Origin of the sequence: Streptomyces sp. NPDC048612 (assembly GCF_043199295.1) — a bacterium.
In the GTDB taxonomy this organism is placed as follows: domain Bacteria; phylum Actinomycetota; class Actinomycetes; order Streptomycetales; family Streptomycetaceae; genus Streptomyces.
The window spans coordinates 57,672-114,513 of sequence record NZ_JBICVV010000005.1 but is presented as its reverse complement, the minus strand read 5'-3'; the positions used below and the strand labels follow the sequence as shown (position 1 = coordinate 114,513).

The following is a 56,842-nucleotide window of genomic DNA, read 5'->3' as shown; positions in this document are numbered from 1 at the left end:
CTGACGAGAAGAACCTCGGATGTCATCGTCGTCGGAGCGGGCGTCGTCGGCGCGGCCTGCGCCTACTACGCGGCCCGTGCCGGACTCACCGTCACCGTGCTCGACCGGGGCCCCGTCGCGGGCGGCACCACGGGCGCCGGTGAGGGCAACCTGCTGGTCTCCGACAAGGAACCCGGACCCGAACTCGAACTCGCCCTGCTGTCCACCGCGTTGTGGCGGAACCTCGCGGAACTGCTCCCGCCACACATCGAGTACGAGCCCAAGGGCGGCCTCGTGGTCGCCTCCGACGAGCCCGGGATGCACGCCCTGCGCACCTTCGCCGCCGGACAGGACAAGGCCGGAGTGCGGGCGGAGGAGATCCCCGGGGACCGGCTGCGGGAGCTGGAGCCACATCTGACTCCCGGCCTGGCAGGGGGCTTTCACTATCCGCAGGACGCCCAGGTGATGCCGGCCCTGGCCGCCGCCCACCTGCTGCGCGCGGGCGGCGACCGGGTCCGCCTGCGGCTCGGCGAGGAGGTCACCGGCCTGCTGACCACGGCCGACGGCGCGGTGCGGGGGGTGCGTACGGCGGCCGGCGAGGCGCATGCCCCGCACGTGGTCAACGCGGCCGGCACCTGGGGCGGCGAGTTCGCCCGGCTCGCCGGTGTCGGCCTTCCGGTGCTGCCGCGCCGCGGCTTCGTACTCGTCACGGAACCACTGCCGCGGGTGGTGCGGCGCAAGGTGTACGCGGCCGACTACGTCGCCGACGTCGCCAGCGGCTCGGCGGCGCTGCAGACCTCGGCGGTGGTCGAGGGCACCGCGGCCGGCCCCGTACTGATCGGCGCCAGCCGGGAACGGGTCGGTTTCGACCGGGCGCTGTCGGCCGAGGCGCTGCGCCGCCTGGCCGCCCAGGCCACCGCGCTGTTCCCGGTCCTGGCCGGGGTCCGCGCGCTGCGGACCTATGCGGGGTTCCGCCCCTACCTGCCCGACCACCTGCCGGCCATCGGCCCCGACCGGCGCGTGCCAGGCCTGCTGCACGCCTGCGGCCACGAAGGCGCGGGGATCGGCCTCGCCCCGGCCACCGGGCTGCTCCTCGCCCGGTTCATGGCCGGGGAGGAACCACCCCTGGACGCAGGCCCGTTCGACCCCGACCGCTTCGAGACCGCCGTCTGAACCGTCCACCACGAGAGGAGGCCCGCCGTGGCCCGTACCCCCATCGAACTGGCAGGGGCGCACCCCGCCGCGCCGTTCGAGATCACCCTGGACGGCCGTCCGGTCCCCGCGCTGCCCGGTCAGTCCGTCGCCGCGGTGCTGTGGTCCGCCGGCATCCTCGCCTGGCGCACCACCCGCACCACCGGCCGCCCCCGGGGCGCCTTCTGCGGCATCGGGCAGTGCCACGACTGCCTGGCCACCATCAACGGGAAGCCCAACCGCCGGGCCTGCCTGGTGCCCGCCCGCCCCGGCGACGCGATCCGCACCCAGGAGGGACACGGCCATGCCCGACTCGGCGTCTGACCCGTACGACCTCGCGGTGATCGGAGCGGGCCCCGCCGGTCTCAACGGAGCCGTCACGGCTGCCGAACTCGGGCTCTCCGTGGCTCTGTTGGACGCCTCACCGCAGACCGGCGGCCAGTTCTACCGGCACCCGGCGCCGGCCCTCGGCGCGGCCCGGCCCGAGGCGCTGCACCACGACTGGCGGGCGTTCACCACACTCCGCGGGCGCCTGGAGCGCAGCGACGTCCAGCACCTCGCCGGGCACCACGTCTGGGCCATCACCCAGGAGGATGACGGCCCGTGGGTGGTGCACGCCGCCACCGGAGCCGACGGCACCGCGGAACATCCGGCCCGGGTGCGGGCCCGTACCGTCCTGCTCGCGACCGGTGCGTACGAACGCCAACTCCCCGCACCCGGCTGGACCTTGCCGGGGGTCGTGGGAGCCGGGGGAGCGCAGGCCATGCTCAAGTCCGGGCTGGTGCTGCCCGGCAGGCGCATCGTCGTCGCGGGCAGCGGCCCCCTGCTGCTCGCGGTCGCCACCTCGCTGGCCGCGGCCGGCGCCCGCATCCCCGCCGTCATCGAGGCATCCGGCTACCGGGGCTACACACGGCATCCCCGCGCGCTCGCGGCCAACCCGCGCAAACTCACCGAGGCGGCGGCTCACGGGGCGGCTCTGCTGCGGCACCGCATACCGCTGCGTACCCACAGCGCGGTCACCGAGGTACATGGCACCGACCGGGTCGCCGCCGTCACCGTCACCCGCCTCGACCGCGACTGGCGGCCCGTCCCGGGCACCGCCCGGCGGATCACCTGCGACGCGCTCGCGATCGGGCACGGCCTCGTCCCGCAGATCGAACTCGCCACCGCTCTCAGCTGCGCCACCCGCCCCACCGCGGACGGCACCATCGCCCTGGCCCTGAACGGACTGCAGGAGACCTCGGTACGCGGGATCTGGGCGGCGGGGGAGACCGGAGGTGTGGGCGGCGCCCAACTGGCCATGGTGGAAGGCGAGATGGCCGGAATCGCGGTGGCCGCCAGACTCCACGGATACCGCCCTCCCGCACGGCGCATACGTGAGCTGTGCCGCCGACGGGACCGGATGCGGGCCTTCGCCGAGGCGATGGCCGCCTGTCACACACCGGCGGCGGGCTGGGCGGACTGGCTCACCGACGACACGGAGGTCTGCCGCTGCGAGGAGGTGACCGCCGGCGAGATCCGCGAGGCCGTCACCGGACTCGGCGCCCGCGACGCACGCACCGTCAAACTCCTCACCCGGGCCGGTATGGGCTGGTGCCAGGGGCGGATGTGCGGGACGGCCACCGCCTGCCTCGCGGCAGCCGGCGGAGCCGTGCAGCCTCCCGCCGAACGCCGCCCGTTCGCGGTCCCCGTCCCGCTCTCGGCGCTCGCCGCGCCCGACGCACCCACCGGGAGCCGGCCGGACACCACCCCGGCCGCCGACGACTGACCCACGGGCCGCCCTCGTGGGCGTCACACCCCACCTACAGGACTCCACCCGCCACAGAAGGGTTCACCGGCATGACCGCCCACACCTGGAACGCCACCCGCCCCTGGCGCGGCATCATGGTCGCCACCGCACTGCCCCTGCGCGCCGACCTATCCGTCGACCACGACGCCTACGCCCGGCACGTCCGCTGGCTGATCGAGCAGGGCTGCGACGGTGTCGTCCCGAACGGCTCGCTCGGCGAGTACCAGACCCTCACCGACGACGAGCGGGCCCGCGTGGTGCGGACCGCGGTCGAAGCGGCCGGTGACGGCGCGCGGGTCATGCCCGGCGTCGCCGCCTACGGCAGCGCCGAGGCCCGGCGCTGGGCCGAGCAGGCGGGCGAGGCCGGCTGCGGCTCGGTCCTGCTGCTGCCCCCGAACGCCTACCGCGCCGACGAACCGGCCGTCCGCGCCCACTACACCGAGGTAGCCAGGGCAGGGCTGCCGGTCGTCGCGTACAACAACCCCCTCGACACCAAGGTGGACCTGACCCCCGCGCTGCTGGCCCGGCTGCACCAGGACGGCGACATCGTCGCGGTCAAGGAGTTCTCCGGCGACGTACGGCGCGCCTACGAGATCGCCGAACTCGCCCCAGAACTCGACCTGTTGATCGGCGCCGACGACGTCCTGCTGGAACTCGCCGTGGCCGGCGCCGTCGGCTGGATCGCCGGCTACCCCAACGCCTTCCCCGCCACCTGCGCCGAGCTCTACCGTGCCGCCGTCGCCGGAGACCTGCCCACCGCCCGGCCGCTCTACCGCTCCCTGCACCCGCTGCTGCGCTGGGACTCGAAGACGGAGTTCGTCCAGTGCATCAAGCTGTCCATGGACCTCGCCGGCCGCCACGGCGGCCCCGCCCGCCCGCCGCGCTCCCCGCTCACCGGGGAGACCGAGGCCGAGGTCCGGGCCGCCACCGAGAAGGCCCTGGCCGCCGGCCACCACTGACCGCGGCCGTCCCGCAGCGAAAGGACCGATGGTGCGTACGCGTCATGTCTTCCACGCCGTCGACTCGCACACCGAGGGCATGCCCACCCGTGTGATCACCGGTGGCGTCGGGGTGATACCCGGAGCCACCATGGCCGAGCGCAGACTCCACTTCATCGACCACCTCGACCACCTCAGGACCCTCCTGATGTACGAGCCGCGCGGGCACTCCGCCATGAGCGGCGCCATCCTCCAGCCGCCCACCCGCGCCGACGCGGACTACGGCGTCCTCTACATCGAGGTCTCCGGCCTGCTGCCGATGTGCGGACACGGCACCATCGGGGTCGCCACCGTCCTCGTCGAGTCGGGCATGGTGCCGGTGACCGAGCCGGTCACCCCCGTCCGGCTCGACACCCCTGCCGGTCTGGTCGCCGTCGACGTCCACGTCGCGGACGGCGCCGCGACCTCGGTCACCCTCACCAACGTGCCCGCCTTCTGCGCCGGCCTGGACCGCACCGTCGAGGTCCCCGACTACGGGAAGGTCACCTACGACCTCGCCTTCGGCGGCAACTTCTACGCGTTCGTGGATCTCGACGCACTGGCCCTGCCGTTCGACCGGACCCGCAAGGACGACCTGCTGGCCGCCGGACTGGCCGTCATGGCGGCGATCAACGCCTCACCGGACCGGCCGGTCCACCCCGAGCGGCCGGAGATCGCCGGGGTCAAGCATGTCTACCTGGCCGCTCCCGGCTCGGACGCCCATCACTCGCGGCATGCGATGGCCATCCACCCTGGCTGGTTCGACCGCTCGCCGTGCGGCACCGGTACCTCGGCGCGGATGGCGCAGCTGCACGCCCGCGGTGAACTGCCCCTGGACCGCGACTTCGTCAACGAGTCCTTCATCGGCACCCGCTTCACCGGCCGGCTCGTCGCCGAGACCGAGGTCGGCGGGCTGCCCGCCGTGGTCCCCACCGTCACCGGCCGGGCCTGGATCACCGGCACCGCCCAGTACTTCCTCGACCCGGACGACCCGTTCCCCGCAGGCTTCCTCCTATGACCACCGCCGTGCTGTCCGGCCCCTCGCTCCACCGGGCCACGGCCCGCCGCACGAAGGGGGCCGCGCCACACGGGAGTTCCGCACCATGAGCCGCGCGCATGCCCTGCCACCCGCGGAAACAATGTGAAATTGTATGCTGGCGATCCGCTCCGCCATGAAGGGATCACCACCGCTATGGGGCACCTGAAGCACCGCGATCTCAACGCCACCCGGGAGCGGTTGCGCGACCAGGTCGCCCACGCCCTGCGGGCCGCCCTGATCTCCGGTGAGCTGCGGCCGGGCGAGGTGTACTCGGCGCCGGTCCTGGCCGAGGACTTCGGGATCTCGGCCACGCCCGTACGCGAGGCGATGCTCGACCTGGCGCGCGAGGGCCTGGTCGAGCCCGTCCGCAACAAGGGCTTCCGGGTCACCGAGGTCAATGAGCGCGACCTCGACCAGTACACCGAGATCCGCGCACTCATCGAGATCCCCATGATCGGCCGGATCACCCGCACCGCCACCCGCGAGCAACTGGAGGCGCTGCGGCCGGTCGCCGGCGAGATCGTGCGCGCCGCGCGCGACCACGACCTCATCGGCTACTTGGAGGCCGACCGGCAGTTCCACCTCGAACTCCTCGGGCTCAGCGGCAACGAGCGCCTCGTCGAGACCGTCAGCGATCTCCGCAAGCGCTCGCGCCTGTACGGCCTGACCGCCCTGGACGAGCGGGGCGAACTCATCCCGTCGGCCGAGGAGCACTTCGCACTCCTCGACCTGATGCTGGCGGGCGACGCGAAGGGCGCCGAGAAGTGCATGGCCAAGCACCTGGGCCATGTCCGCTCACTCTGGGCCAAAAGCGGGACCAAGGAGAAGTCCGGCAAGTAGACGGCGACGGTGGAAACGGAGCACCTGGTGAACATGTCCGCCACGCTGCACGCGGCCGCAACACCGGCCGCGCCCGCGCTCGTTCTGCGCCCCTGGTCCCTGGACGACGTCGACGCACTGGTGGAGGCGTACCGGGACCGCTCCCTGGGGCGCTGGGCCACCTCGCGCCCGGAGAACCGGGCCGCCGGGGTGCGGTGGGTACAGGACCATCAGCGAGGCTGGGCGGCGGGGGAGCAGTTCGCCTTCGCGGTCCTGGAAGCGGGCTCGGAGGGGGCTGCCCCGCGGTTGGTGGGCCACGTGGTGCTCAAGGACGTCGCTCCCGGCAATCCGTCCGCCGAAGCCGGCTACTGGACAGCGTCCCACGCACGAGGACGAGGCATCGCCTCCCGCGCTCTGGAAACGCTCACCACCTGGGCCTTCGAGACCTTCCAGGCCGACGGGCTGGAGGCCCTGGAACTCCTGCACCAGGTGGACAACGTCGCCTCCTGCCTCGTGGCGCAGAAGTGCCGCTACGAGTTCGCGAGAACCCTGCCGGCGGCACCGCCCCTGTACCCCTTGGACGGTCATCTGCACCGTCGCCGCGCGCACCCCTGACGACTCCGGACCGACCGTCCTGCGCGCAAGACCAGCGCGCTATCGGGGCGGGGGACCGGCCAGCCCGTCCAGGATGGTGTTGTACCGGTCGCCGAAGTCGATGCGGGTGATGTCCTCGTAGCGGCAGGACGACGGGTCCACGGCCCAGCGGGCTCGCGGATTGACTTCCAGCAGCCGGAGCCGCTTCTTCCCGAAGCGCACCGGTGCCCCGATGTACACCACGCCCGGGTCCAGATCCTCTTCGAAGAAGGCCAGCAGGCGGTAGTGCCTGCCGGCCGACTCCGCCAAGGACCGGGCGTCGGTCAGCGCGAGGGCGCCACGCGGCTCGGGCGGAGGCCAGGGACCGTGCCGCTGGAGCCAACGCACCATCAGATCGCGCGACCCCCGCCGTTTGACCTGCACGATGTCGCGGGTCCTGAGCGCCACGAACCCGTCCAGGGCGAGACGGCCGCACTCCGCGACCACGGTCCACGAGGGCGTCGTCTCGACCACGAACCCCTCGACCTCGTCGCAGCCCGGAATCCCACGCACGAGATGCGTGAACTGATGCTTGTCGGCGGCCTCTTGCAGCTGCCGCCGTATCCCCTCGCCCATGCCTCCATGCTCCTCCCGGGCGGGTCCGCGCACCATTGAATTTCGCACCGGCGGTTACGGGGGCCCTACGGCGTGCGCTTGGGATTAGCCCAACGACACGTCGAGCAGAGGCCGTTGACGCGCGCGGACTGCAACCAGATGCTCAAATGTGGCTCAGAAATGACTCAGATCGCCCTGTCTGCGGGCGGCAGTTCGTACACTCGTAGTGTCGAACACTACGAGCAGGAGGACCGATGAAATCCACTCTCAGTCGCCTGGCCTCCCGCGTCATGTCGTTCATGCTGCGCGGGCGCCGGCCTCGACTCGACCACCCTGACGCGCACCGGCCTGCCGTGCCTCACCAGGACGCGAACCTGGCCAACTACTCACCCTCCATGGTGCCGGGGAGCGGCTCAGGCGCCACCGGGCTCTGAACCAAGAGCCCCGTGGCGGCTTACTTCAAGACGTTGCCTTGGGGGACGGATAGCCCATCCGCGGGCGCGCCGGATTGTCGGCGCGCCCGCGTTCACGTTCACCTGCGCATCGAAGCAGCGTGCTTCCGCGCTCAAGCCTGTGCCCGGGGCTCCGGCCTGCTGGACTACCGCAGCGGACAACGGCGTCAGGCGCTTTCGCGTTCGTTCGTCTCCTTGCGGGCTGCGGCCCGGGTACGACGGCGGCCGAGCAGAGTGCATCCCACCGTCACCAGGCCGATGGCGATGACCTTGGAGACTCCGTAGTAGCCGGATGCCGGCTCCTCCGGGGTGCCCGGCAGCCGGAAAAAGAACCACACTGCCCCGACGCCGCCGAGAACGATCAGTGCGATGGCCCCCCATGTCCCGAGGCCCTCCCACCAGACTCCCGGGATGTGCCCCCGCTCGTCGGTCTGCTCGATGTCCTTGTCGGCCATGGTCTGTTCTCCTGGGCATGTGGTGACGGAAGCGGGGGAGGAGACGCGGGCCCGGCGCGGAAGGTTCACCGGCCAACGTTCCCTGGTGGAGCCGACATCCTGTCACCCCGCCGGTTGCCGGACGTTGGGCGTGGACGCCGCCGGAGCCGATGAGCGTGCTGAGATCTCGGCATCGGACTTGAAGTTGTCGCTGCGGCAGCTTCTACCGTCCTGAACAGGGCCGGAGCGGCCGGCCCGGTGAGGTACCTGCGAGGAGGCGGCGATGGCCTGGCCGATTGCGGAGGTCGCCCGGATGTCGGGGGTGACGGCCCGGACACTGCGGCACTACGACGCGATCGGGTTGCTGCCCCCGGCCCGGATCGGCACCAACGGTCACCGCTACTACGAGGAGCGCGAGTTGCTGCGGTTGCAGCAGATCCTCGTGCTGCGGGCGCTGGGCCTGGGGCTGCCCGAGATCGGCCGGGTCCTGGCCGAGCAGGTCGACGAGCTGGAGGCCCTGCGCGGCCACCACCGCCGCCTGCTCGGCGAACGCGACCGGCTGGACGGCCTGGCCGGCACCGTCTCCCGCACGATCACCCAACTGGAACAGTCCAGGAAGGACGGTAGCCCCATGACCAGCATCAACCGACCGGAGAACCTCTTCGAGGGCGTACAGCCCGCCCAGTACGGGGAGAGCCTGCGTGACTTCCCGGAGCTGGCGGGTGACATCGCGCGGCACGTCTCGACGATGAGCGAGGCGGAGATCGACGCCGGGCACCGCAAGCGCACGGCGCAGATGATCCGCCTGGCCGAACTGCTGGCCGCCGGGACACCCGCCGACGCCGAACCGGTGCAGGCCGAGATCGATGCCCAGTACCGCGGGCTCAGCGAACTCCGGGTGGTCTCCGCCGAGGAGTATCGCGCGATCGGGCGTTCCTGCGTGGACAAGGAGCAGTGGCGCGCGGCCTACGAGGCGATCGCACCGGGCCTGGCCGAGTATCAGCGCGATGCCATCGAGGCGTACGCCGGGTCGCGGCTGAGCTGAGGCGACCCCGGGCCGCCGGCCCCGGCAACGGCCCGGGCGGCGGCCCTCATTGGTGGGGCAGATGAGACCGGGGACCCTTACCAGGCGGCCGGGTTCCTCGCGAACGCGGCCAGGTTGCGGGGGCACCGCATGCGTTCGCTGTAGTCCGGGCCGTGCTGCGCCTCGTCTTCCGCGTACTCCGTGGGGTCCCAGTCGTCCGCTTCCTGGAGTTCGTACATGAGGGCCATGAGATCGTCGCCGATCTGGAACGGGCCGTCGTCCCACGGATGCGCGTCATGGGTGCAGCCGTCCTCGCGCCGATGGAAGGTGGCGTACGCCGCCGCCAGCGCGTTCTCCGCACGGCGGACGAGGTCCGGGCGCTCGTCACACCACTCCATCCACGGGCCCACGGCAGCGACACCGAGTATCCAGTAGGCGGTGGCGGCACTGTCCAAGTCGGTCTCCAGCCGGCTGATGGAGAGTTCGACGGTCGCCCACGGGTCCCCGGTCGGGTAGCCGCCGATGACGTTCTCGATGTGGCTGGTGAACTCGGTGAGGTCTTTCCATGATCCAAACACGTGGTGACTGACGAGGGTGGCCCTGGGAAGGTTCCCTCAGCCACATTCCCACTCAGTCAGCGGCGCTCTGCCTACCGCGGCGCCGCTCACCCAGCCCCGCCGCCCGGCTGGGCTCCGCCCCTGGCCGCCTTCAGATTGGCCTTCTTCATCTTGTTGCCGCAGGTGGCCATGGAGCACCACCGCCGACGTCGGCCCCGGCTGGTGTCCACGAACAGCCCCCCGCAGGTGCTCTGCTCGCAGCGCTTGATCTCACCGTCGTGGTGGCCGCCGAGGGTCGCCACGGCGTCGAGGGCGACGACGGCGAGCGCGGCCCGCGCGGGATCGGACTCCGGTAGCTGCCACCTGGCCTGCCCGCCGGTGAGGACGAGCCGCGCCCGGTGACGCGCGCTCCAGTGGTTGAGCAGCTGCTCATCGGCCGCCTCCGGCACACTGCCGGAGGCGAGGGCGGTGCCGGCCCGGTGGATCGCCTCGCGCAGGGCGCGCGCGTCCCGGAGGAGGGTGTCGGAGACCGGCATCTCCGCACCGCCCAGCCCGTTGGCGGTCAGCCAGGCCCGCAGCTGGTCGGGGGTGGCGATCCGTTCCACCGGATCGGCACCGTGAGCGGCGTCCCCCGGCTCCCGGACGGCTTCACGGACCTCTTCGACAGCACCCTCGTCCGTGTCGGAGAGGTGGAGCTGCACACCGTCCAGGGCGGCGCCGGGCGCCCCCTCCTCCTCGTCGGCGGCTGGCCGCAGAACTGGTACGCATGGCGCCTGGTCATGCCGCGCCTGGCGGAGCGCTTCCGCGTGATCGCGGTCGATCCGCGCGGTGTCGGACCGTCCGACAGGCCCCACGGCGGATACGACACCGGCACCGTCGCGGCCGAACTCGTCGCCCTCATGAGAGCGCTCGGCCACGAACGCTTCGCCATGGTGGGACACGACGTCGGCATGTGGCTCGGCTACGCCCTCGCCGCGGACCACCGCGACGCGCTCGAACGCCTCGCCCTGCTCCGACGCCACCCTCCCCGGCCTCGCGCCCGACATCCCGCTCTTCGGCACCGAGGCACAGAACGACCTGCTGTGGCACTTCGCCTTCAACCGCAAGCGGTCCGTCAACGAACAGCTCGTCCGGGGCCGTGAGCACGTCTACCACGGCGACCAGTTCCGCCAGAAGGCCGCACGTCCACTGCCCGCCTCCGCCGTCGACTTCTACGTCGAGAGCCTCGCCCGCGACCCCGAAGCCCTGCGCGCCAGCTTCGAGTACTACCGGGCCACCGACGACAACATCGCCCAGAACCGCCGGCGGGGACGCCATCCGCTGACCCTGCCCGTCCTGAGCGTCGCCGGCGACCGGGGGCAGGGTGAGCGCCTCGCCGCCCTCCTCGCCCCCGTGACCGAACGGCTCGACAGCGCCGTCCTGCCCGACTGCGGCCACTACGTTCCCGAGGAGCAGCCCGACGTCCTCCTGGCACACCTCCTGCCCTTCCTGCACGACTGACCCCGCCCCGCCGGACCGCGCACGACTCACCCGACCGGACGCCTGCGCCGCCCGGCCGAAGCGCTCACCGGGCGCCGCGCGCTCCGGCAGGCGAGGCTGCATGTGGAGGTGGGTCATGGAGCAGCTGACAGCGGACGTGTGCGTCGTGGGCGCCGGATTCGCGGGACTGGCGGCCGCACGGCAGCTGGCCGAGGCCGGGCGTTCGGTCGTCGTACTCGAAGCCAGGGACCGGGTGGGCGGGCGCGTCTGGAACCGGGAGCTGCCCGACGGCACCGTCGTCTCCGCGGGTGGCACCTGGCTGGGCAAGGGGCAGGACCGGATGTTCCAGCTCTGCCGCGAGCTGGGGCTGGCGGTCTACCCGCAGTACGACGACGGCGATCACCTGCTGCGCCTCGACGGCCGCAACCACCGTCACCGCGGCATCCCCAAGGCCGGACCGGCGGCACTCGCCACCCTGGGACTGGCCCTCCTCCGCCTGAACCTGATGGCACGCCGACTTCCGCTGGACGCCCCCTGGGAAGCACGGCGCGCACGGGCCTGGGACGCCCGCACGCTCGGGCAGTGGCTCTCCCGTCCGCTCAACGTGCCCTCGTCCACCGCCCACACCCTCCTCAAGTCGACGATGAACCTGCTGTTCTGCGCAGACCCGGCGGAAGTCTCCCTCCTGGGCGCGTTCGTTCTGGCGCGCGGCGGCGGAGGCGGTGGCTTCGGCTACTACACCGACAGCCGGAAGACGGAATCCCACCTCGTGGACGGCGGAGCCCCCGAACTGGCCCGGCGGATGGCCGCGCGCCTCGGCACGGCGGTACACCTGTCGAGCCCGGTCCGCCGGATCGTCCGGAACACCACCGATGTGGAGGTCAGGTCCGATGCGCTCGCCGTACGGGCACGACGGGTCATCGTGGCCACCCCACCCGTGCTCGCCGGCCGTATCGCCTTCGACCCGCCCTTGCCCGCCGCCCACAGTCATCTGCGGCAACGCGTGGTACCCGGGGCGATCATCCGGGTGCACACGCAGTACCCCGAGCCGTTCTGGCGGGGCCAGCGGCTGTCGGGCCAGACACTGGCGCCCGGGTCGCCCGTCCCGATCACCATCGACCAGACCCCGCGTTCGGGCGAACCGGGCGTGCTGAGCAGCTACGCCTTCGGAGCCGGGGCCGTACGGCTGGGCCGCCTGCACCCCAAGGAGCGGCAGGAACTCTGGCTGGACGCGCTCGCCGAGCGCTTCGGCCCGGAGGCGCGCCACCCCACCGCCTACCTGGAGACCGACTGGTCCGAACAACCCTGGTCACTGGGCGGGATGGTCGCCCACTTCCCGCCCGGCGCGCTGACCAACTACGGCAGTGCGCTGCGCGAGCCCGTGGGCCGCATCCACTGGGCGGGCACGGAGTCGGCGACCCTGATGCACGGCCTGATGGAGGGCGCGGTGCGCTCCGGCGAACGAGCCGCCCGCGAGGTCATGGCCGTCAGCTGAAGCGCGGTTCCCTCGACGTCCGTAACTCCCCGTCTAGGGAAGGGAGTTCCTCATCACGAGCACCTAATCGCCACTGCCGCTGGTGCTGTTCGAGTGCCGGCGCCGCCGCTTCCTGGCGTCGTGCAGCACCTCGCTCGCGGCGCGCGTCACGGTCGCCACGACGCGCACCCAGCGGGGTCCGCCGCGCTCCGCCCACACCACACATACGCACCCGCCGATGGCGAGCGCCAGAACGCCGAGCAGTATCAGATTGATCATGTCCCCCCCCATGCCTGCGTGACCGGTGCCTGAGTGGCCCGTGCCCGCGTACCCATGCTTGCTTACCGCTCCAAGATCCTCTCAGATGCGGCGAGATGGAAGTGCCGGGCCCTTCGGGCGGCCCGCCCCAGTGCTCTTCCGGACCCGGACACTCCTGGGGGACTTTCCGGCCATTGACTGACGGAATCGACGCAAAGGGACATGGGTGCGGTAGGAAAGGTGCCGGTCCGCGGAACTTCCCAACCGGTGCCGGAGGAAGTGCATGAAGGACAGGGACGGTAGGGGCACGAGGCCCGGCCGTGCGCAGTGGCCGGTGTGGCCGATGCGGTCGCTGTGGCCGGGCGGCCGATTGCCGCCCCGCAGCGACGACGGGTAGACCCCGGCCGCGCTCCGCCCCACTCCCGCGCCCCGGCTCCACCCCGGTGCCCCCGCTCCTTCAGGGCGCCCACCTGTTCCATCCACCGTCGACGGGACGCTCCCGTACTGCCCGCCGACCGGACCTTCCCGACTCCCGGAAACGGAGACACCCATGCGAAGACGGATACGTGCCGCGGCGGCGGTATGCGCGACCGCGTTCCTCACTCCGCTGCTGACGGCGAGCCCGGCCGCGGCCGCGTCGGTCCGGCCCGCCGACGGCGCCCGTAAGCCCGCGGACTGCCGGCCCGCCCTCCAGGTCCTGGCCTCCCTGCCCGGTTCGGGAGGCAGCGAGGTCAAGGGACTCGGGCCGAAGGACCTGGCGGTGGGCGCCTCGCGCGGTCTGCCCGCGTACTGGACCGGCACCCGGGTCCACCGCGTACCGCTGCCCGCCGGATTCACCGGCGGGACGGTGGCGGCCGTCAACGCGAAGGGGCTGATGGTCGGTTCGCTGCGCGGCGAGGGCAAGACCGCCGCTTTCAGCTTCCGCGCCGGGGCGCGCATGGTGACCCTGCTGCCGGAAGGCGCTCACGCGGCGGACGTCAACGACCAGGGTCTGATCGTCGGCGACGCGGTCAAGAGCGGCAGACTGGTCGGCCTCGTCTGGGACGGTGCACGGATTCACCGCCGGCTCGCGCCGCCCGCCGGATACTCGCTCACCTCGGTGACCGCACTCAACAACGCCGGGCAGATCGCCGGTTCCGGCGAGGCCGTCAAGGACGAGGAGTCATGGTCAGCGGGCCTCGTTTGGCCCGCCAAGAGCGGTGCCCCGGCCGTACCCCTCCAGCGGTTCTGGCCCGCGGGAGTGCCCTACGACTTCTGGTACCCGCGGGACATCGACCGCGCCGGACGGATCGTCGGCACCCACGACTACACCCGGCTGGACACCCTGACGCCCACCCAGTGGCTCCCGCCGTACACGGTCGAGACCCAACCGGGCCTGCTCGGGGAGCGCACCAGCGGCACCTTCCAGGCCATCAGCCCCACCACCAACGTGAGTGTCGGCACCGCCCTCGACAGCCATATGGTCGGGCCCTTCCCGCCCGAGACGGCGCCCCCGCCGCAGGCCCAGATATGGCCCGGTACGGGCCCTCTGCTGGCACTGCCCCGGCTCTCCCCGGAGGGTGCCTCCGAGGCGCACGCCGTCAGTGACGACCAGCGTGTCGGCGGGTCCGCGGCCGACGCCAGGTCGACGCCCCGTGCCGTCATCTGGACCTGCGCCCTGCGACAGGCGTACCGGCCCTGACGACCCGGCCACCCGTCACCACCGACACGGGGCTGTCCGGTTCCTCGTGTGACATCCCGGAGCGCCCCGGCCGGTAACCCCTGCCGCGCCGGGCGCCCCGGTCCGACGGTCCGCGAACTCCGCGCCGCAGCACCCCGGTCCGGGGCCGAAACCGCTCGCGGCACCGCTACCGCCGGATCTACCCTCATGAACATGATCACTCGAAGGGAAGACGGCTACGAAGTCGACACCGACCCGGACCGCCTCGACGTCGGCCTGGTGCACCACTGGCTCTCGACCGACGCGTTCTGGGCCCTGGGCCGCAGTCGCGAAACGGTCGAGCGGTCCATCAGCGGGTCGCTCAACTTCGGCCTCTACGACGACAGCGGCGCTCAGGTCGCGTACGCACGTGTCGTCACGGACCGGGCGACCTTCGCCTGGCTCTGCGATGTCTACGTCGCCCCCACCCACCGCGGCAAGGGACTCGGCACCTGGCTCGCCGAGGCGGTCCGCGACCGCCTGGCCCCCTACCGCCTCAAGCGGACGCTGCTGTCCACCCTCGACGCCCACGAGGTCTACGCCAAGGTCGGGTTCGTGCCCGTACCCGACCCCCAGCGCCTCATGATCATGAAGTCCGCGACCTGACGCGCCTCGCCGGGCAGCGGGCGCCGAAGCACCCGCCCGTGCCGGTCTCGCCGCCGCGCGGGCCCCGGTCAGGCGCCGACGTAGGCCGCGAGGTGCTCGCCGGTGAGCGTCGAGCGGGCGGCGACCAGGTCGGCGGGAGTGCCCTCGAAGACGACCCGGCCGCCGTCGTGCCCGGCGCCGGGACCGAGGTCGATGATCCAGTCGGCGTGCGCCATGACCGCCGGGTGGTGTTCCACGACGATGACCGACTTGCCGGAGTCGACGAGCTGGTCGAGCAGGCCGAGCAGCTGCGCCACATCGGCGAGATGGAGGCCGGCGGTCGGCTCGTCGAGGACGTAGACGCCGCCCTTCTCCGCCATGTGCGTGGCCAGCTTCAGACGCTGCCGCTCGCCACCGGACAAGGTGGTGAGCGGCTGGCCGAGGCTGAGGTAGCCGAGCCCGACGGCGTCCAGCCGCTGCAGGATGCGGTGCGCCGCCGGCGTGCGTGCCTCGCCGTCACCGAAGAACTCCTCGGCCTCGGCGACCGACATCGCCAGCACCTCGCTGATGTCGCGGCCGCCGAAGTGGTGGTCGAGCACGGCTGCCTGGAACCGCTTCCCCTCACACTCCTCACAGGTGGTCGCGACGCCGGCCATCATCGCCAGGTCGGTGAAGGTGACCCCGGCGCCGTTGCACGTGGCACAGGCGCCCTCGGAGTTCGCGCTGAACAGCCCCGGCTTCACCCCGTTGGCCTTCGCGAACGCCTTGCGGATCGGGTCGAGCAGCCCCGTGTACGTCGCCGGATTGCTCCGCCGCGAACCGCGGATCGGACTCTGATCGACCGACACCACACCCGCACCGGCCGGGATCGACCCGTGCACCAGCGAACTCTTGCCGGAGCCCGCGACACCGGTGACCACGGTGAGCACCCCGAGCGGGATGTCGACATCGACCGCGCGCAGGTTGTGCGCCGTCGCCCCGCGGATCTCCAGCGCGCCGGCCGGCCTGCGTACCGACTCCCTGAGGGCGGCCCGGTCGTCGAGATGGCGGCCGGTGACGGTGCCGCCGGACCGCAGACCCTCGACGGTGCCCTCGAAGCAGACCGTGCCGCCCGCCGTACCGGCGCCCGGACCGAGGTCGACGACATGGTCGGCGATCGCGATCGTCTGCGGCTTGTGCTCCACGACGAGCACCGTGTTGCCCTTGTCCCGCAGCCGCAGCAGCAGCTCGTTCATCCGCTGGATGTCATGGGGGTGCAGGCCCGCGGTGGGCTCGTCGAAGACATAGGTGGTGTCGGTGAGCGAGGAGCCGAGGTGCCGGATCATCTTGACGCGCTGCGCCTCGCCGCCCGACAGCGTGCCCGACGAGCGGTCCAGCGACAGATAGCCGAGGCCGATCTCCACGAACGAGTCGAGGCTCCGCCGCAGCGCGGTGAGCAGCGGCGCCACCGACGGCTCGGCGAGACCGCCGACCCACGCGGCCAGGTCGCTGATCTGCATCGCACAGGCGTCGGCGATGCTGACCCCGTCGATCCGCGACGACCTGGCCCCTTCACTGAGCCGGGTGCCGTCGCACTCGGGGCAGGTGGTGAAGGTGACCGCCCGCTCCACGAACGCCCGGATGTGCGGCTGCATCGCCTCCTTGTCCTTGGACAGGAACGACTTCTGGATCTTGGGGATCAGCCCCTCGTAGGTGAGGTTCACGCCCTCGACCTTCACCTTGGTCGGCTCCCGGTAGAGGAAGTCCTGCATCTCCCTCTTGGTGTACTTGCGGATCGGCTTGTCCGGGTCGAGCAGGCCCGACTCGGCATAGACCCGCACGGTCCAGAAACTGTCCGACTTCCAGCCGGGGATGGTGAACGCGCCCTCGGCGAGCGACTTGGAATCGTCGTAGAGCTGGGTCAGGTCGATGTCGGAGACGGTGCCCCGGCCCTCGCAGCGCGGACACATGCCGCCAGTGCGGGAGAAGGTCGCCTTCACCGTCCTCTTCGCACCGCGCTCCACGGTGATCGCACCGCTCGCCCGGACCGAGGGGACATTGAAGGCGTACGCGCTGGGCGCGCCGATGTGCGGCTGCCCGAGCCGGCTGAAGAGGATGCGCAGCATCGCGTTGGCATCGGTCGCGGTGCCGACCGTGGAGCGGGTGTCGGCCCCCATCCGCTGCTGGTCGACGATGATCGCGGTCGTCAGCCCCTCAAGGACATCGACCTCGGGCCGCGCCAGCGTCGGCATGAAGCCCTGCACGAACGCGCTGTAGGTCTCATTGATCAGCCGCTGCGACTCCGCGGCGATGGTGTTGAACACCAGCGAGCTCTTGCCCGACCCGGAGACACCGGTGAACACCGTCAGCCGGCGCTTCGGCAGCTCGATGCTGACGTCCTTGAGGTTGTTCACCCGCGCACCGTGCACGCGGATCAGATCGTGACGGTCGGCGACGTGCGGCGCGGGCGACTGCGGGTCCGGTCTCGGGGCCATGCTCATCGTGTCTCCCTCTGTTACGCGGGGCCGCCCACACGGTCCCCGTCGGGCGTCGCCCGGCGCGATCTGACCAGCCTCGCACAGGGCGCCTGATTCGCCCCCGCCCCGGCCAGCGGTACTCCGGGCCGCGACGGCCCCGGCCGGCGGCGTCGGCCAACGGCGGGGGAGTGCGCTGGAAGCAGCCCGGGGGCGCGGTCCACAGCGCCGCCCGCGCGGCTCATGGCCGAGACCCCGGACGGCTCAGCGCAGCTCCTGGATGCGGAGCAGATTGCCCGCGGGGTCACGTACCGCGCAGTCGCGTACGCCGTACGGCTGCTCGGTGGGCTCCTGGACGACCTCGGTGTCGCCGGCCTGCAGCCGCGCGAAGGTGCCGTCGAGATCGGCGGTCGCCAGGAGCACCCGGGCGTAGGTGCCCTTGGCCATCATCTCGGCGATGATGCGGCGCTCGTCGTCGGTGATGCCGGGGTCGGCGGCCGGCGGCTCCAGGACGAGGGAGGTGCCGGGCTGGCCGGGAGGCCCGACCGTGAGCCAGCGCATGCCCTGGTACCCGACGTCGTTGCGGACCTCGAAGCCGAGGAGGTCGCGGTAGAAGGCGAGGGAGGCGTCCGGGTCGGTGTGCGGGAGGAAGCTCGCGTGAATGCTGATGTCCATGGCCGACACGCTAGGCGCGGCCCGGGTTCCGCGCTTCTCGATTCCTGACCGGTCTGGTCACCTGCTTCGCCACACACGACGGCATCCCCGCCGTCGCCCGCGTCACCTCGCGCCGGTAGACGCTGGGCGGCACACCGACCAGCTCGGAGAAGCGACTGCTGAAGGTGCCCAGCGACGAGCAGCCGACCGCGAAGCAGACCTCGGTCACGCTGAGGTCCCCGCGCCGCAGCAACGCCATCGCGCGCTCGATACGCCGGGTCATCAGGTACCCGTACGGCGACTCACCGTAGGCCCGCCGGAACTGCCGGCTGAAGTGCCCGGCTGACATGCTCACGCTACGAGCAAGCGCCTCGACGTCCAGGGGCCGCGCGTACTCCCGGTCCATCCGGTCGCGGACACGGCGCAACAGGGCGAGGTCGCGCAGATACTGCGCCGCGGCGGCGTTGGTGGTCACGTACGAGAGCGTGCCATGACGCACCGGCGTTGCCCAGCGCCGCCGGCGTTCGGCGGCCGGTCCGCGTCCGCCGCCGCCTCTGACCTGCGGGAACGCCACATTCGGGAAGCGGTGCCCGGTGCGGGATTACCTCGCAGGTAATCGACACCCGAGATGCCGGCGGTGAGCATCAGGGAGCTTCCCGGCGACACCTTCCGACGACGCGGAGGGCGCGCCGGGTGCCCGACCCCGTTTCACTCAGGAAAGGGAAAGTGCCTTGACCAACATCGCCGATGTCGTGGACCGGTACACCGAGGTGTGGAACGAGGTGGATGCCGACCGCCGTCAGAAGGCCGTCGGCGAACTCTGGGCGAGCGACGGCTACTACGCCAACGCGACCGACGAGTACCGCGGCCACCGTCAGATCCACGAGGCCATCCACGAGGCGTACGAGGACTTCGTAGAGAAGGGATTCGCCTTCACGATCCACAACTACCAGGTGAACCACGACTCCGTGCGCCTCACCTGGCACATGGTGCCCGCCGGCGGCGGTGATGTCGCGGCCGTCGGCACGGAGTTCATCGTCCTCGGCCCGGACGGCCTCATCCGGAGCGACCACCAGTTCATGGACGTGGACCCGACCCGCCAAGAAGTCGAAGCAGCGCTGAAGTAACGCTCTGAACTGCACAGATGTGCCCGTGAGTAAGAAGGGGTGAGGTGAGCGACCGGACACGGAGCGACGACTTCGGAGGCCGGTGAGACCCTTGAATGACGAGCCTCCGACGCGCAGGGAAGCCGAGCGCGCCGGACCCGTCAGGCAGTGCCTCTCACGGACGAGGGTGCAGTCCCCATGGATACCTCCGACAGCGCAGGTGCCGCGGGCCGCGGCCCGGGGCCCTCCGACGAGTGGTGGCATGCGACCCCGCCGATGCTGGAGCGCATCCTCGCCCTGTCGCCGGCCGGCATGGCCGTGCTGGACCGGGACCTGCGCTTTGTCTGGGTCAACGAGGCCCTGGAGCGCCTCGGGGGCGTCCCCCGCGACCAGCGGTTGGGCAATCGCCTGCGGGACGTGCTGCCCCTCCTGGACTTCAGGCTGGATGTCGAGGGGATCGAGTCGCTCACCCGGGACGTGCTCGATACCGGCCGGCCCCTGGTCGACCACCTGCTGCGCGGCGGGACGAAGGCACACCCACACCGTCCGCACGCCTACTCGCTGTCCGTCTTCCGGCTTCACAGCGCCACGAACCGGGTGCTGGGCGTGTCCTTCATCGTCCTCGACGTCACCGACCGCTGGCGGGCCCGGGAGCGGCTCGCCCTGCTGAACGAGGTCGGAGCGCAGACCGGCAGCACCCTGGACGTCATGGACACTGCGCAGACCCTCGCCGATATCAGCGTGCCGCGACTGGCCGACTTCGTCGCCGTCGACCTCCTGGAGTCGGTGATACGTGGCGACACCCCGCGTTCCGGGGCTCACCTCCATCCGCCGCAGATGCGCCGTGCGGGCCAGCAGTCGATCCACGAAGGCGTTCCCGAGTCGGTCGCGGCGACCGGGCAGGCCGTCGACTTCCACCCTCACTCACCCGAAATGCAGTGCATGCTCGACGGGCAGTCCCGCCTGGAGGCCATGCCGGGTGCCTCCACCATCAGCTGGTTCGAAACAGACCCGGCCCGAGCCGCGAAAATCCAGGAATTCGGCTTCTGCTCCCTGATCCTCGTCCCGATCCTCGCCCTCGGCGACGTCCTGGGCGTCGTCCGATTCATCCGCTGGCAGCTGCGTGACCCCTTCGAGCAGGACGACCTGCTCCTCGCCGAAGAAGTAGTGGCCCGCGCGGCGGTGAGCATCGACAACGCCCGCCGCTACACCCGGCAGCACAGCACCGCGCTGGCCCTGCAGCGCAGCCTGCTCCCCCGCAGTCTCACCGGCGGCAGCACCCTCGACATCGCCTGGCGCTACCTGCCCGCCCATGCCTCCGACGGCGCGGGCGGCGACTGGTGCGACGTGATACCCCTGTCCGGCGCCCGGGTGGCCATGGTCGTCGGAGACGTCGTGGGCCACGGGATCGACGCCGCAGCCACCATGGGACGGCTGCGCACCACCGTCCGCACCCTGGCGGACATGGACCTCCCCCCGGACGAGTTGCTGGCCCACCTCGACGACCTGGTACTGCGCCTGATCGACGAGGAACAGACCGCCGACCCGTCCCTGAGCCCCGCCGCGCTCGGCGCCACCTGCCTGTACGCCGTCTACGACCCGGCCACCCGCAAGTGCACCATGTCCCGCGCCGGCCACCCCCCTGCCGCAGTCATCACCCCGGACGGCTCGGTGACCTTCCCCGACCTGCCCGCCGGGCCTCCGCTCGGCCTGGGCGCCCTGCCCTTCGAATCCGCCGAACTCGACATCGCCGACAGCAGCATCCTCGCCCTGTACACCGACGGCCTGATAGAGACCCGCGACCAGGACATGGACCGGGGCCTCACCCGGCTGCGCACCGCACTGGCCTCCCCCGGGGCGCGGCTCGACGAACTCTGCGGAACCGTCCTGAACGACGTGCTCACCGGCAGCCCCGACGACGACGTCGCCCTGCTCCTCGCCCGCACCCACGCCCTCGGCGAGGACCAGGTGGCCACCTGGGAGCTGACGTCCGACCCGACAGTCGTCGCAGACGCCCGCACACTGACCGCGGACCGCCTCACCACCTGGGGACTGGACAGCCTGATCTTCCCCTTCGAGCTGATCGTCAGCGAACTCGTCACCAACGCCGTCCGCTACGGCAACGGACACATCCGGCTGCGCCTGATCCGCCAGGACGCGCTCATCTGCGAAGTCTCCGACGTCAGCAGCAGCTCACCCCGCATGCGCCACGCCCGCACCACCGACGAGGGCGGCCGCGGCCTCTTCCTCGTAGCGCAGCTGGCCAGCCGCTGGGGCACCCGATACACGACCGACGGCAAAATCGTCTGGGCAGAGGAACACCTCCCGGCGAACGATGCTCACTATCAGGCGGCTTGACCGCCCGCCGAAAGGGAGCCCCGGGCCATCTCCTGCGGACGTACAACGCGCCGACCGTTGCCCCGTTCTCGTGCTCGTCCCGATATTCGGCCTGGCCGCCGCCTGGATTCTCCAGGGCGAGCGCATGACCGCAGTGACCTTACCGAACCGACGGGACGTCAGCAGTCCGGGAAGGCCGGGCCGGCCGGTGCACACCGGCCGGCCCGGACGCCGTCGTCAGGCAAGGTCATGCGAGGCCGGACAACAACGGACAGCCTCAGACGAGGTCGAACCGGTCCAGGTTCATCACCTTGTCCCACGCCGCCACGAAGTCGCGCACGAACTTCTCCTTCGCGTCATCGCCGGCGTAGACCTCGGCGAGGGCACGCAGCTCGGAGTTCGAGCCGAAGACGAGGTCGGCACGGGTGCCGGTCCACTTGACCTCGCCGGTGGCGGTGTCCCGGCCCTCGAAGGTGTCCGCGCCCTCGGACGTCGCCTTCCACGTCGTGCCCAGGTCGAGCAGGTTGACGAAGAAGTCGTTGGTCAGCGTCCCCGGGGTCGTGGTGAGGACCCCGCGCGACGACTGCTGGTGGTTGGCGTCCAGCACCCGCAGGCCGCCGACGAGGACGGTCATCTCGGGGGCGCTGAGGGTGAGGAGGTTGGCCTTGTCGAGCAGGAGGTGCTCGGCGGGCAGGCGGTTGCCCTTGCTGACGTAGTTGCGGAAGCCGTCGGCGGCGGGCTCAAGAGCCGCGAACGACTCCACGTCGGTGTCCTCCTGGGCCGCGTCGGCCCGACCCGGGGTGAAGGGCACCTCGATGTCGACACCGGCGTTCTTGGCGGCCTGCTCGACGGCCGCGCCGCCCGCGAGCACGATCAGGTCGGCGAGGGAGATCTGCTTGTCGCCGGTCTGCGAGGCGTTGAAGGACTGCTGGACGCCTTCCAGGGCACGCAGGACCGTCGCCAGCTGGTCGGGGTTGTTGACCTCCCAGCCGTTCTGCGGCTGGAGGCGGATGCGCGCCCCGTTGGCGCCGCCGCGCTTGTCACTGCCGCGGAACGTCGAGGCCGAAGCCCATGCCGTGGAGACCAGCTGGGACACCGGCACGTCCAGGCCGAGGATCTGGCTCTTGAGGGAGGCGATGTCCTCGGCATTGACGAGCTGATGCGTCACCGCGGGCACCGGGTCCTGCCACAGCAGCTTCTCGGCGGGGACCTCCGGGCCGAGGTAGCGCACGGTCGGGCCCATGTCGCGGTGGGTCAGCTTGTACCAGGCGCGGGCGAAGGCGTCCGCGAAGGCCTCGGGATCGTCCCGGAAGCGACGCGAGATCTGCTCGTAGGCCGGGTCGATGCGCAGCGCGAGGTCGGTGGTCAGCATCGTGGGAGCGTGGCTCTTCGACGCGTCGTGGGCGTCGGGGACGGTGCTCGCTCCCGCGCCGTCCTTCGGCCGCCACTGGTGCGCCCCGGCGGGGCTCTTGAACAGCTCCCACTCATAACCGAAGAGGATCTCGAAGAAGCTGTTGTCCCAGGTCGTGGGGGTGTTCGTCCAGATGCCCTCAAGACCGCTGGTGATGGTGTCGCCGCCCTTGCCGGTGCCGTAGGCGTTCTTCCAGCCCAGGCCCTGCTCCTCGAACGTGGCGGCCTCCGGGTCGGGACCGACGTTGTCCGCCGGGCCCGCTCCGTGGGTCTTGCCGAAGGTGTGGCCGCCGGCGACGAGCGCGACCGTCTCCTCGTCGTTCATCGCCATCCGGCGGAACGTCTCACGGATGTCACGGGCCGCGGCGAGCGGGTCAGGGGTGCCGTTCGGGCCCTCCGGGTTGACGTAGATCAGACCCATCTGCACCGCGCCGAGCGGGTTCTCCAGCTCCCGGTCGCCGGTGTAGCGCTGGTCGTCGAGCCAGGTGGTCTCGGGGCCCCAGTAGACGTCCTCCTCCGGCTCCCAGACGTCCTCACGGCCGCCACCGAAACCGAAGGTCTTGAAGCCCATCGTCTCCAGCGCGACATTGCCGGCCAGGACCATCAGGTCGGCCCAGGACAGGCTCTGGCCGTACTTCTTCTTGACCGGCCACAGAAGCCGGCGGGCCTTGTCGAGGTTGGCGTTGTCCGGCCAGCTGTTCAGCGGGGCGAAGCGCTGCTGACCGGCCCCGGCACCGCCGCGGCCGTCGCTGATCCGGTAGGTGCCGGCGCTGTGCCACGCCATCCGGATGATGAACGGGCCGTAGTGACCGAAGTCCGCCGGCCACCAGTCCTGCGAGGTGGTCAGCACCTCGCCGATGTCCCGTTTCACGGTCGGAAGGTCAAGGCCCTTGAACGCCTCGGCATAGTCGAACTCCTCGCCCAGCGGATTCGCCACGGCGGGGTTCTTGGCAAGGATCTTGAGATTGAGCCGCTCCGGCCACCACTGGCGGTTACCGCCGCCCTGGGTCGGGTGCGCGGCACGCCCGTGAGCGACCGGGCAGCCACCTGCGGTTTCGGGCTGGGGGTCAGTGACGACTGCTTCGTGGTTCTCAGACATGGGAATCCTTCCGAACTGGGCGGATCACTGTTCTCAGAAACTGCGGGCGGTCAACAGCCGGGGCCCAGGCCCCGGAAGATGTCCTCGGCCTCGTCGAGCAGGAAGCCGTGGTGGTGGTATGAGTCAGACGGGGCTCCACGCCGGCCACGCGGCCGGCGTCGGAGACGACGCGGCACGACCGGCACATGGTGTGGTGGTGGCTGTCATGGACGCGTCCCGGTCTCCCGGACCGGGCGGCCGCAGGGCCGGCCGGCCAGGTATCAGGACGGTCCCCGCCGAGGTGAGCGCCCGGAGGCTCCCACGCAGGGCATGAGCGGTTCGGTAAGGGGCAGTGCGCTCGGAACGCAGGTCATACACGGCACAGGCAGATCGAAGGGAGCGAGAGGGACTGCGGCCGCGCCCGCGGCGAACACCCTCCGCCATCGACCGGACGCCCTGTGGCATCAAAGCGGCAGCTGTCAAGGCACGGCGCTGCGCCGGGAGCAGGTTCGCCTGCTCGCCTGTCCGATGATCCGCGACCAGGGCACCGGATGCGGTGGTGAGCGGACCCGTCTCCTGAACCGTCACGGCGTCGTCCCTGCTGTCGTTCTGTCCCTTGGCTGCCGCCAGAACCGATCCTACGATGGACGAAATCCAAGTCAATACAACAGCCAGACCCGTACGGATTCATTCGACGGACGATGCACGGTGAGGTGGTGGGCATGAGTGACCTGCTGGCCCGGCTCCGCGGACGTGGCTGGCGGATGACCGCCCAGCGCCGGGTGGTCGCCGAGGTACTCGACGGCGAACACATCCACCTCACCGCGGACGAGGTCCTCGCCCGCGCCGCCGCACGACTACCGGAAATCTCCCGCGCGACCGTCTACAACACCCTCGGCGAACTGGTCGCGCTCGGCGAGGTGACCGAGGTGGCCACCGACAGCCGCGCCAAACGCTACGACCCCAACGCCCACCGCCCCCACCAGCACCTCCTCTGCTCACACTGCGGCACCATCCGCGACGTCCACCCCGACGGCGACCCCCTGGCCGACCTGCCCGACTCCGAGCGCTTCGGCTTCACCGTCTCGGAGGCAGAGGTGACGTATCGGGGGCTGTGCCCTGATTGCGCTGGTGCTTGAGCCGGTCCGCGGGGGCCGGACCGTCTCGTGCCCGCGTTCGCCGAGCCGCCGTATGAATTCCCGGCGAGGAGCATCGACGCAGACCACCAGGCCGCATCAGTCGGCGAGTTCAGGGTGGGGGAGTGGTACCGGGGCCGGTGTCGGTGTCGGTGTCGAGCTTGGCGAGGGTGAGTGTGCCCCAGGTGATGAGGGCTGCTCCGATGAGTTCTGGGATGAGCCAGGTTCCGGTGCGGATGTGTTCTCCGTAGACAAGGATGCCGAATGCCACGCTGACCAGCCCTTCGCCAAGGGTGAGGGCGGGTTGGGAGGCGATGAGGGGGCCGGATTCCATGGCGTTGGCCAGCAGGAAGAGGGCGTAGGCGCCGGTTGCGAGGAAGGCGTAGGTCTGCCAGCTGGTGAGGAAGGCGACCGCGCCGTGCTGGTCGAAGGTGTGGGTCGCGGATTTCATGAGGGTGGCGGTCAGGGCGTAGCCGATGGCGGACGCGGAGCTGAACAGGGCGGCTCGTGCCTTTCCCCGTGGTTGGCGGAGGGCGGCCAGCACGCACAGGGAGGTGACCACTGCGGTGGCCAGCAGGGTCAGGACCCATGTGCCGGCGGGGACTTCGAGGTTGCTGCCTGTTGGCGCGGCTGCGACGAGGGTGAGCGCGAGTCCGCCGGCGACGGTGACCGAGGCGGTCCAGCCGGCTGGGGGCAGCCGCCGCCGGGAGAGCATGCAGGCGATCAGGAGGGTGAGGGGCAGTTCGGTGACCAGGATGGGCTGGACCAGGGACAGCGGTCCGTAGGTGAGGGCGAGGGCCTGGCATGCGGCGGCCACGACGATGACCGCGATCCCGCCGAGCCAGGCGGGGTGGTGCAGGAGGTGCCGGATCAACCGGGTGCTGAAGGCGTCGCCCGGGGGGACGCTGCGTGCTCCGGTGCGCTGGAGCACTGTTCCGGTGGCGTTGCCGAGGGCTGCCAGGAGTGCGAAGAGTGCGGAGAGCACGGTTGCCACGGGCGCCTCCGGTCGGCGCGTCGGATACCGACCGCCACGGTGGCAGAGGAGCCGGGCGCGCCGCGAGCGCACCACCGCGCGGGGGAGAGTGTCACACGAACAGCGGGATCATTCCCTTGTCCGGGGCCTCGTCTGCCGTACCTTCAGAAGCAGCCTCCCGGGGAGCCGTTCGGCGTGACGATGCCCCGGAGAGGGCGCCGTACCTTGCCCTTCCCGCAGCCGCCGCTCCAGGTGCCGTTCACCGTGACGGGAGCCGCCTGGGCTTGCCGTCGCCGCGAGGGATGTCAGTTCCGTGGCGAGCAGCGCGAACCACACGCCCACCAGCAGCAGGTGTGCCCGCTGCGGGATGCCGTGCCAGCCCGGGTGGCCGAACAGGGGGCCGACGGTACTGACCGCGGTCGTCATCGCGGCGGCCAGCACACGTACGCCCCAGCGGCGGATCAGCGGGAGGCGGGGGTGGCCGACCACGCTCGCCACGGAAAAGAAGACCATGGAGGCGAAGAGGAAGAGGTGGGCCAGTGCGCTGGTGGCGGTGTGCCAGGGATGTACGGCATCACAGCCCCACTCCACGGAGGGCGCGCAGCGCATGGGCAGCAAGACGTCGCCCCAGGACGACATGCCCAGGGCCAGGACCGAGGCCCAGCCGGCGCGGGCCCAGCGTCCCCCGGGGCAGCGGCGGCCTGCGAGGAGTGCTGCCACCATCACGAGCGCCGCGCAGAGGGCTTCGATGCTGCCGAACAGCACGCGGAAGGGCTGGTCGGCCGCGTAGAGCTCGCTGACGTAGGAGTGCCTGGAGTCCAGCCCGGTGGGCAGGACGAGCTCAAGGACCCAGCTGTTGTACAGCACCGCTGCTGCCGCCAGCATGAGCGCGGCCCGGCCTTCCCGTGACGCGCTGCGCTGCCCGCGGCGTACGCGGGCGGGGCTGGTGACGTGGGGCACGGAGTGTCCTGTTCGTGTGGCGTCGCGAGTGACGCACCCACCATTCACCATTTACCGCCCAGCATGGGGCATTCCGGCCGGTACGCCGGGCGTGGCCCGACCGGCCCGACCGGGCTTGAGACGCCCGATGGGCGTGGCTGCGCGCCTCCGTCAGCCCTGTCCCTGCCACTCCACTCACCACAGGGAGACAGGGCCGCCGCGCACCCTTCCGCTCACACGGCCGCCCTTCCCCCTTGTGGTCGGCCTTTCAGCGTTCGTGCAGTGTCCCCGCCTCGCGGCGTCTCGGTGCCCTCGGGACGCCGGCCCGTTGCCGGGCCGTCAGGACGGCGTCGTCGGTCGTCAGTCGGAGGTCTTCTTCCACTTGTCGCCCAGTCGCTCCCAGCGTGCGATGTCGGGTGGGGAGAGGATGGCGCCGCCGTATCGGGTCTCGTGGAGGTGCTGGGCCGCCCGGAGTTTGTCGGCTACGGCGTTCCAGTCGACGGTGGAGCGGGTGGCCAGGCTGAGTGCGCCGTTGAGTTCGTCCGAGCGTGGTGTCATGGCGCCGGACGGGGTGTGGTTGAAGTCGGTGCCGGAGCCCGGGTCGCCGCGGCGCATCTCGCTGAGCGGGCCCATCTCCAGGTTCGCGGGCATGTTGTGGAATGCCTTCTTGTCCCCGGCCGTGGAACGCAGATACTCCTTGACCTCCTTGAGGAAGTCGAACAGCGGTTGTGCCGCGGCCCGGTCCTGTTCGGCTGCCTTGAGGATGTCGTTGAGCGTGTTGCGGGAGATCTTGTGGTGGAGGGTGGTGTTGTCGCCCCAGTGCGGATGGTCTTGGCGCATCTGCTTGTGTGCCGCCGTCACCGCGCTCGCCGCCCAGTCGCTGCTGCCACCGCCCGTGCCCGCGAAGCCCGCCTCGTGCTTGGTGTTGCCCATCGCCTCGGCAAAGTCGACCTCCATCTGCGGGTCGTTCTTAATCTCGGCCAGCGTGTAGAGGTCGCCGTCGGGGGTGACCCCGATCTGCTCCAGTATGAGCTCTTGCTCGTTCGGCCGCTTCGCCTTGAACTCCTCATTGATTCCGGAGAAGTACTCGACGATCTGCTCGAACTCGCTCTTGGCCGGGGCCTGGGAGGGGGCGGCCGTGTCGGCGTCCTGCGCGGCCTTCTTGCCCTTCTTCTGTTTGGGCATGCGCTGCACCGAGGCCGCGGCCGCCGGCCGGGCCGAGCGCTGCGCCGTCTCCGCCCCACTCGCTCCGCCGGCCGCGTTCGCTGTGCTCGCCGTGTCATGCGTCGCGGCCCGGTGGTGGGTGGGTGCCCCGCCCCGCATCACCTCGTCCGCCGTGCGCTCGGCCGACTTCTCGAAGCGGTCGGCAGGATTGCTGACACGCAGCCCGCCACCGGTCTCGGTGCCGGCCACCTGCCCACCACGCTGCTGCCTGACGTGCTCCAGCTCGTGGGCGAGGGTCTTCTTGGCGATGCCCGCGCGGAAGACGATGTGGTTGGTCGCTGTGGTGTACGCCTCGGCCCCGACCGCGTCGGCCGAGCGGCGGGCGGCGGCGCCGGTGTGGACCGTGACGTCGGAGAAGTCCTCGCCCCCGAAACGGGTTTCCATCTCCCGCTGCAGAGAGGGCGCCAGCCGACTCCCCGCGGACCGCACCACCGATCCCACCTCGTCGGCGGCGCTCCGCTGCACCGCGCACTCCTGCCCCGCATGCTCGGCGTGCCCTGCATGTTCGGCGTGTTCGTCCGCAGCTCCGGCAGTGGCCCGCTGCTCCTCGACGAGGCGAGCTGCTGCCGCGTTCCCGGCGCTTCGCTGCACGGCCGCGAGTGCCTCAGGAGACAGCGCCCCGCCCCGGGGGCCCGCCGGGGACGCCGTCTGCCGCTGTGCGTCGGGCGTACGGCGCCGGCCGGGGGGCTTCTCGGGTGTTTTCCTGGCGCGCACAAGGACCTCCTTCAGGGTTTCTGCATGCCTATCCCCGCGCCGGGTCGGCCGGAAGGTCCGTATGGGCAACCCCGGGGGCACGACCTGGTGTCCCGGCGCCCACGCCCCATGCCCCGCTTCGGCGGCGGGCGCCCGCACAACCGGCCGACGCAGCTCAGCTCGCCCCGCGACGCGTCTGCTCGGGGCGGGCAGGCGCGATGATGGTGGGAGCCGATCCGAGGGGTAGGAGGCTGTCCGCTCCCAGGACTTGGCAGCGCGCCGGTCCATGCCGGGACCACAGTGCGGCCGTCCACGCACAGAGCAGTGCGTCGATGAGGTCTTCCCGGTGCTTGTAGTCGGCGGCAGGCTGAGGTGAGGGCTCGTCGAGCAGCCGACGGGACACCGTGTGGGAGGAGAGCAGGAGGGGCGGGTCGGCGGTGGCCAGGCCCGCCATACGTGCGATCAGCGTGTCGCACTCCTCCGCCCGGACCGCTCGCCACTGCGCCGACGGCACTCGCGCGGGCCGGCGCTTGTAGGCGGGGCGTTCCTGGTCGTAGCCCAATTCAAACGCGCCGACCAAGGTCGTATACGGATAGCACTCGGAGACCACCTTCCCACCCGTTGGCGGTCCGCTCCTGCCGTCGTCGTAGGTCCAGCCGGACTCCTGCAGCAACGCCCTCAACAGCACTCCGGCCCGACGGGGAGAGCTCAGGTTGGTGCTGTTCGCGCTCACCTTCCACCGGCCGTACCGCTGACCGACTTCCCGCTCGCAGGGCCGCTGGCCAGCTGGATTGTCAACGACCAGCGGCGCGTCGACGAACGCCAGAGCCGACCTGCCGGCGGTCGCCTCGGCAAGCCACCCCATCGTCTCTTCGAGCCCCACGGTCCAGCCGCAGTCAACCACCACGCCGCGACCGTCGATGGCGGCCACACCGGTCTCGTTGGGCTTGCTACGGGCTCCACCCTGCGCCCAGGCGAGGTCGATGCCGATGAACCGCTCAATCCCCATGCGTCGGTAGTACCAGAGAACGGCCACTGACGTGGCCAGGTCCCCTTCTTCGCGCCGCGCCGAGCATGCGCCCGGAGGCCCGAAGGCCCGTAGCCACGGGTTCGCGGGCAGGAGCGGCGCGAAGTCCTCAGCTCGTCCGGCAGCCGTGCCATGGTGCGCACTCGAAGGACAACGCGGAGCCCCCATTCGCCAACTGCCTCGATCGAGGCCTACTTGGCATCGCAGGCCGTGGCCTCGGCACCAGTCCGTTCCGTAGACCTCGTGCCAGTACCCTCGCTCTTCCTGCCCGCCTCGATGGGGGCGTGGCGCCGCCGTTGCAGCTCATCGCGTTCCACGTCCGGGATCGTCATCGACTCGGCAAGCACAGCGGCGAGCGTGTCCACTTGAGTGGTGCCGATGTCAGGGTGGAAGAGCCACCGGATGTTCTCGTCGCGCGTGATGAGGTCGATCGCCAAGCGCTCGCCTCCGCCCTGCGTGGTGGCTGCCCGGACGTATCGCACCCGGTCAATCGGAATGTCCTGACGGATCTCGCCTTGTTCGAGGAACGAGTTCGTCCTGGCCGTGATGATGCGGCGGTCCGTGACGGCGACCAGTGTCTTTGCCGCTGCCTTGTCCCTCGCTGCCGCCAACTTCTCCTTCGCTCCGCTGAAGATCGCAGAAAGGGGACCGAGCGCATCGAGCTGATCGGTGAGGCCCAGGACACGTAGGACTTCACCATCCTTGAGGAACCATCGCAGGACCCGAAGGTACGGATCGACATCCAGTGATGTGGGTGCGCAGACGACGTCCGGAGCCTCGAGCGGAGGGGCCGGCGGATGGAGAGCATCGGCGAGAGGCTCGATTGCCTCCAGGAGCCGGGCAGAGGTTTGGCGGGCCGCAACCGAGTCCCTTCGCTTCCCCGGGAGTGACCGTGTGTCGCGTCCGGGGAGTTCGGCGATGATGCGCAGTTCCCGTGTCAGAGAGTCGACGAGGCTCCTCGTCTCGGCGAGAGCGGAGTCGAGCTCCTTGCCGGTGTCGCGCGCAATGGCGTCGACGAGCCGGGCCTCGTCGGCGTCTTCGGGGCCGGCGGCTCTCGCCCGCGCGGCGTGGAGGGCCTGATATCCGGCCCATGCCTTGATGGAGGACAGCAGGGCGTTCACATCGAAGACGATTGCCTCGGCGTTCGTCTCGAGATACTCACGGCGCCCATGTGTGTCGCCCCGAGGGATCTGCTGGATGTGCCTGTCGACGTTCAGCCGGTACAGGTCGAGCTGCTTACGCAGTTCCGTCTTCTTACCCGCGATGGTGTCCCACAGCGACGTCGGCACCGATCCGATCTCCCGTGCCTGGTCAACGACCTGATCGACGGTGGCCACGAGCGCCGTCAGCTCCGCCCACTGCCCGTGCCGGATCGTCGTGAGTACCTGGCTTGTCAGCGCGATATTGGTTCTGACCAGACCTGTGACCTCACTCAGCTGCATCTGCAGGGCGACCATGGCCAGCGCCGGCCCGATCGCAGCCGCGGTCTGCGCCGCGCTCACCGCAGTCACGGGGATGAAGCGGCCCTGAGCAACGAGGCGGCCGCTGGAGGAGAACACTGCTCCGAGATTCGCGCCATCCTTGACCGCGAACGTCCCACCGGCCTTCAGCAGGGCCTGTGTCGCGTCACTGATCCTGTAGAGCCCCTGCACACTGGCGAACGCGTTTCCGAGGTTGCCGGCCACGGTCGCCGTGTTTCCGACCGAGGCGAGGACTGTGGAGAGCTCCTTGCGGTCGGCGGCCGATACGAGCCCCAAGTCGGCCAAATCGAGCTTGAGTTCCGCCGGGACCGCACCGAAGACGACCGCAATCCCCGGGAGTACCTCCGCCAGGACCATCGATACCGTCGCTGAGTCGACGTCCGAGTGGGGCGTCGGATCGTTCACCACAGGTGAGTCGGCGGTGTCACGCCGGCCGTCTTCCTCAGGCTCGGCAGTCTCCATCGAGTCCGAAGAGTCCTGCATGCGATCTCCATTTCGCAGGGGCGCGCAACGGCCTGACGTCGTCGGCGTTCACTGCCGAATTCTATGGCTCGAAGCGTTGCGGAGGGGCCCGAATCCGCTGGACTGATCCCGGACCGGCCGCTCTTCATGGGCGGCTACCACTCGGTGATCGTCTCGGCTGTTCGTCCGTGATGTCGCCATTGTTGTCCGCTCTTGCTCTCGCTCCCTTCCCGCTCCCGGACCCGTGCCCCGGCCGTACTTGAGCCAGCCGTCTCTCCGACCTGCGAGTCCCGGTTCCTACGTCTGTCCCCGAAACCCATACATGCCTGCGCCGCGGTGAAGAACCGCGGCGCAGGCATGCTGTGTATCGGCTGGATCGATCCAGCCGTCGACGAGCCCTCGGTGACAGATGGAGTCCGGGAGACTCCGGCGCGGACACAGCCCCTGCGCCCTCCCCGACCCGGAGAGGGGCCGGCCCCCAGAGGTCAGCAGCACCGCACTGCCGCCCTTCTCAGCGGAATGAACGGCCGACAGTCGAGGTGCGCCACAAACCCCCGTCATCCCGGCGCACTTGCCCCCGCATCGGCCGGGGTGCTCCGCCACAGCCGGCGTGTGCTCCCCCTCAATGGAGCCTACGGCGTGCCCACGGCCCCGCTCGTCCACGCGGCGCGCAGTGCCTTCTTGTCCACCTTGCCGACCTTCGTCGTCGGCAGCTGGTCCAGCAGCACCGTCTTCCAGGGGGTGTACAACTCTCCCAACTCGGCGGTCACCGCCGCGCTGACCGCCTCCGGGTCGACGTCGGCGCCGCCCTCGGCCGTGGCCAGGAAGATCTGGACGGCCTCCCCGTACTCCTCGTCCGGCACACCCAGTGCCGCCGCGTTGCGTACACCGGGCAGTGTGAGCAGGAAGTCCTCCAGGACCCGGGAGTAGACGTTGTCGCTGGTGCTGCCGGTGACGATGATGTCCTTGGCCCGGTCGACGAGATAGAGGTACCCCTCGGCGTCGAGATAGCCCATGTCGCCGGTGCGCAGCCAGCCGTCCTGCAGCGCCGCCGCGGTGCGCTCCGGGTCCTCGTAATAGCCGAGCATCACCGTCTCGCCGTGGACACACACCTCGCCGACCTGCCTGACGGGCAGTGCCTCCGTGCTGTCTTCAGCACGGATCTCGATCTTGACGTCGGATATCGCGCGACCGCAGCTGCGCCAGAGCTCGGGGCGCCCGGCTCCCTCCGCGGCGAGATCCTCCGCACCGAACGCGGTGATCCCGAGCGCCTCCGACTGCCCGTAGCCTTGGCTGAGCACGGGCCCGAACACCTCGACCGCCTGCTGCAGCCGACTGGGCGACGTGGCCGCGCCGCCGACGACGACCCGCCGGAGCGCGGGCAGGGCGCCCGGCTCGCACTCCGGGTGGTCGAGAACCGCGTACAGCATGGGCGGTACGAACATGGTGGCGGTGATCCGCTCCTCGCGCAGCACCGTCAGCGCCGCGCCCGCCTCGAACTCGGGCAGCACGACGAGGGTGGACCCTGTCACCAGAGCCTGGAGCGAGGTGAGGTGGCCGCTGCCGTGCGTGAGCAGCGTGGCGGCGAGGACCCTGTCCGTGCCCTGGTCCATGGCCGGGAAGAACGCCGGGCCGGAGTTCTCCGGGTCGTCGTCCACCAGGTCCACCAGCATGTCGTAGAGCCGGTGGCTGTGCGCGGCGAGCTTGGGGCGGCCCAGGGTTCCGCCGGTGTAGAGGACGGTGACGGCTTCGTCCGCACCCGGGGCGGGCACGCCGTCGGGGCGCACGTCCGGGCACTCGTCCGCCACGGCCAGCAGGTCTGTGCACTGCTGCTCACAGGGCCCGAGGCTGAGCAGTACGGGGGAGTGGACGCTGCGCCCGGCCGCGTCGGCGGCCCGTTGTGCGAAGAGCGGGTCGGTGACCACGGCGCGCGCCCGGGACTGCTCGACCAGCGCGGCGAGCTCGCCGGGCCCCGGCTCGGGCGGCAGGAACACGACGCGGCAGCCGATGAGATGGACAGCGAGCTGCACCAGGACGGAGTCCACGCGGTTGGCCAGGAACAGCCCCACTCCGTCGCCGGGCGCGAGCCCCTGCTCGCGCAGCGCATGCCCCAACCTGAACAGCCGCCGCCGAGCCTCCCCCCTGGTCAGCCGCTGCGCTCCCTGGACGAGCGCCTCGGCGTCCTCGTCCTTGTTCCAGTGCTCCAGAATGCGGTCCAAATACGTCCGCAGCTCAGATGTTTCCTGTGCGTTAACAATCACCAACACATCCAAACATGCTGCTCAGAAGCCATGTCCTGACGGGGGGCACCTTCGGCCACCAGCTGGCGGAGTATCATGCCCATGCCCACGCCGTGATGAAAGTGCACTATGCGCAGGTCAGTTGAGCGCATGAGGGAGTGCTCGTAACGCCCGCCATCATGGCGGGAAAACGCTCCTCGTGGTGTGGACCCAACAGACCCTGCAATGAGACCGACGGGCCGACTTGGTAGGGCGGTTGGCGGCCGTCTGCAAGCAGCGCAACGCCGTCGAGTGGTGCATCAACCGTCTCAAGCAGTGGCGCGGCCTGGCCATGCGAACGGACAAACTCGCCATCGCCTACGAGGGCGCACTCCACCTCGCAGCCATCTTGATCTGGACGCGCCTACCCAAGGCTGAGGACGCCCGCTCGCCAGGAAAAGTCTTAGCTCAGGGCTCGGACGAGGCGTCGACTGCCCTCACCCGGCAGACCGAGCACCTTCCTGACCTCTTCACGACGAACAGATGCCGATGGACCGTCACTTGGAGCTGCGGCATGGCCACCACCCTCGCACCCTGGCCCGATCGACGTTAAGCCAACGAGACCCGCCCTAGTCGGCGCGGAGGGTCAGGTCGAGGAGGCCGGGGAAGCGGGCGTCGAACTCTTCGCGGCGCAGGCGGTTGAGTCGTTTGGTGCCCTGGTCGCGCTGTTCGACGAGGCCGGCGTCGCGCAGGACGGAGAAGTGGTGGCTCTTGGCGGCTCTGCCGACGGATACGTCGAAGTTGCTGCAGCTGAGCGTCCAGTCGGGGTGGTCCGCCAGAGTGCGGATCAGATGCATGCGCACCGGGTCCGCGAGCGCGGACAGGGCGGTGAGCACGGGGACGTCGTCGGGGTGGGTGTGCACGGGGGCCGGTCGGTGTCCTGGGGCCCCAGCCTGCTCCGGCATCCCTCAGCCCCTATCGCTTCGCGGCTCGCACTTGCTTGCTGAATGTTCGATCCTCATCATACATTGCTCATGTTCGATTCCAGTTGAACATTCCCCGGCGGGGCGGCAGTTGATGCCGTCGGCCGCCTACAAGAACCACGGCCCGGGCTGCGCCATGCCCGGGCCCCGAACCGCGGACGGAGAAATGCAGCAAAGAAGTGCGCCCCGAGGATTCTCCGCCGTCGCGGGCAAGGTGCCCGCGCCCTGTCTCGTACTGGCCGGAGTGAGCGGGATTCAGTTCGGAGCAGCCCTCGCCCCCAGCGCCTATCCCCAGGCAGGGGCTGCGGGCGTGGTGTTCCTGCGCCTCCTCATCGCCGGCCTGATCCTCTGCGTGCTGTGGCGCCCGAGGCGCCAGGCGCTCAAGTCGACCGAGGGAGCCTGGAAGACCGTACTCGCCGCCGGAACGCTCCTCGCCGGACACCACATCGCCTTCTTCGAAGCCGTCAGCCACATCCCGCTCGGGATCGTCGCCACGATCGAATTCCTCGGCCCCTTCGCTCTCGCCCTCGCAGGCTCCCACCGCGCGCTCGACCTGCTCCCCGCGTGCCTGGCCGCAGGAGGCGTACTCCTACTCAGCGGCGGAGGCACTACCTCTCTGCCCGCGATCGGCCTCGCCCTGGCCGTAGTGGCGGCCTGCTGCTGGGCCGGATACATACTGGTCTCCGCCCGCATGGCCACCCGCCTCACCGGCGGCCAGGGCCTGGCCGTGGCCATCACCTGGGCGGCGCTGCTCAGTGCCCCCTACGGCATCGTGCACGCCGGCTCCGGCCTGCTGGACCCGCACGTCCTGTGGGTGGCGGCCGTCGTGGCGGTGGTATCCAGCGTGCTGCCGTACTCGCTCAACCTGGAAGCACTGCGCCGGATTCCGCCGCGCGTCTTCGGCGTACTGACGAGCCTGGAACCGGCCGCAGGCGCCCTGTTCGGCCTGCTCGTCCTCGGCCAGCGCCTCGACCGGCCCCAGTGGCTCGGGATCGCCGCAGTCGCCTGCGCCTCCGTCGCCGCCACCCTCCTGGGTGCCGGAAAGCGCAGGAATTCACGCATCCGGGCAACGAGCGGCTCTCGCTCCGAGGAGGGATCTGCGCGGACCGGGGCCGTCGTGCCGAGGGCGCCCGGTGAGGCGACAGTCCATTCCCCTGACCGGTCATCCGGCACCGTCGAAGAGGTACCTGTCTCCAGTCCGCGGCACGACCCACACAAGAGGTCCTAGTCGCCGGTCGTGCCGTCGAGCATCTCGCGCAGGATGTCCAGGTGGCCGTTGTGGCGGGCGGTCTCCTCGGTGAGGTGGAGGAGAATCCAGCGCAGGTCGACGTGGAGGCCGTTGCGGACGGCTCGCTGGGCCTGGTTGCCCAGGCCGTTCCCGGCAACCAGTTCGCGGTAGCCGGCGCTCTGTTCGGCGTATTCGTCGAGCAACTGTGTGAGTGGGAAGTCGACGGCGATACGCATCTCGCGGTCGGGGTCCTCCTCGGTCCAGGGTCCCCGGTCTTCCTCGCCGAGGAAGACCACCTGGAACCAGTAGTACTCGACCCAGCGGAGGTGGTTGATCACTCCGCTCATGGTCATCAACGGTGAGCCCGGCAAGAGCGCCTTGCGCGCGTTCTCCGCAGAGACGCCCTCGCACTTGGCCCGGGCGGCGTCACGTGTGTAGTCGAGAAACGTGGTGAGCTGGCTGCGCTCGTCCCACGCGTTCGGTGTGTCGTCGATTCTGGTCATCGAGCGAAGCGTCCCCGATCACCGCGATCGGTGTCGAGGTATTTATCGACGGCGGTGGGCTAGGACAGAGCCGACGTCGATACTCCACACATCGCGCAGGCGTCCGGCCAGTTCCGCGCCGAAGGGGCCGTTCGCGAGGTCATGGCGCAGGCGGGGTTGGCATGCCGGTGCACGTAGACGAGTGCGGCGGTGGTCGCGAGGTGGGACGATCCGGGGCTGCCGGCGCCCGCCGCGGGGGAGGCCGCCCTCGCACAGAGCGCCTGAGCCAGGGCCCGGGCCTCATGATCCGAACCGGGGGACGGACTGCACCGCCCGCGGCTCAGACGCCCGCCGGCGGGCCCCGGCGGCGTCAGCCCTTCATGGCTGCCCAGAACTCGTCGAAGGACATCTGGCGGTCGCCATCGGTGTCGAGCGAGTCGATCAGCTCCTGGGCCTGCGACTCGGTGATCTCCGAGCCTTCCAGCTCCGCTACGACCTTGCGGTATTCGTCCGCGGTGACCCGGCCGTCCCCGTCCACGTCGTAACGCTCGAAGACCTTCCGCGCCGCCGTCTCCATGATGTCTGCCATGGGTTCCACCCTTCTGCGATCTTCACTGACGGGCCCAGATTATCCGCCCGCCTGCGCTCCCCATACGCCGCCCAACCTGTCAACTGCTCCAGGCCAGGCCGTACCGAGGCCCGTGCCCCGCTTGCCGTCGATTCGAAGGCGTAGCAGAGCTGTCGGTCGGGGGCCAGCCCGTACGGTGGGGGACCGGTGCGGGTGGGCGAGCGGCTCTGCTCCCGGACGTGACAGCCGACCCGGTGCTTGCTCCCGTGCCCGCGACCCAGGCCGCTCGGGTTCAGCCCAGCGTGTCCATCAGGGCCGTGACATAGGCGTCCAGCCGCTCTTCCACCACTCGCTTCGTCAGCTCGGTCCTTCCTGCCTCCCGCCATGGCTGCGACACCTGCTGCACTTCTTCTGAGCACGCCAGCCCGTCCCGCACCTGCCAGTACAGCCGCTCGCTCGCGTCCGCGGCCAGAACACCGCCGACCTCCTCATATGCCTCGGAGAACCGCAGACCCCATGCCGGGCCGTGCAGTAGCGCGAGGTTGGTCGAGCAGTGCGCCACATCGAGATCTGCCGGGCCCCAGGAGGCCGCTGCCCAGTCGACGACCCCCGTAATCAGGGCGTCTGCCGGGCTCAGGGGCGGCACGTCGAGCAGCACGTTGCCAGGCTGGAAATCCCGGTGCAGGAACCGCCCTTCATAGGGCGGCGCAGGCTTGCGGATCAGGTCGATCGCCGCAGCCCATGCCGCCGCGTCGGCGCTCTTCGGAGTGACGACAGTGTCGGCGGTCGTCAACGTCGCATACTGCCGGGGCCGCTTGGCGGGTTGGAACGCATGGATCGCCACGAGTTGACGGGCCAGCAGAGGCACGCGCGTCTCCACTCCCTCATCGCTGAGGACTGGCCGGCCCGCCAGATGTGTCATCAGGAGCGACGGATACTCGCAATGCGCAGCGGTCGGATCAACCGCGACCAGCCCAGGAGCCGGCACGCCGGTCCCCGCGAGCTGGGTCAGGGCGCCGGCCTCCCTGTTCAGCGAGTCCTCGGCGCGCTCCACGTGAAACGGATCGACGAAGGTCCGCAGCACCAGGGCACGGGTACCTCCATGGCGCGTGCCGATGGTCAGCCTCCGCATTTCGGCAGTGATGCCGCCGTGGAGCGCGTCGGTTCTGACGATCCGTTCGCCGACTTCCAGGTGCCGGCACACCCAAGCCAGTGTCAACGGTCGGATTGCCGCCACCTCATCGTGGTTGGTCACTGGGTCATTTCAACATCCGGACGGCAGCATGCGTAGAACCGGACGGCGGCATGCGCAGCTCTCTGAACCATGCCATCGCTCTGGCTTGCGGGAGTCGTCCCGGACCGCTGCTTCGAGTTCGGCCCTGCTGCCGTGAGTGCGGCTCTTGACCCTCACGTGGCGTCAGGCGGCACAGTGAGTGGCGTGGAGGATCACTGGACGGTGGGACGCGTGGCCGAGCTGGCCGGCGTGAGCGTCCGCATGCTGCATCACTATGACGAGATCGGGCTCGTTCGGCCGTCGGCGCGGACGGCGGCCGGGTACCGGGACTACTCGGCGGATGACGTGGAGCGGCTGCGGGAGGTGCTGGCCTATCGGCGGCTGGGCTTCGGGCTGCGGGAGGTTGCGGAACTGGTCGGTGACCCGTCCACCGACGCGGTCGCACACCTGCGGCGACTGCGCGGCCTGCTACTGGAGCGGCGTGATCGCACTGACGCCATGGTGTCGGCCATCGACCGGGAACTCAAGGCACGAGCGAAGGGAGTGAAGGTGACGCCGGAGGAGCAACTGGAGATGCTCGGTGCACGGCTGTACGAGGCGATCGGCGGTGCTTACACCGCCACGCGGCGTACCGAGCCACGGATCGCCGCGCAGATCTGGGACGCGCTCGGCGATGCGCAGACGGTGCTGAACGTCGGGGCCGGCACCGGCTCCTACGAGCCTGCTGATCGCGAGGTGACCGCGGTCGAGCCATCGGCGGTCATGCGGCGACAGCGGCCTGCCGGCTCGGCGCCGTGCGTGGCCGCCGCCGCGGAGAGCCTGCCGTTCGAGGACCGGTCCTTCGACGTCGCGATGGCCGTCTCCACCGTCCACCACTGGGGAGACCCGATAGCGGGTCTGCGCGAGATGCGGCGCGTGGCCCGACGAGTAGTGGTCCTCACCTTCGACACCGACGAGCCCGGATGGCAGGACCGGTTCTGGCTTACCCGCGACTACCTGCCCGAGTTCGCCGCCGTCCTCGCGGACTTCCCCTCGCTTGCAGGGATGGTCGACGCGATCGGTGCCCGCGCTGAGCCGGTGCCCATCCCGTGGGACTGCGCTGACGGCCTGTTCGAGGCGTACTGGCGCCGACCGGGGGCGTATCTGGAGGATCACGTGCGCCGGGCGATGTCGGTGTGGACGAGGGTCGGTCCGGAGGCCGAGCAGCGGGCGGTGCGAAGCCTCAGCGACGACCTCGAATCCGGCCGATGGGCCACGCGCAACAGCGACCTCGCCGACCTTGATGCGGCAGATCTCGGCCTCCGTCTGCTCGTAGCCTGACGCGAGTCGCAGTGGCCGTGTCGTGGCGACTTCTGGCTGGTCCGCTGGGCCGGCTGGTTGTCAGGCGGCTCCTCTTGTGCGGCGCCCGGTCAGCTGGCATGGGTCTGTTCGGCTTGAGCCTTGGTGTGGGGCGAGGCCGTGGGGCTCGGTGCCGGGCTGGATGATGGCGCCGGTGAAGGTCAGCCGGTTGAGGATGGCTGTGCAGGGTTAGGTATCGGTGAGAGCCTTCGTCCGTCCATCCGCCCCGCGAGTGCTGCGATGGCCGCCGGCGGGTTGGCCTCCCTTCCGTGAAGGAGCAGGCTCGATAAGAACGCCCTGGATCGGCCGCTCAAGGGTCACAAAACGCTGGTCACGGCGTCCTGGCTGCAAGTCCTTTGACGCTACGTCAGTAGCCAGGTGTTCAGAATCTCGAAGCCCACCACCCCACCAGCCGTCATCGACGCCTGTGCCCCCGTGTCGTGATCGCCGCCAGCCAGCCCTGCCAGGCAACCAGCACAACGCACGCCCGGGCGGCCCCGTCGCCCGACCTGCGCGGAAAGCCCCGCCGGTCGGCCGGCGGGGCCGTTCCGGCGTCAGACCATCAGCAGGAGGCGCGTGTGCGGTACCAGCTTCCGGTTCACGCTGGTGCTCTGCACGAAGATCGTGAAGTCGTCGTTGTGGTCCGGCTTGACGCGTACTTCGCTGTCCGGCAGGCCGAGCAGGGCTCGGGCCTCCGGTCCCGTGTACACCCGGTCTGTCTTCTTCTCCAGCACCGCAATCTGCTTCCGTGCCTGGATTTTCTCCGACTTACTCAGCTGATAGAAGGCGCAGCCCGTGCGGTATGTGTGTCCGCATTCGATGACCCAGTTCCGGATCGTCGCTTCACGAGCCACCGTAATCAGCTCGTACTCGGACGCATTCGCCGGGGTGAGGCCGGCAGCCTCTATGGTGTCGCGGTTGACCGCATCGGCACCAGTAGAGAAAACCGCCCGTGATCCCCGGATGCCCTTGGTACGCCCCACCATAAACTTCTCGGTCGCCTGCTGGATGACCTGCCCGGCCTCCTCCAGGCCCTGCGTGCTTGTGGCATCCCAGACGGCGATGTTGTCCTTCGGGAAACCGCACTGCATGGCTTCGCGCTTCCCCATCTGGTCCGGCACAAGGACCGCGAGCGTCCAGTTGTCCTCCTGCGTCACGACCATCTTGGCCACGGCTTGCACCAGGTCACGCGGCTCCCCGGCAGGGGCATCCGGGCAGCGATGACTTGCGTTCTCCTGTCCGTCGGTCAGCACGAACGTCAGGAAGCTGTGGTCGCCGTAAAGCTGAGCCGTCTGCGCCAGCTCCCTCTGTGACTTCAGCGTGGCGGCCAGCAGGGCCGTCATTCCACCAACCCGGTACAACTGCTTCAGGGACGGCATACGCAGCACGTCCTTGTCGTAGATGACGCACTCCACCTTGTCCGCGAAGACGTACACCGTCACACGGGTTTCCTGGTCCAGTTCCTCCGACCGGCGGGCCAGGTAGGCGATTTGCTGGTCGGCGACTTCGACGACCTTGCGACTCAGGTGCGACATGGACGAACTGGCATCCAGCACAAGAGCGACGTGATTGATGTAGTTCTGGCTTCCGGACATAACTGCTCCCCCTCTTCCGACTCGATGCATCGATCGTCTCACCCACCACTGACAATCGATCTTGGAATCCAGGTGGGTGCGGGCCCGAAGCGCTCCCGAAGCGCTCGGATCGGCGGTAGCGTTGCTTTCAACTCCTGCTGCGGGACGAGCTGTTGGCACAGGTTCGGGAACATGTCAGCCAGGTGCTTGTTCGCGTAGCCCATCCACCGGGCCTCCGAGTGGTACCCGAGCAGAGCCCGGCCACAGCAACACGGACGAGCCGGAATCACCGAGCAGCAGCGGTCTACCGAGGCGCCGGGTTCCTCCCCTTCTGTCGTCGGCCTTCACGTAGGGTGCGGGCAAGGAGAGTGCTGAGGTCTGTCGTCACTCATGGACCTTGGCCGCCCCTCTTCCCGCTCCGGAGGCAACATCGCAGGGCCACGCGTCGCTCCGCTCTGCGGGACTGTGTAGCCATTGCAGATTCGAGGTCGGCGACCAGGTGGAGGCCGCAGTGAAGTGCTCCGGTATGTCGCGCGGTGAGCGTCTGACTGCCCATAGCGCCGTCTCCACGTCCCTGTCCTCGTGCAGTGATCGCGCCCTGCGTGAGCTCGTGGACATGGCCGTGCCGGTCGGATCGGGAATCGGCGGGAAGTCGGCTCTGCTAAAGGTCGCCGGAACGCCGGTCTTCGTGAAGCGGGTGCCCCTCACCGACCTGGAGAGGCACCTTGACCACTTCCGGTCCACGGCGAACCTGTGCGAGATGCCCGCATTCTGCCACTACGGCATCGGCACCATCGGCGCGCCGGGCTTCGGGGCCTGGAGAGAACTCGCCGTGCACACCATGACGACGAACTGGGTGCTCGCGAGGGAATACGAGGGCTTCCCTCTGATGCACCACTGGCGGGTGCTGCCGGACTCGACGCCCCTCCCCGAGGAACTGGCCGACGTCGAGCGGGCCGTAGCGTACTGGGGCGGCGGATCACAGGTGCGCCACCGGATTGAGGCTCTCCAGCAGTCCTCCGCGAGCCTCGCGTTGTTCCTGGAGTACATTCCGCAGAACCTGCACCAGTGGCTGGGTACTCAGGTCGAGGTAGGAGCCCAGACCGCCAACCGAGCCTGCTCCATGGTGGAGAGGGAACTGGCAGCCGGCACCTCGTTCATGAACAGCCGCGGGCTCCTGCACTTCGACGCCCACTTCGAGAACATCCTGACCGACGGCCGGCGCCTCTACTTCACGGACTACGGCCTCGCCCTTTCCTCCAGGTTCGAGCTGTCGCAGCACGAGGTCGACTTCTTCGACCGGCACCAGGCCTACGACCGCTGTTACACCGCCACGTATCTGGTGAACTGGCTGGTCACCGCCTTGTACGGATTCCAGAGGGAGGACCGGGAGGGGCGCTACGCGCTGGTGCGTGCCTACGCAGAGGGCAAGCGCCCCACGGGAATCCCAGAGGAGCCCGCGGCGATCCTCGCCCGGTACGCGCCGATCGCCACACTGATGTCCGACTTCCACCGCAAGTTCCAGGGCCAGAGCAGGCAGACCCCCTACCCGCTGGAGGAGATCCAGCAGCTTGGCGGGATGTGCGTCTCCTCCATCTGCTGACGGAGGAGTCTGGGAGTCGGCACGCGATATGGGATGTTCATGAAAAACAGCGGCAGTCCACGGTGACGGCCGCTGCCCAGAGGGCGGGGACCGTTGAGGAGAGGCGGACCTCGCCGGCGTTGTCGTACGTGACCCAGAGGGATAGGGGTGCGGCTCCGGCCCTGGCGAAGGTTCGGTCATTACGAGGCCACCGAGTCCCAGTCCCGGCACGTGGGTCAGCACCCCCGCCACCTCAGGCCGCCCAGACAGCCATCAGCCAACCGTGACGGAGATAAGCTCCACCGCCCGCGTGGAACGGATTCAACCGTCGTGATGCTGTGCCCGAAGCCGAACTGGCCCAGTCCACCTCATAGCGGCCGACTGAAGCCCAGGCGGCCGTCGGACACACTGGACGAGGTCGGCACCATCGCCTCGACTGGACCGAGCCCAGCTGCCCGCCACCAGTACGCGGAACGCGCCCGGCAGGGTGGTGCCCAGGCCGACATCGTGCCCACCGCGCCGCAGCAGATCGCTCCCTCCAGGCCCGCCAGAGAGCCCGACCCTCCGCACCAGGAGTGGCACGGGCCGCCGGAGCGCAGCCTTTGCGAGGGCGATCCGCGGGCGGTCCCGCACCGGTGCGCCCACGGCGGGGCGGCTACGCGGGCGCCAGGGAGCTCGCCGTCCGCAAGCCTCACGCCTCCCCGCCCCCGCGCCCCTTCCGCGGCAGCGTGAGTGTCGCGCCCGCGGTCAGCACGAGCCCCGCCGCGGCGAGCAGCATGCTCCACCGCATTCCGGTGAGGAAGGTGTTCGCCCCCGCCAGCAGCGCCCCGAAGACCGCCACTGCGATCGCTCCGCCCACCTGGCGGCCGGTGTTGAGGACGGCGGATGCGGTGCCTGCCCGGTCCGCGGGGACTGCGTCGAGCAGCATGGCGGTGAGTGCCGGCACGGTCAGGGCTCCGCCGAGGCCGACCGGCACCATCAGCGCCGCCACCGCCCAGACGTTGGTGTGCGCGCCGACGCCGAGCAGCGCCAGCAGTCCGGCCGTCCCGACCAGCTGTCCTGCCACCATCGGCACCCGCGGGCCGAACAGCGCGGCCAGCTTCGCCGAGGCCAGGTTCACCACTGCGACGAGTGCCGTCATCGGGATGAACATCAGGCCCGCATGCAGCGCGGACTGCCCGCGTTCCTGCTGGAGGTACAGGCTGAAGACGAACACCCCGCCGTAGTAGGCGGCGTTAAGCATGAAGCCGACCACGAGGGACACCGCCACCACCCGCGAGCGGAACAGTGACAGGGGCAGCATCGGGTGCGCGCCCCTGGCCTGCGTGGTGCGGAAGGCGGCTGCCGCGGCGGCCGCCACCAGCAGCGATGCCACCACGAGCGGTTGGCCGAAGCCCTGGTCGCCGCCCTCGATCACGCCGTACGTCAGCGAGCCCATCGCGACCACCGCCGTCACTTGCCCGACTACGTCCAGCCGTGCGGGCAGCCGCGGGGAGGCCGGCACGCGGGCCAGCAGGGCGAGCGCCAGCAGGGCCGCCGGGAGGTTGACGAAGAAGATCCACCGCCAGCCCACGGTGGCGGTGAGCGCCCCGCCGAGCACCGGACCGGCCGCCACCGCGACCGCGCCGCCCACGGTCCAGACGGCGATCGCCTGCGCCCGCTTCGCCTGGTCAGGGAAGCCCTGCCGGACCAGTGCCAGCGACGCCGGCATCATCACCGCCGCCGCGGCTCCCTGCACCAGCCGCGCCGCCACCAGCACACCGAGTCCGGGTGCCAGTCCGCACGCGGCCGAGGCCAGCGCGAAGAGCACCAGCCCGCCGCCGTACGCCTGTCGGGCCCCGATGCGGTCGGAGAGGGCGCCCGCGGAGAGCATCAGGGCGGCGAATGTCAGCGTGTATCCGTCCACCATCCATTGCAGGCCGGACATGCCGCTGCTCAGGCTGCGGCCGATGTCGGGCAGTGCGACGGTGACGATCAACGCATCCAGCGAGATGAGGAAGAAGCCGAGCAGGGCGGCGCCGAGCACCACGCTGGACCCGCCCCGAGCTGCCTGCGGCACATCGGCCGCGGCGCCGGAGGCAGGGGAGGACGTGAGCAGGGGTTTCATCAGGGCACTCCTGAGATGGTCTTGAAGGTGTGCAGTTGAGAGGGCGGCGGCCGCGGACGGGAGCGGGCGGCGGCTGGTGGCGGGAACGCTGGCGCGATAGCGGTGAGCCAACACCGGGCGGCCGGAGTTCCGCCGCCCGGTCCAGCTAGCGGTACGTGCCTGACAGCCGGCCGCCCTGTGCGGGCAGCTCAGCTCCTTGTTGCCGTCACTCCACGTGGCCCAGGACCGCAGAGGAACGGGTTCTGTCAGCGCTGACAAGTCCCGCGCCGACTGGACCAGGCCCCCGCGCCGCCAGCATCAGATCCTCGCGCCGCCTGGATCAGGTCCCGCACCGCCTGGACCAGGTCCCGTACCGCCTGGGCCGCTACCCACGCCGCCCGGCCCGTCACTGGGTGTCGAAGTCCGTCCCCCGAGAGACCTTTTCCCACTCAGCGAGTTCGGCCCGCACCGAGTCCAGGTGTCCGACGAGGAAGTCCACCGCGTCGCCGCCGAGGGCGAGCCGCAGCGGGGTCTTGTCGGCGTCCAAGGCCAGTCGGATCGCCGCCGCGGCCTTGACCGGGTCCCCGGGCTGGGTGCCGTCGCCGTCCTGCAGCATCCTGCGGGTGGCGCCGACCTTCTCCGCGTACGCCGGGTGCTCCTGAGAGAAGTAGGCCGCGCCCTTGCCGAACAGGTTGGTGCGGAACGCGCCGGGCTCCACGATCAGCACCTTGATGCCGAACGGCGTCACTTCGTCGGCCAGGCCCTCCGACAGCTGCTCCAGCGCCGCCTTGGTCGCGCTGTACGCGGAGAACCCGGCGAAGGACAGCTGTCCGCCGAAACTGCTGATGTTCACGATCGATCCGCTGCCCCGCTCCCGCATCTGCGGAAGTAGCGCCCGAGTCAGCCGCGCCGGGCCGAAGACATGCAGCTCGAAGAGGTCGCGCAGCTCCCGGTCGGTGGTCTCCTCGAACGCCCCTACCTGCGTGCGCCCGGCGTTGTTCACCAGCACGTCCACCCGGCCGTAGCGCGCCAGGACATCGGCGGCCACCACGTCGATCCGCTCGCTGTCGGTCATGTCCAGGCCGATCGCCTCCACCCGGTCGGGGTGCGCGGCGACCAGATCGGCCAGCGCCTCGGTCCGTCGGGCCGTCGCGATCACCGTGTCACCGGCGGCGACCGCGGCCTCGGCGATGGCCCGTCCGAACCCGCTGCTCCCACCGGTGACCAGCCAGACCTTGCCGTTCTCAGTCATCTCTGCGTCTTCCTCTCAACTGCCGTTCGGTGCCTGCCCGCTGACAGATCTCATCCTTCGCCGGGATCGGGGACCACGTCCAAGACCTGTCGTGATAGCCATGAGTTATGGATGTCCATGGACGCGATCTGCGCTACTTCGCGGCAGTCGCCGAGGAGTTGAACTTCACCCGGGCCGCTGAGCGGCTGTTCGTCTCCCAGCCCGCGCTCAGCAAGCAGATACGGATGCTGGAGAAGCAGGTCGGCGCGCAACTCTTCCATCGGGACCGGCGGATGGTGCGGTTAACCGTGGTGGGGGAGGCCCTGCTGCCGCACGCCCGCGGGATGCTGGCCGGATGGGAGGCCGCCGAGGCGGCGGTGGAGGAGGCGAGGGCCGCCGAGCTGCACACCCTGGTCATCGGCATGTCCACCAGCCCGGGCCGAGGGCTGCTGCCCGCCTTGCGTACCCGATTGGTGTCCCGGTATCCGCATGCACGGCCCGTCCTGCGACAGGTCAACTGGGTTGATCCGAGTGCTGGGTTGGCGGACGGATCGAGCGATGTCGCCTTCATCTGGCTGCCATTGCCGGACGGCGACCGCTACCGGCATGCAGTGGTGGCCCAGGAGCCACGCCTTGTGGCACTGCCGCAGGGACACCCCCTGGCGGCGCTGGCCGCAGCCGACTGCGAGGGAGCGGTGGACTTCACCGACCTCCTCGACGAGCCGTTCCTCGCCCTCCCCTCCGAGGCCGGTCCGCTGCGGGACTACTGGCTGGCCCTGGACGCCCGCGACGGTCGCGCGCCGCTGATAGGCGGGGTCGTGGGCAGCGCCGAGGAGACCCACGAGGCGGTCGCCAACGGCCAGGGCGTGGTGCTTCTGGCCACCGGCAACGCCCCACTGGTCGTCCGGGACGAGGTGATCGCCGTGCCGGTCCGGGGCATCTCCCCCTCCCGTCTGGCGGTGGCCGCCCGCCGGGACGACGAACGGCCCTTGGTGGCAGCCTACTTGGCTGCGGCGGCAAAGGTGGGAGCCAGCTCGTCCTGAGCGGAGCTGGTGCATGGTGCATGGGGTGAGCCGGCCGAACTGGCCTTGGCCCCTCACCCCCAGTTGGATTCAACGCCTCCAGCTGTCCGGCCAGTTCGGGTGTTACCCGCGCGTAGGGTCGGAGGTGGCGTGGGTGAGAATAGGAACTTCCGACGAGGGACCGACAGGTCGTCAGCCTGATCCCTCCATCCCTGAACGTAACGAGGAGTATCCGTGAACCGCACCAGCACCGCCCGTATCCGACGTGTCGCGTTCACCGCGGCCGCCGGTGTAGCGCTCGCGGTGACCGTCACCGCCTGCGGTCCGGACGGCGGTGGCGGATCGGCCTCGGGCGGCGACTCCGCGGCATCCGACAAGGCCACCGCGGAGTCGTCGAGCGGTGGGTCCCAGGAGGGCTCTGACGGCGGCAAGGCGGCCGGTTCGTCTTCGAGTGGGGGCGCGTCGGGGAAGGGCGGTTCGTCCTCGTCGGGTTCCGAGTCGGCCCCGGGCGACGGCAAGAAGGGATACGGGCAGTCCTGCGGGGCCAACGACCTGAAGTTCTCGGCGCGTTCCGAGACGCAGGCGGGCGGCTACATCCTGCTGTCGGCTCGCGCCAAGCCCGGCGTCACGTGCACGATTCCCAGTGGGCTGCCCTCGGTCTCCTTCGGCTCCAAGGGCATTGAGGCGACGAACGCCGAGCAGGCGGTCGGCCCGGCGATCACGCTCAGCGGCTCCAAGACCGCCTACGCCGGCATCAACCCCAAGACCACCAACGGTGACCAGGGCGTCGAGTTCACGTTCCTCATCGCGGCCATCGGCTCCTCCGACGCGAACCCGGCCAGCGTCTCCACCGGCCCCGTCACCGTCGACAAGCCCATCGTCACCAACTGGCACACCGCTCCTGCCGACGCCGTCCCCGGCGACGGCACGGACAACTGACGACTGACGCTTCATCAGTGCAGCCCTCTTTCCGGTCCTCCGGGCCGGAAAGAGGGCCGCCAGCCTGCGAGAGCGGTCACCGGGCAGCGACAGCCACTTGCGACTGATCCACGCGCCATGCGAGCGGGTACCGGCGTACCTCTCTCCCACCGTGCCAAGTTGCCGGCGAACTCCCAAACACCAACCGCGAGAAGTCCAGCCGACAAAGCCCTCCCAGGGAACGTTTCCGGTTTCTGCCGTCAGCGCAGCCGGACCGGCAGGGTGAGCAGTCCCCGGTGCCGCGGGTTGTCCTGCCATGTGGGGGCGCGGTCCGGGTCGGCCAGACGCAGAGCAGGAAAACGCCGTATCACGTGGCCGAAGGCGATTTCGGCTTGGAGGCGCGCCAGTGGGGCGCCCAGGCAGTGGTGGATGCCGTGGCCGAACGCCAGGTGGCCGGAGGCGTCGCGGGTGAGGTCGAACCGGTCGGGGTCCGTGAAGACCTTCGGGTCGCGGTTGGCGGCCAGCAGCGCGATCTGCACGAACTCCCCGGCCGGGATGGTCGTGCCCTCGATCGTCACCGACTGCGTGGTGTAACGCAGACTCGCGATGCCGAACGGGCTCTCGTGGCGCAGAATTTCCTCGGTGAGGCGGGGGAGCAGCGAGGCGTCGGCGCGCACCGCGGCAAGCTGCCCCGGGTGGGTGAGCAGGGAGTACAGGCCGTTGGCGATCAGGTTGACGGTGGTCTGGTGGCCCGCGAGCACCAGCAGGAACGCCATCGAGGTGACCTCCTCCTCGGTGAGGCGGTCCCCGTTGTCGCGGGCAGCGACGAGAGCGGACAGGAGGTCGTCGCCCGGGTGGGCCCGCTTCTGCTCGATCAGGACCCGCAATCGGTCCAGCATCGCCTCGGCCGTGGGGACGGACACCTCGCCGTCGCCCTCGCCCCCGGTCACCGTGTGGCCCCTGACCTGGAGGACTCCGGGGTCGCCAGGGTCAGCACCAAGCAGGTCGAAGATCACGGCCAGCGGCAGCGGCAGCGCGAACCGGCCGATCAGATCGACCTCGTCCGGTCCCTCCGCCCCGTCTGGCTCGACCGGCGCGTCCAGCGCGTCGAGCAGTGCGGTGACGCGGGCCTCGATCGCGGGGCGCAGCCTTGCCACCCGCCGCTGTGTGAAGGCCTGTTGCACCAAGCGGCGCAGCCGGGTGTGGCGCGGCGGGTCGGAGTTGAGCATGTGGGTGGTGAGCGCTCCACCCGGACCGCCCGTCGGCAGTCCCGCGTACCGGGCGAACACCTCGGTCGCGCTGTCCTTGCTCAGCCGCGGGTCGGCGAGGGCGGCCCGGCAGGCCGCGTGCCCGGTGACGACCCAGCCGGTCAGCGGCGCAGGACCGGGGAATCGGACCATGCGGACCTCACCCGTCTCGCGCCAGCGCCGGTATGTCTCGTGCGGATGGCAGGCGAAGGAGGCGCCCACCGTCTCGGTCTCGTCGGACGGCTCAGGAAGCGGCACCACGGCGCACCTTCGCCACCTGTACGTCCTCCACGCCGAGCAGCCCGACGAGAGGCACCTTGGCGGACGTCTGCCCCGGGGCGACCTCCAGCCCCGATCCGCGGACGAGGTCCAGGAGCAGTTCGGCGAGCGGCATCACCATGTGGCGGCCCCAGCAACGCTCGGAGGAGTGGCCGAAGGGAAGGTAGCCGGGAGCGGTATCGGGGTCGAGGTTCTCCCAGCGCTCCGGACGGAACTCGACGGGGTCGTCCCACAGCTTCGGGTCCCGGTGCGAGAGGAGAGGCAGCAGGAGGACGTCGTCGTCCGCCCCGATCCGCCCGTCGATCCTCGGGTATTCGGGGCAGGCGTTGCGCAGAATGTTCCAGGACGGCGGCAGCAGCCGCATGGCCTCGTACAGGATGTGCCGGTTCGGCGTCTCGGGGGCGAAGGGCGAGCCGAGCCACAGCGCGTTGGTGACGAGCGTGGAGACCGTGAAGCACACGGGAGCCGCCGCTCGGCGGTACATGCCCATGGCGTAGCGCCGCTCGTGATAGCCGATGGCATCGGCTGTCAGACCCGCGATCGCGGTCAGCGGGGCGTTCCGCCGGCTGACCCGTCCCGGGAGCGCTGCGCCCACCGCGATCACCGCCCAGGTCAGCTTGGGGGTCAGTTCGAGGTTGCGGCTCATCAGGATGCGCAACCGGTACGGGTCCCGTCCGAGGATCAGGTCCCGCAGGAACAGATGTCCCCTGAGCGGCCATACCCCGGACAGGTCGACGTCCTCGGGGCGGGGGCGAGTCCTCGCCAGCGCCTCACGCACATCGCCGCCGATGGTCCGCATCACCGAAGCGGCCACGCTGCGAGAGATCGAGCGCCCGTGCAGCGGCTTGAACGTGGGCCGTTCGGTCTCAGTTGCCCGGCGGGCGGCGAGGAGCCGGTCGGCGACCTCGTGCCCGGCGACCCCGATGGTGTCGGGTTCGAGCCGGAAGACGTCCTGCCCGAGGTGGTCCCGGAACAGGGCGGCGAGTCGTGGATGGAACACCGTGGCGCGCATGGAGGTCTCCGGGAAGGCCGAGAGGGGCGAGCAGCGGCGGGCGGCATCGTCCCCGCCTCGCGGCGGGGACGACTTTCTCGGCCTAGTACCAGAAGTACCAGGCGCTGGCCTTGAGGCTCTTCTGAGCGGACACCTTGTTGCGAATGGCGAAGAGAAGCTTCATCACTACACCCCCTTTCCGGGTGGAGACACCACGCACTTCCTCGTGCAGAGGTCGCACGCAGCTTGCCCGACAAGAGTGCGACAGGGGGATCAACGAATGATGAACGTCCTCAAGGCGTCGTCGATGGGACGGCGCCACGGCGCCACGTATTCCATCGACATGACGAACCGTGCGGTACTACACATCGCCTCGCTCGTGCTCTGGTTCTCCGAGCGCCCAACGAGACCGAGCCTAGGGTGGTCCTATGCCGCTTGTGGAAGTTACCTATGCGCCGGGTGTTGCTGAATCGAAGCTCCGGGAACTGGGTGCGGTGCTGCCGCACCTGGTGTCCAAGGCCGTGGAGTGTCCCGAGGAACCGTACGACGGTTCCTTGCAGCCAGGCGATGTGGAGATCCGCTTCCGGAGGCTGGGCCCGTTGGACCGGAGCGGTGTGGATGTGGTGATCGAGGTGAGGTCCAAGTGGTTCGAGAGCAGAGCCGCCAACCGCCAAGAACGCGTGGACAAGCTGCACCGGGAGGTCAGGGCCGCGACCGGACTTTGCAGCTTCGGCGTGTACTTGTCGCTCCCGTCAGCTGCGTGGTCACAGGGAGACTGAAGCAGCTCAACCCGGCTCGCTACGGCCCACCACAGCATCAGAGGTGGCCCTGGTCGGAAGTCCCGTATCTGAATCGCCCGTTTCCGCGGCCTTGTGGGGCGTCTCGGATGGGTGAATTCGGGAATCTGGCCGCTCCCGGAATCCGGTAGGACCGTTGGGCTGGGCGGATAGCCGGATGATCTCTCTTCGGGCGTCCCCTGCTCACTCATTCCTGTACACGCGCTTGAGGAGACGTCCCCTTGGCTACGGCTGATCTTCCTGGTCCTGATTCGCTGCTGCGCCGCACGCTGGGGGAGTGGCGGATCGGGTTGGTGGCGTGGCGGCTGCTGGTTCTGCAGACCGCGGACCCGGCGGTCGCCGCCGGCATGGCCAACTTCTCCACCTATCGCGCGCACCCGTGGCGGCGTATCGAGCACACCATGGACAGCGGGAAGCGGCTGTTCTTCTCCGACCGTGAAGGGCTACGCCGTGAGGTTGCCCGTCTGGAGCGCACACACCGCCGTCTGGCCGGGACCGACGAGCAGGGCAGGCCGTTCACCGCGCTGGACCCGGCGGTGCGGGTGTGGGTGCTGGTCACCCTGTACGAGTGCATGACGGCGATGCGGGAACTGTCCGGCCGCCCGCTGGCGCCGCCGGAACTGGAGCAGATGTACGGCGAATTCCGTGCGGTGTGTACCGAGTTCGACCTCTCCGACGACCTGTTCCCGGCCACGGCTGCGGACGTGCCCGCGTACATGGACCGCACGATCCGCGAGCGCCTCGAATACAGCGAACCCGTGCGCTACCTGCTCTTCGACATGCTCCGTGAAGCACCCGCACCCCGCCGCCTCGGCCTCCTGAAGCCGGCCTGGCCGCTTGTGCGCACGGTGGCCGCCCACGTGATCGGTGCGCTGACCCTCGCGGACCTGCCGGAAGCCTTCCGTGAGCGCTTCAGTTTGCCCCGCACCCGCCGTGCGGTCCTGCTGTCCTTCGTCCTGCACCGCGGCATGCGCATGCTGATGAATGCGCTGCCCGAGCACCGCCGCTACCGCACCCCGCTCACGGGCAACTCCTCGGCCTCGCAGGCCCGCACCGCCTCCACCGACCGTCCTTCCCCGCCGGAGGCGAGCCCTGTCCGGATTCCCGCACCACGCCGCCGCAAGGGTGCCGATCCCCGCCCGGTGCGTCTGCGGGCCTTCTTCCGCCAGGTCCTCGACCAGACCGGCGACGGCTGCATCACCTCGGCCGATCTGCAGGCCATGGCACACAACGTGTGCTGGCCGCTCGAACTCACCCCTGAGCGCGAAGCCCGCGTCTATGCCGCCTTCGAGACCTGGTGGCAGCACCTGCGGACCGGCATGGACGCTGACGGCGACGGACAGGTGACCTGCGAGGAGTTCGTCACCGCCATGCTCACCGGGGTCGACGCAGCCGGGCCGGCTTATCTTGAGCAGGGGTTGCATTTCGCGGTGCGGGCGATCTTCCACGCTGCGGACACCGACGGCAGCGGACACCTGTGTGCCGATGAATACCGCACGATCTTCGGCGGCTCCCGGGTCCACCCCGCCGAACTCAACCACGGCTTCCGCCAGCTCGACCACGATGGCGACGGCCGCATCACCGAGCACGAATTCGTCCAGGCCTTCACTGATTACTTCACCGCCCGCAGTGACAGCACGGCCGGCGCTCAACTCCTCGGACGTCCGTAGCGGTCGACGGGGGCGAAGTGCCGGGGCAGCTTGATGGGCCTTGGCGGTTCGGTGGAGATCCTGCAGGGCCTGATGTGCGTGGCGGGGAGGTCCGGGCGGCGGACCGGCGACTGGGTCGGCGTGGGGAACGGCTCCGCCCCGAGTCCCGAGCGCGCGACCGCCCCAGGCGTGCACCTCTCTGGAGGTCCCGCCGCATGCCCTCGGGCGATGACTGCTCTCGGTCAAGCGGGAGTGCCCGTCGCACCCGCCATAGGAGGGCCATGTACCCGGGGTACGCATGTTCGCTTAATCTGGGTGTGCCGGGTGGCCCTGACCAGAGGCCGTACCCGGAAGGCCCCCGGACGCGGCAACGCTCTGCGTCGTGCCGGGGAGCCAGTGCCGCTTCGACACGTATGCAGGGACGGGCCAGCAGATGCAGGTGAGGTATGAGACCAGCCTCGTGCCCTTTGCGGGCCCGCTGGGGCGGGAATCGCGACGTCGGGTGACGGGGGAAGCAGCCCACGGTGAGGGCCCGGCGTGGTGGGCGAGCCGTCGTGGATGAGGTCGCGCTCACCGCTGCCGGTCTCTACGCCATCGTCCTGCTGCGCGCCGGAGGGACCTTTGCCGTCGGCTGGCTCGCCGGGGCCGGTGCCAGGCGTGGCAGGCTCGCGGAGCGGATCTCCACGCCCAAGTTCCAACGGGCCGAGCGGGCGATCCAACGGTGGGGCGCACCGGTGGTGGCCGTCTCCTTCCTGACCGTCGGATTCCAGACCGCTGCCAACTTCCTCGCGGGGAGCATGCACATGCCTCTCTCGCGCTACCTACCGGCACTGTTCGTCGGCGGAGCGGGCTGGGCGCTGGTCTACGCGACGGCCGGGGTCGGCGCGCTGAAGCTGCTTGCAAGGCTGTTTGCCGAGCAGACGGTGCTTGGTGCGGGCGTCGTCGCTGGGCTGCTCCTCGCGATGATCGGCGTGATGGTGTACCGGCGTAGAAGAGCTGCCTCGGTCAAGCGCAACACTGCGGCCGACGAGTCCTGACAAGGCGGGCCGCGTATTGACTGCAAGCCGGCCAAAGCTCTCTGCGTCGACGGCCCGCTCCGGTCATGAGGATGCCGGCCCGGACTGCTCCGTCGCACATACGGCGGGAGCAGGGCGGCCGGGCTCGGGGCTGCGGTCCGGGCTGTCCGCTTCGGGATGATCCGCCTCCTCGCCGGAGTCTCCCGGGTACATGATCTGGACGTCGCGCAGCAGGCCGTCCACCACGTCGTCCAGGTCGAGGCGCTTCTCCACCGAATGCAGGCCGGTCAGCCCGGCGCGGAGGGTGACCCGGGGCGGCGCGAGGAGCTTGCAGCAGTCCTCGTCCGGCAGCACGGAGATCTCCGCGGTGCCGATGGACCGGGCCTCGTCGATGATCTCCTGCTTCTCCCAGCCGACCAGCGGCCGCAGCACCGGCAGGGTTGCCGCCTCGTCTACGGCAGCCATGTTCGCCAGGGTCTGGCTGGCCACCTGCCCCAGGCTGTCACCGGTCACCAGGGCCTCCGCCCGGGTGCGGCCCGCCAGCGCGGAAGCGGCGCGGACCATCAGCCGTCGCTGGGCGACGACCTGGAGTCTGCCGGCCCCCGCGATGGCCAGTTGCTTCTGCGCGTGGCCCAGTGCGATGACGTGCAGCCGTCCATCGGGCTGGTAGCGGTTGAGTTCACGGGCGAGGGCGTACGCCTTGTACAGGGAGGCGGCGTTCGTGTACGGAGCACCGGTGAAGTGGACGAAGTCGCAGTGCAGTCCGCGGCGCATCGCCCGGTAGGCCGCCACGGGCGAGTCGTAGCCGCCGGAGAGCAGTACCAGGGCGCGTCCGCTGGAGCCCACGGGCAGTCCGCTCGGTCCCTGGTGACGGCTCCAGGAGACGTAGCTCTCCTTGTGGTCGATCTCGACCGAGATCAGTACGTCCGGGTTGGAGAGGTTCACCGGCAGGGGCCCCAGGGCTTCCCGGACGCGGGCCCCGAGAAAGCGCTCGAACTGGGAGGAGGTCATCTCGAAGTTTTTGTTCCGCCGCTTGACCCGCACCGCGAAACTGATTCCGGGCCGTTCCGTACGGGCGGCTTCAAGCGCCTCCACAGCCGTCTCGGTGATGTCCGGTACGGTGCTCGGAACGCGCAGGGCAGGCTCCACCGAGTTGAACCCGATCACCCGGCGGGCGCGCTCCACGAGGTCCTCCAAGGGAACCTCGCCGCCGAGTACGGTCACGTTCTGGCCGGACTTTATCCAGGTGGAACCGCCGATACCGCGCAGGGCGCCACGGAGATTGTCGTGCAGCCGCTCGGTGAACCGATGCCGGTTGCGGCCCTTGAGGAACACCTCACCGTGTTTGAGCAGGACACAGGGCCCGCTCGGGCGGGGTGCTCTGGGGGAGGGGATGGCGGGCATGCTCGGTTCGCCGGGCACGAAACTCTCCTTCGCGAGTCGTCGTGAGGGCCGGCGCCGGGCCGCGAACGGGGCGCGGGCCCGCCCGTCCCCGCTCTGCGCAGGGCTGGGTGGAACACACCACTCGCTCAGCGGTCCCGCTACCGGGACGCGTGGAACCGTGCGTGGTGATCGCACCCCGCACGAGCAGTGGCAGGTCTTCGGACTCGTGAGCACGCCCCGGAGGACGGGACACCTACTGGCCGTCGCTTCCCAGGTCACATGCGGGCCCAGTGCTTCAGGACGGCGATCGTTCCCACTCACCGCTGCGAGGCAGTCCCGGACTCCCACCGGGTTCCCCCTTGCGACACCCCGCCTGGCGGGCGGGGCGAACCAGCTGCCGGTCCAGGGTAGACAAGGCGGTGGGCTTGTCGTGAACCAGACCTTGACTGTCCGCTTTGGGCCAGGACAGTCGACTCAAGAGGCTGTCGGTTATGGGGGTGATGGGTCATTCTGAGAGGTTGGTTGGTGCTTCAACTGGTTTCGGGCTCAGCCGCGTCCGACGAGACGCGGCACAGGAGGCCGGCGGGCGAAGCCCCGGGGACCTACCCCAGCCATGCCCCGTCCCGCATCAGTACTCTGCCCCCAAGTTCCGTCTCCCCTCGCCAGGCCAGCACGGTCTCCGGCTCGATGCGCAGATACACGAACGCGGCTTCCTCGGTACGCGGGTCCCACCCGAATTTGTCAGCGAACCCGTCCGCCGCCTCGCCGGGTACACGCTCCGCCGGGAAGCGAATGGCCCGCCCCTTCAGGAGGACGACGTCGAACGTGTCCGGCAAGGCCAGGCGTACCCGCGGATCATCCCGGATGTTGCGCGCGGTCGCGGTGGCCTCACCGGTGCACATCCATACGGCGTGCCCGTCCCACCAGAACCACAGCGGTACCTGGTGCGGGCCACGGTCCGGATGAGCTGTGGACACCCAGATGTCCCGTTCCCTGCCGAGGCGTTCCAGCGTGTTGCGCTTGCGCTCCGACAGCTCGCGACGAGCGGTTCGCGTGGTCTGCATGGGCATCGACCCTAGCCAGTGGCCCCTGGCCCCG

At 70.2% G+C, this 56,842-nt stretch carries 50 protein-coding genes, 1 pseudogene and 1 riboswitch (1 of these 52 running past the window's edge); of the genes and pseudogenes, 24 read left to right on the top strand and 27 right to left on the bottom strand.

The genetic code is table 11. From position 1 onward, the window contains the following. The 7 genes from ACGFN2_RS10730 to ACGFN2_RS10700 form a co-directional block, all read left to right on the top strand. Positions 1-1,152 carry the 3' portion of an NAD(P)/FAD-dependent oxidoreductase gene (locus ACGFN2_RS10730; protein WP_393359185.1) on the top strand. The gene continues 3 nt to the left of window position 1, outside the view, so only the last 1,152 of its 1,155 coding nucleotides appear in the window; its start codon lies off the left edge, out of view; the stop codon is at positions 1,150-1,152. A gap of 27 nt (positions 1,153-1,179) precedes the next feature. After that, the gene (locus ACGFN2_RS10725; RefSeq protein WP_393359183.1) at positions 1,180-1,494 is read left to right on the top strand and encodes a (2Fe-2S)-binding protein; all 315 of its coding nucleotides are present in this window, start codon (positions 1,180-1,182) and stop codon (positions 1,492-1,494) included. Further along, positions 1,475-2,938, top strand: coding sequence for an FAD-dependent oxidoreductase (locus tag ACGFN2_RS10720; RefSeq protein WP_393359181.1), 1,464 nt, complete (start codon positions 1,475-1,477; stop codon positions 2,936-2,938). The genes ACGFN2_RS10725 and ACGFN2_RS10720 overlap by 20 nt, the downstream gene beginning before the upstream one ends. Before the next feature lie 71 nt (positions 2,939-3,009). Continuing rightward, positions 3,010-3,918, top strand: coding sequence for a dihydrodipicolinate synthase family protein (locus ACGFN2_RS10715; protein WP_362614911.1), 909 nt, complete (start codon positions 3,010-3,012; stop codon positions 3,916-3,918). 31 nt (positions 3,919-3,949) lie between these two features. Then, complete coding sequence (locus tag ACGFN2_RS10710; protein ID WP_393359451.1) at positions 3,950-4,954, top strand: proline racemase family protein; 1,005 nt, start codon at positions 3,950-3,952, stop codon at positions 4,952-4,954. Between the two features lie 174 nt (positions 4,955-5,128). After that, entirely contained in the window at positions 5,129-5,815 is a 687-nt protein-coding gene (locus ACGFN2_RS10705) for a GntR family transcriptional regulator (protein ID WP_362614913.1), read from the top strand. A 33-nt stretch (positions 5,816-5,848) separates the two neighbouring features. Continuing rightward, on the top strand, positions 5,849-6,409 hold the full coding sequence (locus ACGFN2_RS10700; protein WP_393359449.1) for a GNAT family N-acetyltransferase: 561 nt from the start codon (positions 5,849-5,851) through the stop codon (positions 6,407-6,409). Between the two features lie 39 nt (positions 6,410-6,448). On the opposite strand, the gene ACGFN2_RS10695 is transcribed toward ACGFN2_RS10700, so the two are convergent. Further along, on the bottom strand, positions 6,449-7,003 hold the full coding sequence (locus tag ACGFN2_RS10695) for a hypothetical protein (RefSeq protein WP_393359178.1): 555 nt from the start codon (positions 7,001-7,003) through the stop codon (positions 6,449-6,451). Positions 7,004-7,601: 598 nt separating this feature from the next. Then, positions 7,602-7,889 carry a hypothetical protein gene (locus tag ACGFN2_RS10690; RefSeq protein ID WP_393359176.1) on the bottom strand — a complete coding sequence of 96 codons (288 nt, stop codon included), beginning with the start codon at positions 7,887-7,889 and terminating at the stop codon, positions 7,602-7,604. Between the two features lie 262 nt (positions 7,890-8,151). On the opposite strand from ACGFN2_RS10690, the gene ACGFN2_RS10685 reads away from it, so the two are divergent. Further along, positions 8,152-8,913, top strand: a complete 762-nt coding sequence (locus ACGFN2_RS10685) for a MerR family transcriptional regulator (RefSeq protein ID WP_393359174.1) — start codon at positions 8,152-8,154, stop codon at positions 8,911-8,913. Between the two features lie 77 nt (positions 8,914-8,990). Here ACGFN2_RS10685 and ACGFN2_RS10680 read toward each other — a convergent pair whose 3' ends face one another. Together ACGFN2_RS10680 and ACGFN2_RS10675 are read right to left on the bottom strand one after the other, a co-directional pair. Beyond that, positions 8,991-9,470 (bottom strand): hypothetical protein, encoded by a 480-nt coding sequence (locus tag ACGFN2_RS10680; protein WP_362613248.1) that lies wholly within the window; start codon positions 9,468-9,470, stop codon positions 8,991-8,993. 86 nt (positions 9,471-9,556) lie between these two features. Then, positions 9,557-10,054 (bottom strand): CGNR zinc finger domain-containing protein, encoded by a 498-nt coding sequence (locus ACGFN2_RS10675; protein ID WP_393359172.1) that lies wholly within the window; start codon positions 10,052-10,054, stop codon positions 9,557-9,559. A gap of 174 nt (positions 10,055-10,228) precedes the next feature. On the opposite strand from ACGFN2_RS10675, the gene ACGFN2_RS10670 reads away from it, so the two are divergent. Continuing rightward, complete coding sequence (locus ACGFN2_RS10670) at positions 10,229-10,591, top strand: alpha/beta fold hydrolase (protein ID WP_393359447.1); 363 nt, start codon at positions 10,229-10,231, stop codon at positions 10,589-10,591. A gap of 473 nt (positions 10,592-11,064) precedes the next feature. Then, positions 11,065-12,423 carry a flavin monoamine oxidase family protein gene (locus ACGFN2_RS10665; RefSeq protein ID WP_393359170.1) on the top strand — a complete coding sequence of 453 codons (1,359 nt, stop codon included), beginning with the start codon at positions 11,065-11,067 and terminating at the stop codon, positions 12,421-12,423. 63 nt (positions 12,424-12,486) lie between these two features. On the opposite strand, the gene ACGFN2_RS10660 is transcribed toward ACGFN2_RS10665, so the two are convergent. Beyond that, entirely contained in the window at positions 12,487-12,681 is a 195-nt protein-coding gene (locus ACGFN2_RS10660; protein ID WP_393359168.1) for a hypothetical protein, read from the bottom strand. Between the two features lie 529 nt (positions 12,682-13,210). Here ACGFN2_RS10660 and ACGFN2_RS10655 point away from each other — a divergent pair. Beyond that, positions 13,211-14,341 (top strand): hypothetical protein, encoded by a 1,131-nt coding sequence (locus tag ACGFN2_RS10655; RefSeq protein ID WP_362613239.1) that lies wholly within the window; start codon positions 13,211-13,213, stop codon positions 14,339-14,341. A gap of 192 nt (positions 14,342-14,533) precedes the next feature. After that, positions 14,534-14,965 (top strand): GNAT family N-acetyltransferase, encoded by a 432-nt coding sequence (locus ACGFN2_RS10650; RefSeq protein ID WP_393359166.1) that lies wholly within the window; start codon positions 14,534-14,536, stop codon positions 14,963-14,965. 68 nt (positions 14,966-15,033) lie between these two features. Here ACGFN2_RS10650 and ACGFN2_RS10645 read toward each other — a convergent pair whose 3' ends face one another. The 3 genes from ACGFN2_RS10645 to ACGFN2_RS10635 form a co-directional block, all read right to left on the bottom strand. Further along, positions 15,034-17,424: an ATP-binding cassette domain-containing protein gene (locus tag ACGFN2_RS10645; RefSeq protein ID WP_393359164.1), complete on the bottom strand. Its 2,391-nt coding sequence runs from the start codon at positions 17,422-17,424 to the stop codon at positions 15,034-15,036. 237 nt (positions 17,425-17,661) lie between these two features. Further along, positions 17,662-18,072, bottom strand: a complete 411-nt coding sequence (locus ACGFN2_RS10640) for a VOC family protein (RefSeq protein ID WP_362613232.1) — start codon at positions 18,070-18,072, stop codon at positions 17,662-17,664. Between the two features lie 10 nt (positions 18,073-18,082). Further along, positions 18,083-18,457 carry a helix-turn-helix transcriptional regulator gene (locus ACGFN2_RS10635; RefSeq protein WP_393359445.1) on the bottom strand — a complete coding sequence of 125 codons (375 nt, stop codon included), beginning with the start codon at positions 18,455-18,457 and terminating at the stop codon, positions 18,083-18,085. A gap of 325 nt (positions 18,458-18,782) precedes the next feature. Between ACGFN2_RS10635 and ACGFN2_RS10630 the strand changes: the two genes are divergently transcribed. Further along, on the top strand, positions 18,783-19,178 hold the full coding sequence (locus ACGFN2_RS10630; protein ID WP_393359162.1) for a nuclear transport factor 2 family protein: 396 nt from the start codon (positions 18,783-18,785) through the stop codon (positions 19,176-19,178). A 177-nt stretch (positions 19,179-19,355) separates the two neighbouring features. Continuing rightward, complete coding sequence (locus ACGFN2_RS10625; protein ID WP_393359160.1) at positions 19,356-21,515, top strand: SpoIIE family protein phosphatase; 2,160 nt, start codon at positions 19,356-19,358, stop codon at positions 21,513-21,515. 256 nt (positions 21,516-21,771) lie between these two features. Here ACGFN2_RS10625 and katG read toward each other — a convergent pair whose 3' ends face one another. Beyond that, entirely contained in the window at positions 21,772-24,003 is a 2,232-nt protein-coding gene (gene katG / locus ACGFN2_RS10620; RefSeq protein ID WP_393359158.1) for a catalase/peroxidase HPI, read from the bottom strand. A gap of 701 nt (positions 24,004-24,704) precedes the next feature. On the opposite strand from katG, the gene ACGFN2_RS10615 reads away from it, so the two are divergent. After that, on the top strand, positions 24,705-25,121 hold the full coding sequence (locus tag ACGFN2_RS10615) for a Fur family transcriptional regulator (protein ID WP_362613220.1): 417 nt from the start codon (positions 24,705-24,707) through the stop codon (positions 25,119-25,121). Positions 25,122-25,230: 109 nt separating this feature from the next. Here ACGFN2_RS10615 and ACGFN2_RS10610 read toward each other — a convergent pair whose 3' ends face one another. The 6 genes from ACGFN2_RS10610 to ACGFN2_RS10585 all read right to left on the bottom strand — a co-directional run bounded on the left by ACGFN2_RS10610 (position 25,231) and on the right by ACGFN2_RS10585 (position 34,178). Beyond that, positions 25,231-26,112, bottom strand: a complete 882-nt coding sequence (locus ACGFN2_RS10610; RefSeq protein WP_393359155.1) for a DMT family transporter — start codon at positions 26,110-26,112, stop codon at positions 25,231-25,233. Between the two features lie 108 nt (positions 26,113-26,220). Then, positions 26,221-27,051 carry a DUF998 domain-containing protein gene (locus ACGFN2_RS10605; protein WP_393359153.1) on the bottom strand — a complete coding sequence of 277 codons (831 nt, stop codon included), beginning with the start codon at positions 27,049-27,051 and terminating at the stop codon, positions 26,221-26,223. 339 nt (positions 27,052-27,390) lie between these two features. Continuing rightward, positions 27,391-28,968, bottom strand: coding sequence for a DUF4157 domain-containing protein (locus ACGFN2_RS10600; protein WP_393359152.1), 1,578 nt, complete (start codon positions 28,966-28,968; stop codon positions 27,391-27,393). A 154-nt stretch (positions 28,969-29,122) separates the two neighbouring features. Beyond that, complete coding sequence (locus ACGFN2_RS10595) at positions 29,123-29,956, bottom strand: DUF429 domain-containing protein (RefSeq protein WP_393359151.1); 834 nt, start codon at positions 29,954-29,956, stop codon at positions 29,123-29,125. Between the two features lie 209 nt (positions 29,957-30,165). Then, a complete protein-coding gene (locus ACGFN2_RS10590; RefSeq protein WP_393359150.1) occupies positions 30,166-31,938 on the bottom strand; it encodes a hypothetical protein in 1,773 nt (590 codons plus the stop codon). Between the two features lie 611 nt (positions 31,939-32,549). Next, on the bottom strand, positions 32,550-34,178 hold the full coding sequence (locus ACGFN2_RS10585) for a class I adenylate-forming enzyme family protein (RefSeq protein WP_393359148.1): 1,629 nt from the start codon (positions 34,176-34,178) through the stop codon (positions 32,550-32,552). 250 nt (positions 34,179-34,428) lie between these two features. Between ACGFN2_RS10585 and ACGFN2_RS10580 the strand changes: the two are divergent. After that, positions 34,429-34,593 (top strand): annotated as a pseudogene (locus ACGFN2_RS10580) (IS5/IS1182 family transposase); the annotation flags it as partial. 172 nt (positions 34,594-34,765) lie between these two features. Here ACGFN2_RS10580 and ACGFN2_RS10575 read toward each other — a convergent pair. Further along, positions 34,766-35,101 carry an ArsR/SmtB family transcription factor gene (locus ACGFN2_RS10575; protein WP_393359146.1) on the bottom strand — a complete coding sequence of 112 codons (336 nt, stop codon included), beginning with the start codon at positions 35,099-35,101 and terminating at the stop codon, positions 34,766-34,768. Positions 35,102-35,285: 184 nt separating this feature from the next. Between ACGFN2_RS10575 and ACGFN2_RS10570 the strand changes: the two genes are divergently transcribed. After that, positions 35,286-36,347 carry a DMT family transporter gene (locus ACGFN2_RS10570; RefSeq protein WP_393359144.1) on the top strand — a complete coding sequence of 354 codons (1,062 nt, stop codon included), beginning with the start codon at positions 35,286-35,288 and terminating at the stop codon, positions 36,345-36,347. On the opposite strand, the gene ACGFN2_RS10565 is transcribed toward ACGFN2_RS10570, so the two are convergent. From ACGFN2_RS10565 to ACGFN2_RS10555, 3 genes are all read right to left on the bottom strand, one after another. Continuing rightward, positions 36,344-36,850, bottom strand: a complete 507-nt coding sequence (locus tag ACGFN2_RS10565; protein WP_393359142.1) for a DinB family protein — start codon at positions 36,848-36,850, stop codon at positions 36,344-36,346. The genes ACGFN2_RS10570 and ACGFN2_RS10565 overlap by 4 nt on opposite strands. 349 nt (positions 36,851-37,199) lie before the next feature. Further along, complete coding sequence (locus ACGFN2_RS10560) at positions 37,200-37,418, bottom strand: EF-hand domain-containing protein (protein ID WP_393359140.1); 219 nt, start codon at positions 37,416-37,418, stop codon at positions 37,200-37,202. A 271-nt stretch (positions 37,419-37,689) separates the two neighbouring features. Then, positions 37,690-38,652, bottom strand: coding sequence for a phosphotransferase family protein (locus tag ACGFN2_RS10555; RefSeq protein ID WP_393359138.1), 963 nt, complete (start codon positions 38,650-38,652; stop codon positions 37,690-37,692). Between the two features lie 201 nt (positions 38,653-38,853). Here ACGFN2_RS10555 and ACGFN2_RS10550 point away from each other — a divergent pair, with 201 nt between their 5' ends. Beyond that, positions 38,854-39,951 carry a MerR family DNA-binding transcriptional regulator gene (locus ACGFN2_RS10550; protein WP_393359443.1) on the top strand — a complete coding sequence of 366 codons (1,098 nt, stop codon included), beginning with the start codon at positions 38,854-38,856 and terminating at the stop codon, positions 39,949-39,951. 572 nt (positions 39,952-40,523) lie between these two features. Here the strand turns inward: ACGFN2_RS10550 and ACGFN2_RS10545 are convergent. Further along, positions 40,524-41,564: a vWA domain-containing protein gene (locus tag ACGFN2_RS10545; protein ID WP_362610877.1), complete on the bottom strand. Its 1,041-nt coding sequence runs from the start codon at positions 41,562-41,564 to the stop codon at positions 40,524-40,526. Positions 41,565-42,069: 505 nt separating this feature from the next. Between ACGFN2_RS10545 and ACGFN2_RS10540 the strand changes: the two genes are divergently transcribed. After that, entirely contained in the window at positions 42,070-43,146 is a 1,077-nt protein-coding gene (locus ACGFN2_RS10540) for a protein kinase family protein (RefSeq protein ID WP_393359136.1), read from the top strand. Between the two features lie 670 nt (positions 43,147-43,816). Here the strand turns inward: ACGFN2_RS10540 and ACGFN2_RS10535 are convergent. Together ACGFN2_RS10535 and ACGFN2_RS10530 are read right to left on the bottom strand one after the other, a co-directional pair. Next, on the bottom strand, positions 43,817-45,232 hold the full coding sequence (locus tag ACGFN2_RS10535; protein WP_393359134.1) for an MFS transporter: 1,416 nt from the start codon (positions 45,230-45,232) through the stop codon (positions 43,817-43,819). A gap of 385 nt (positions 45,233-45,617) precedes the next feature. After that, the gene (locus tag ACGFN2_RS10530; RefSeq protein ID WP_393359132.1) at positions 45,618-46,463 is read right to left on the bottom strand and encodes an oxidoreductase; all 846 of its coding nucleotides are present in this window, start codon (positions 46,461-46,463) and stop codon (positions 45,618-45,620) included. Positions 46,464-46,570: 107 nt separating this feature from the next. On the opposite strand from ACGFN2_RS10530, the gene ACGFN2_RS10525 reads away from it, so the two are divergent. Both ACGFN2_RS10525 and ACGFN2_RS10520 read left to right on the top strand, forming a co-directional pair. Beyond that, positions 46,571-47,485, top strand: coding sequence for a LysR substrate-binding domain-containing protein (locus tag ACGFN2_RS10525; protein ID WP_393359130.1), 915 nt, complete (start codon positions 46,571-46,573; stop codon positions 47,483-47,485). Between the two features lie 213 nt (positions 47,486-47,698). Further along, on the top strand, positions 47,699-48,403 hold the full coding sequence (locus ACGFN2_RS10520) for a DUF4232 domain-containing protein (RefSeq protein WP_393359128.1): 705 nt from the start codon (positions 47,699-47,701) through the stop codon (positions 48,401-48,403). 239 nt (positions 48,404-48,642) lie between these two features. Here the strand turns inward: ACGFN2_RS10520 and ACGFN2_RS10515 are convergent, their stop codons facing one another. The 3 genes from ACGFN2_RS10515 to ACGFN2_RS10505 all read right to left on the bottom strand — a co-directional run bounded on the left by ACGFN2_RS10515 (position 48,643) and on the right by ACGFN2_RS10505 (position 51,083). Further along, positions 48,643-49,887 (bottom strand): cytochrome P450, encoded by a 1,245-nt coding sequence (locus ACGFN2_RS10515; protein ID WP_393359126.1) that lies wholly within the window; start codon positions 49,885-49,887, stop codon positions 48,643-48,645. Then, positions 49,874-50,920 carry a cytochrome P450 gene (locus ACGFN2_RS10510; protein WP_393359124.1) on the bottom strand — a complete coding sequence of 349 codons (1,047 nt, stop codon included), beginning with the start codon at positions 50,918-50,920 and terminating at the stop codon, positions 49,874-49,876. Before ACGFN2_RS10510 ends, ACGFN2_RS10515 begins: the two co-directional genes overlap by 14 nt. Positions 50,921-51,002: 82 nt before the next feature. Beyond that, positions 51,003-51,083, bottom strand: a complete 81-nt coding sequence (locus ACGFN2_RS10505; protein WP_218161885.1) for a tryptorubin family RiPP precursor — start codon at positions 51,081-51,083, stop codon at positions 51,003-51,005. Positions 51,084-51,327: 244 nt separating this feature from the next. On the opposite strand from ACGFN2_RS10505, the gene ACGFN2_RS10500 reads away from it, so the two are divergent. From ACGFN2_RS10500 to ACGFN2_RS10490, 3 genes are all read left to right on the top strand, one after another. After that, positions 51,328-51,678, top strand: a complete 351-nt coding sequence (locus ACGFN2_RS10500; RefSeq protein WP_393359122.1) for a hypothetical protein — start codon at positions 51,328-51,330, stop codon at positions 51,676-51,678. Between the two features lie 239 nt (positions 51,679-51,917). Continuing rightward, positions 51,918-53,366 (top strand): oxygenase MpaB family protein, encoded by a 1,449-nt coding sequence (locus ACGFN2_RS10495; RefSeq protein ID WP_393359120.1) that lies wholly within the window; start codon positions 51,918-51,920, stop codon positions 53,364-53,366. Positions 53,367-53,899: 533 nt separating this feature from the next. Beyond that, positions 53,900-54,382: a DedA family protein gene (locus ACGFN2_RS10490; protein ID WP_393359118.1), complete on the top strand. Its 483-nt coding sequence runs from the start codon at positions 53,900-53,902 to the stop codon at positions 54,380-54,382. 63 nt (positions 54,383-54,445) lie between these two features. Here ACGFN2_RS10490 and thiI read toward each other — a convergent pair whose 3' ends face one another. Then, positions 54,446-55,765, bottom strand: coding sequence for a tRNA uracil 4-sulfurtransferase ThiI (gene thiI, locus ACGFN2_RS10485; protein WP_393359440.1), 1,320 nt, complete (start codon positions 55,763-55,765; stop codon positions 54,446-54,448). Positions 55,766-55,935: 170 nt separating this feature from the next. Continuing rightward, positions 55,936-56,154, bottom strand: a riboswitch (cobalamin riboswitch). A 192-nt stretch (positions 56,155-56,346) separates the two neighbouring features. Next, positions 56,347-56,808, bottom strand: coding sequence for a pyridoxamine 5'-phosphate oxidase family protein (locus ACGFN2_RS10480; protein ID WP_393359116.1), 462 nt, complete (start codon positions 56,806-56,808; stop codon positions 56,347-56,349). Positions 56,809-56,842 lie beyond the last annotated feature (34 nt).

Excerpts from the sequence above, each read along its gene's own strand:
- ACGFN2_RS10690 (WP_393359176.1), bottom strand. The coding sequence starts at position 7,889 with ATGGCCGACAAGGACATCGAGCAGACCGACGAGCGGGGGCACATCCCG.
- ACGFN2_RS10510 (WP_393359124.1), bottom strand. The coding sequence starts at position 50,920 with ATGCGCGCCACGGTGTTCCATCCACGACTCGCCGCCCTGTTCCGGGAC.
- ACGFN2_RS10695 (WP_393359178.1), bottom strand. The coding sequence starts at position 7,003 with ATGGGCGAGGGGATACGGCGGCAGCTGCAAGAGGCCGCCGACAAGCAT.
- ACGFN2_RS10665 (WP_393359170.1), top strand. The coding sequence starts at position 11,065 with ATGGAGCAGCTGACAGCGGACGTGTGCGTCGTGGGCGCCGGATTCGCG.
- ACGFN2_RS10670 (WP_393359447.1), top strand. The coding sequence starts at position 10,229 with ATGCCGCGCCTGGCGGAGCGCTTCCGCGTGATCGCGGTCGATCCGCGC.
- ACGFN2_RS10705 (WP_362614913.1), top strand. The coding sequence starts at position 5,129 with ATGGGGCACCTGAAGCACCGCGATCTCAACGCCACCCGGGAGCGGTTG.
- ACGFN2_RS10640 (WP_362613232.1), bottom strand. The coding sequence starts at position 18,072 with ATGGACATCAGCATTCACGCGAGCTTCCTCCCGCACACCGACCCGGAC.
- ACGFN2_RS10505 (WP_218161885.1), bottom strand. The coding sequence starts at position 51,083 with ATGAAGCTTCTCTTCGCCATTCGCAACAAGGTGTCCGCTCAGAAGAGC.
- ACGFN2_RS10500 (WP_393359122.1), top strand. The coding sequence starts at position 51,328 with ATGCCGCTTGTGGAAGTTACCTATGCGCCGGGTGTTGCTGAATCGAAG.
- ACGFN2_RS10700 (WP_393359449.1), top strand. The coding sequence starts at position 5,849 with ATGTCCGCCACGCTGCACGCGGCCGCAACACCGGCCGCGCCCGCGCTC.
- ACGFN2_RS10535 (WP_393359134.1), bottom strand. The coding sequence starts at position 45,232 with ATGAAACCCCTGCTCACGTCCTCCCCTGCCTCCGGCGCCGCGGCCGAT.
- ACGFN2_RS10595 (WP_393359151.1), bottom strand. The coding sequence starts at position 29,956 with ATGGGGATTGAGCGGTTCATCGGCATCGACCTCGCCTGGGCGCAGGGT.
- ACGFN2_RS10635 (WP_393359445.1), bottom strand. The coding sequence starts at position 18,457 with ATGGACCGGGAGTACGCGCGGCCCCTGGACGTCGAGGCGCTTGCTCGT.
- ACGFN2_RS10650 (WP_393359166.1), top strand. The coding sequence starts at position 14,534 with ATGATCACTCGAAGGGAAGACGGCTACGAAGTCGACACCGACCCGGAC.
- ACGFN2_RS10575 (WP_393359146.1), bottom strand. The coding sequence starts at position 35,101 with ATGCCGGAGCAGGCTGGGGCCCCAGGACACCGACCGGCCCCCGTGCAC.
- ACGFN2_RS10685 (WP_393359174.1), top strand. The coding sequence starts at position 8,152 with ATGGCCTGGCCGATTGCGGAGGTCGCCCGGATGTCGGGGGTGACGGCC.
- ACGFN2_RS10645 (WP_393359164.1), bottom strand. The coding sequence starts at position 17,424 with ATGAGCATGGCCCCGAGACCGGACCCGCAGTCGCCCGCGCCGCACGTC.
- thiI (WP_393359440.1), bottom strand. The coding sequence starts at position 55,765 with ATGCCCGCCATCCCCTCCCCCAGAGCACCCCGCCCGAGCGGGCCCTGT.
- ACGFN2_RS10590 (WP_393359150.1), bottom strand. The coding sequence starts at position 31,938 with ATGCAGGACTCTTCGGACTCGATGGAGACTGCCGAGCCTGAGGAAGAC.
- ACGFN2_RS10570 (WP_393359144.1), top strand. The coding sequence starts at position 35,286 with ATGCAGCAAAGAAGTGCGCCCCGAGGATTCTCCGCCGTCGCGGGCAAG.
- ACGFN2_RS10540 (WP_393359136.1), top strand. The coding sequence starts at position 42,070 with ATGTCGCGCGGTGAGCGTCTGACTGCCCATAGCGCCGTCTCCACGTCC.
- ACGFN2_RS10530 (WP_393359132.1), bottom strand. The coding sequence starts at position 46,463 with ATGACTGAGAACGGCAAGGTCTGGCTGGTCACCGGTGGGAGCAGCGGG.
- ACGFN2_RS10660 (WP_393359168.1), bottom strand. The coding sequence starts at position 12,681 with ATGATCAATCTGATACTGCTCGGCGTTCTGGCGCTCGCCATCGGCGGG.
- ACGFN2_RS10560 (WP_393359140.1), bottom strand. The coding sequence starts at position 37,418 with ATGGCAGACATCATGGAGACGGCGGCGCGGAAGGTCTTCGAGCGTTAC.
- ACGFN2_RS10625 (WP_393359160.1), top strand. The coding sequence starts at position 19,356 with ATGGATACCTCCGACAGCGCAGGTGCCGCGGGCCGCGGCCCGGGGCCC.
- ACGFN2_RS10545 (WP_362610877.1), bottom strand. The coding sequence starts at position 41,564 with ATGTCCGGAAGCCAGAACTACATCAATCACGTCGCTCTTGTGCTGGAT.
- ACGFN2_RS10615 (WP_362613220.1), top strand. The coding sequence starts at position 24,705 with ATGAGTGACCTGCTGGCCCGGCTCCGCGGACGTGGCTGGCGGATGACC.
- ACGFN2_RS10525 (WP_393359130.1), top strand. The coding sequence starts at position 46,571 with ATGGATGTCCATGGACGCGATCTGCGCTACTTCGCGGCAGTCGCCGAG.
- katG (WP_393359158.1), bottom strand. The coding sequence starts at position 24,003 with ATGTCTGAGAACCACGAAGCAGTCGTCACTGACCCCCAGCCCGAAACC.
- ACGFN2_RS10720 (WP_393359181.1), top strand. The coding sequence starts at position 1,475 with ATGCCCGACTCGGCGTCTGACCCGTACGACCTCGCGGTGATCGGAGCG.
- ACGFN2_RS10565 (WP_393359142.1), bottom strand. The coding sequence starts at position 36,850 with ATGACCAGAATCGACGACACACCGAACGCGTGGGACGAGCGCAGCCAG.
- ACGFN2_RS10480 (WP_393359116.1), bottom strand. The coding sequence starts at position 56,808 with ATGCAGACCACGCGAACCGCTCGTCGCGAGCTGTCGGAGCGCAAGCGC.
- ACGFN2_RS10715 (WP_362614911.1), top strand. The coding sequence starts at position 3,010 with ATGACCGCCCACACCTGGAACGCCACCCGCCCCTGGCGCGGCATCATG.
- ACGFN2_RS10655 (WP_362613239.1), top strand. The coding sequence starts at position 13,211 with ATGCGAAGACGGATACGTGCCGCGGCGGCGGTATGCGCGACCGCGTTC.